Source organism: Wenzhouxiangella sp. AB-CW3 (assembly GCF_014725735.1).
GTDB lineage: Bacteria > Pseudomonadota > Gammaproteobacteria > Xanthomonadales > Wenzhouxiangellaceae > Wenzhouxiangella.
This window is the reverse complement of record NZ_CP061368.1, coordinates 1,757,494-1,813,565: the sequence shown is the minus strand read 5'-3', so window position 1 is coordinate 1,813,565 and position 56,072 is coordinate 1,757,494. Positions and strand designations below refer to the sequence as shown.

At 62.8% G+C, this 56,072-nt stretch carries 55 protein-coding genes and 2 tRNA genes (2 of these 57 only partly in view); 16 read left to right on the top strand and 41 right to left on the bottom strand.

What is annotated here, in order from left to right; all coding sequences use genetic code 11:
• A protein-coding gene (locus IC757_RS07895; protein WP_190976778.1) for a CBS domain-containing protein crosses the window boundary here: on the bottom strand, positions 1-1,794 show its 5' portion. Its footprint begins 123 nt before the window's first position; the window shows 1,794 of its 1,917 coding nt (coding positions 1-1,794); the start codon lies at positions 1,792-1,794; the stop codon falls past the left edge of the window.
• Between the two features lie 200 nt (positions 1,795-1,994).
• Here IC757_RS07895 and fadD point away from each other — a divergent pair, with 200 nt between their 5' ends.
• Positions 1,995-3,683, top strand: a complete 1,689-nt coding sequence (fadD, locus tag IC757_RS07890) for a long-chain-fatty-acid--CoA ligase FadD (protein WP_223846309.1) — start codon at positions 1,995-1,997, stop codon at positions 3,681-3,683.
• A gap of 1 nt (position 3,684) precedes the next feature.
• Here the strand turns inward: fadD and dinB are convergent, their stop codons facing one another.
• The 15 genes from dinB to IC757_RS07815 all read right to left on the bottom strand — a co-directional run bounded on the left by dinB (position 3,685) and on the right by IC757_RS07815 (position 16,186).
• On the bottom strand, positions 3,685-4,746 hold the full coding sequence (gene dinB / locus IC757_RS07885) for a DNA polymerase IV (RefSeq protein WP_190976776.1): 1,062 nt from the start codon (positions 4,744-4,746) through the stop codon (positions 3,685-3,687).
• A 41-nt stretch (positions 4,747-4,787) separates the two neighbouring features.
• Positions 4,788-5,126 (bottom strand): PilZ domain-containing protein, encoded by a 339-nt coding sequence (locus IC757_RS07880; RefSeq protein WP_223846308.1) that lies wholly within the window; start codon positions 5,124-5,126, stop codon positions 4,788-4,790.
• Positions 5,126-6,100, bottom strand: coding sequence for a DNA polymerase III subunit delta' (gene holB, locus IC757_RS07875; protein ID WP_190976774.1), 975 nt, complete (start codon positions 6,098-6,100; stop codon positions 5,126-5,128). Before holB ends, IC757_RS07880 begins: the two co-directional genes overlap by 1 nt.
• Positions 6,097-6,720: a dTMP kinase gene (gene tmk / locus IC757_RS07870; RefSeq protein WP_190976773.1), complete on the bottom strand. Its 624-nt coding sequence runs from the start codon at positions 6,718-6,720 to the stop codon at positions 6,097-6,099. Before tmk ends, holB begins: the two co-directional genes overlap by 4 nt.
• Positions 6,720-7,718 (bottom strand): endolytic transglycosylase MltG, encoded by a 999-nt coding sequence (gene mltG, locus IC757_RS07865; RefSeq protein ID WP_223846307.1) that lies wholly within the window; start codon positions 7,716-7,718, stop codon positions 6,720-6,722. Before mltG ends, tmk begins: the two co-directional genes overlap by 1 nt.
• Positions 7,718-8,527, bottom strand: a complete 810-nt coding sequence (pabC, locus tag IC757_RS07860) for an aminodeoxychorismate lyase (protein ID WP_190976771.1) — start codon at positions 8,525-8,527, stop codon at positions 7,718-7,720. The genes mltG and pabC overlap by 1 nt, the downstream gene beginning before the upstream one ends.
• A complete protein-coding gene (locus IC757_RS07855) occupies positions 8,520-9,866 on the bottom strand; it encodes an aminodeoxychorismate synthase component I (protein ID WP_190976770.1) in 1,347 nt (448 codons plus the stop codon). Before IC757_RS07855 ends, pabC begins: the two co-directional genes overlap by 8 nt.
• A 55-nt stretch (positions 9,867-9,921) precedes the next feature.
• Positions 9,922-11,169 (bottom strand): beta-ketoacyl-ACP synthase II, encoded by a 1,248-nt coding sequence (fabF, locus tag IC757_RS07850; protein WP_190976769.1) that lies wholly within the window; start codon positions 11,167-11,169, stop codon positions 9,922-9,924.
• A gap of 51 nt (positions 11,170-11,220) precedes the next feature.
• Positions 11,221-11,460, bottom strand: a complete 240-nt coding sequence (acpP, locus tag IC757_RS07845) for an acyl carrier protein (RefSeq protein ID WP_190976768.1) — start codon at positions 11,458-11,460, stop codon at positions 11,221-11,223.
• A 164-nt stretch (positions 11,461-11,624) separates the two neighbouring features.
• Positions 11,625-12,359: a 3-oxoacyl-ACP reductase FabG gene (gene fabG / locus IC757_RS07840; protein ID WP_190976767.1), complete on the bottom strand. Its 735-nt coding sequence runs from the start codon at positions 12,357-12,359 to the stop codon at positions 11,625-11,627.
• Positions 12,360-12,370: 11 nt separating this feature from the next.
• On the bottom strand, positions 12,371-13,318 hold the full coding sequence (gene fabD / locus IC757_RS07835) for an ACP S-malonyltransferase (RefSeq protein WP_190976766.1): 948 nt from the start codon (positions 13,316-13,318) through the stop codon (positions 12,371-12,373).
• A gap of 57 nt (positions 13,319-13,375) precedes the next feature.
• Positions 13,376-14,341, bottom strand: a complete 966-nt coding sequence (locus IC757_RS07830) for a beta-ketoacyl-ACP synthase III (RefSeq protein WP_190976765.1) — start codon at positions 14,339-14,341, stop codon at positions 13,376-13,378.
• 59 nt (positions 14,342-14,400) lie between these two features.
• Entirely contained in the window at positions 14,401-15,405 is a 1,005-nt protein-coding gene (gene plsX, locus IC757_RS07825; RefSeq protein ID WP_190976764.1) for a phosphate acyltransferase PlsX, read from the bottom strand.
• Positions 15,406-15,436: 31 nt separating this feature from the next.
• On the bottom strand, positions 15,437-15,649 hold the full coding sequence (rpmF, locus tag IC757_RS07820) for a 50S ribosomal protein L32 (protein WP_190976763.1): 213 nt from the start codon (positions 15,647-15,649) through the stop codon (positions 15,437-15,439).
• A gap of 27 nt (positions 15,650-15,676) precedes the next feature.
• Positions 15,677-16,186: a YceD family protein gene (locus IC757_RS07815; protein WP_190976762.1), complete on the bottom strand. Its 510-nt coding sequence runs from the start codon at positions 16,184-16,186 to the stop codon at positions 15,677-15,679.
• Positions 16,187-16,237: 51 nt separating this feature from the next.
• Between IC757_RS07815 and IC757_RS07810 the strand changes: the two genes are divergently transcribed.
• The 5 genes from IC757_RS07810 to IC757_RS07790 all read left to right on the top strand — a co-directional run bounded on the left by IC757_RS07810 (position 16,238) and on the right by IC757_RS07790 (position 21,520).
• Positions 16,238-16,867, top strand: coding sequence for a Maf family protein (locus tag IC757_RS07810; RefSeq protein WP_190976761.1), 630 nt, complete (start codon positions 16,238-16,240; stop codon positions 16,865-16,867).
• Positions 16,868-16,916: 49 nt separating this feature from the next.
• The gene (locus IC757_RS07805; RefSeq protein WP_190976760.1) at positions 16,917-18,917 is read left to right on the top strand and encodes a 3-hydroxyacyl-CoA dehydrogenase NAD-binding domain-containing protein; all 2,001 of its coding nucleotides are present in this window, start codon (positions 16,917-16,919) and stop codon (positions 18,915-18,917) included.
• Complete coding sequence (locus tag IC757_RS07800; protein ID WP_190976759.1) at positions 18,917-20,374, top strand: acetyl-CoA C-acetyltransferase; 1,458 nt, start codon at positions 18,917-18,919, stop codon at positions 20,372-20,374. Before IC757_RS07805 ends, IC757_RS07800 begins: the two co-directional genes overlap by 1 nt.
• An 8-nt stretch (positions 20,375-20,382) precedes the next feature.
• On the top strand, positions 20,383-20,958 hold the full coding sequence (locus IC757_RS07795) for a CPBP family intramembrane glutamic endopeptidase (RefSeq protein WP_190976758.1): 576 nt from the start codon (positions 20,383-20,385) through the stop codon (positions 20,956-20,958).
• An 85-nt stretch (positions 20,959-21,043) separates the two neighbouring features.
• Positions 21,044-21,520 carry a DUF2937 family protein gene (locus tag IC757_RS07790; RefSeq protein ID WP_190976757.1) on the top strand — a complete coding sequence of 159 codons (477 nt, stop codon included), beginning with the start codon at positions 21,044-21,046 and terminating at the stop codon, positions 21,518-21,520.
• 1 nt (position 21,521) lies between these two features.
• Here the strand turns inward: IC757_RS07790 and folD are convergent, their stop codons facing one another.
• Positions 21,522-22,388: a bifunctional methylenetetrahydrofolate dehydrogenase/methenyltetrahydrofolate cyclohydrolase FolD gene (gene folD / locus IC757_RS07785; protein WP_190976756.1), complete on the bottom strand. Its 867-nt coding sequence runs from the start codon at positions 22,386-22,388 to the stop codon at positions 21,522-21,524.
• Positions 22,389-22,447: 59 nt separating this feature from the next.
• On the opposite strand from folD, the gene IC757_RS07780 reads away from it, so the two are divergent.
• Positions 22,448-22,933 (top strand): glutathione peroxidase, encoded by a 486-nt coding sequence (locus IC757_RS07780; protein WP_190976755.1) that lies wholly within the window; start codon positions 22,448-22,450, stop codon positions 22,931-22,933.
• Here IC757_RS07780 and moeB read toward each other — a convergent pair.
• The 9 genes from moeB to ndk form a co-directional block, all read right to left on the bottom strand.
• A complete protein-coding gene (moeB, locus tag IC757_RS07775; RefSeq protein WP_190976754.1) occupies positions 22,919-24,076 on the bottom strand; it encodes a molybdopterin-synthase adenylyltransferase MoeB in 1,158 nt (385 codons plus the stop codon). The genes IC757_RS07780 and moeB overlap by 15 nt on opposite strands.
• Entirely contained in the window at positions 24,048-25,457 is a 1,410-nt protein-coding gene (gene der, locus IC757_RS07770; protein ID WP_190976753.1) for a ribosome biogenesis GTPase Der, read from the bottom strand. The genes moeB and der overlap by 29 nt, the downstream gene beginning before the upstream one ends.
• Positions 25,458-25,470: 13 nt before the next feature.
• A complete protein-coding gene (gene bamB, locus IC757_RS07765) occupies positions 25,471-26,610 on the bottom strand; it encodes an outer membrane protein assembly factor BamB (protein ID WP_190976752.1) in 1,140 nt (379 codons plus the stop codon).
• A 20-nt stretch (positions 26,611-26,630) separates the two neighbouring features.
• A complete protein-coding gene (locus tag IC757_RS07760) occupies positions 26,631-27,281 on the bottom strand; it encodes a YfgM family protein (RefSeq protein ID WP_190976751.1) in 651 nt (216 codons plus the stop codon).
• Positions 27,282-27,333: 52 nt separating this feature from the next.
• Positions 27,334-28,614 (bottom strand): histidine--tRNA ligase, encoded by a 1,281-nt coding sequence (gene hisS / locus IC757_RS07755; protein WP_190976750.1) that lies wholly within the window; start codon positions 28,612-28,614, stop codon positions 27,334-27,336.
• 174 nt (positions 28,615-28,788) lie between these two features.
• Positions 28,789-29,748, bottom strand: coding sequence for a RodZ domain-containing protein (locus IC757_RS07750; protein ID WP_190976749.1), 960 nt, complete (start codon positions 29,746-29,748; stop codon positions 28,789-28,791).
• Positions 29,741-30,529 carry a type IV pilus biogenesis/stability protein PilW gene (gene pilW / locus IC757_RS07745; RefSeq protein ID WP_190976748.1) on the bottom strand — a complete coding sequence of 263 codons (789 nt, stop codon included), beginning with the start codon at positions 30,527-30,529 and terminating at the stop codon, positions 29,741-29,743. Before pilW ends, IC757_RS07750 begins: the two co-directional genes overlap by 8 nt.
• A complete protein-coding gene (rlmN, locus tag IC757_RS07740) occupies positions 30,526-31,644 on the bottom strand; it encodes a 23S rRNA (adenine(2503)-C(2))-methyltransferase RlmN (RefSeq protein ID WP_190976747.1) in 1,119 nt (372 codons plus the stop codon). The genes pilW and rlmN overlap by 4 nt, the downstream gene beginning before the upstream one ends.
• Positions 31,645-31,664: 20 nt before the next feature.
• A complete protein-coding gene (gene ndk / locus IC757_RS07735; protein ID WP_190976746.1) occupies positions 31,665-32,084 on the bottom strand; it encodes a nucleoside-diphosphate kinase in 420 nt (139 codons plus the stop codon).
• Between the two features lie 224 nt (positions 32,085-32,308).
• On the opposite strand from ndk, the gene IC757_RS07730 reads away from it, so the two are divergent.
• Positions 32,309-32,385 (top strand) — tRNA-Asn (locus tag IC757_RS07730).
• Positions 32,386-32,451: 66 nt separating this feature from the next.
• On the opposite strand, the gene IC757_RS07725 is transcribed toward IC757_RS07730, so the two are convergent.
• The 4 genes from IC757_RS07725 to smc all read right to left on the bottom strand — a co-directional run bounded on the left by IC757_RS07725 (position 32,452) and on the right by smc (position 39,256).
• Positions 32,452-32,889 carry a universal stress protein gene (locus IC757_RS07725; RefSeq protein WP_190976745.1) on the bottom strand — a complete coding sequence of 146 codons (438 nt, stop codon included), beginning with the start codon at positions 32,887-32,889 and terminating at the stop codon, positions 32,452-32,454.
• Between the two features lie 87 nt (positions 32,890-32,976).
• The gene (gene ligA / locus IC757_RS07720; protein ID WP_411913478.1) at positions 32,977-35,010 is read right to left on the bottom strand and encodes an NAD-dependent DNA ligase LigA; all 2,034 of its coding nucleotides are present in this window, start codon (positions 35,008-35,010) and stop codon (positions 32,977-32,979) included.
• Positions 34,979-35,713, bottom strand: a complete 735-nt coding sequence (gene zipA, locus IC757_RS07715) for a cell division protein ZipA (RefSeq protein WP_190976743.1) — start codon at positions 35,711-35,713, stop codon at positions 34,979-34,981. Before zipA ends, ligA begins: the two co-directional genes overlap by 32 nt.
• 57 nt (positions 35,714-35,770) lie before the next feature.
• Complete coding sequence (gene smc, locus IC757_RS07710; RefSeq protein WP_190976742.1) at positions 35,771-39,256, bottom strand: chromosome segregation protein SMC; 3,486 nt, start codon at positions 39,254-39,256, stop codon at positions 35,771-35,773.
• A gap of 76 nt (positions 39,257-39,332) precedes the next feature.
• Between smc and queF the strand changes: the two genes are divergently transcribed.
• Positions 39,333-39,722 carry a preQ(1) synthase gene (queF, locus tag IC757_RS07705; protein WP_190976741.1) on the top strand — a complete coding sequence of 130 codons (390 nt, stop codon included), beginning with the start codon at positions 39,333-39,335 and terminating at the stop codon, positions 39,720-39,722.
• Between the two features lie 7 nt (positions 39,723-39,729).
• Here the strand turns inward: queF and IC757_RS07700 are convergent, their stop codons facing one another.
• Genes IC757_RS07700 through IC757_RS07690 form a run of 3 tightly spaced genes read right to left on the bottom strand, consistent with a single transcriptional unit; the run spans position 39,730 to position 41,106 of the window.
• On the bottom strand, positions 39,730-40,548 hold the full coding sequence (locus IC757_RS07700; protein ID WP_190976740.1) for a peptidyl-prolyl cis-trans isomerase: 819 nt from the start codon (positions 40,546-40,548) through the stop codon (positions 39,730-39,732).
• Positions 40,538-40,810 carry a BolA family protein gene (locus IC757_RS07695; RefSeq protein ID WP_190976739.1) on the bottom strand — a complete coding sequence of 91 codons (273 nt, stop codon included), beginning with the start codon at positions 40,808-40,810 and terminating at the stop codon, positions 40,538-40,540. Before IC757_RS07695 ends, IC757_RS07700 begins: the two co-directional genes overlap by 11 nt.
• Positions 40,807-41,106 carry a YciI family protein gene (locus IC757_RS07690; protein ID WP_190976738.1) on the bottom strand — a complete coding sequence of 100 codons (300 nt, stop codon included), beginning with the start codon at positions 41,104-41,106 and terminating at the stop codon, positions 40,807-40,809. Before IC757_RS07690 ends, IC757_RS07695 begins: the two co-directional genes overlap by 4 nt.
• 124 nt (positions 41,107-41,230) lie before the next feature.
• On the opposite strand from IC757_RS07690, the gene IC757_RS07685 reads away from it, so the two are divergent.
• From IC757_RS07685 to IC757_RS07680, 3 genes are read left to right on the top strand one after another with little or no spacing between them, the layout of a single operon-like run.
• Complete coding sequence (locus IC757_RS07685) at positions 41,231-42,046, top strand: segregation and condensation protein A (RefSeq protein ID WP_223846306.1); 816 nt, start codon at positions 41,231-41,233, stop codon at positions 42,044-42,046.
• A 22-nt stretch (positions 42,047-42,068) separates the two neighbouring features.
• Complete coding sequence (scpB, locus tag IC757_RS16710) at positions 42,069-42,824, top strand: SMC-Scp complex subunit ScpB (RefSeq protein WP_223846305.1); 756 nt, start codon at positions 42,069-42,071, stop codon at positions 42,822-42,824.
• Between the two features lie 40 nt (positions 42,825-42,864).
• Positions 42,865-43,659: a pseudouridine synthase gene (locus IC757_RS07680; RefSeq protein ID WP_263405595.1), complete on the top strand. Its 795-nt coding sequence runs from the start codon at positions 42,865-42,867 to the stop codon at positions 43,657-43,659.
• Here the strand turns inward: IC757_RS07680 and IC757_RS07675 are convergent, their stop codons facing one another.
• From IC757_RS07675 to IC757_RS07665, 3 genes are all read right to left on the bottom strand, one after another.
• Positions 43,660-44,331 carry an OmpA family protein gene (locus tag IC757_RS07675; protein WP_190976736.1) on the bottom strand — a complete coding sequence of 224 codons (672 nt, stop codon included), beginning with the start codon at positions 44,329-44,331 and terminating at the stop codon, positions 43,660-43,662.
• 81 nt (positions 44,332-44,412) lie between these two features.
• A complete protein-coding gene (locus IC757_RS07670; protein ID WP_190976735.1) occupies positions 44,413-45,795 on the bottom strand; it encodes a sigma-54-dependent transcriptional regulator in 1,383 nt (460 codons plus the stop codon).
• Complete coding sequence (locus tag IC757_RS07665; RefSeq protein WP_190976734.1) at positions 45,788-47,236, bottom strand: ATP-binding protein; 1,449 nt, start codon at positions 47,234-47,236, stop codon at positions 45,788-45,790. The genes IC757_RS07670 and IC757_RS07665 overlap by 8 nt, the downstream gene beginning before the upstream one ends.
• Before the next feature lie 166 nt (positions 47,237-47,402).
• On the opposite strand from IC757_RS07665, the gene IC757_RS07660 reads away from it, so the two are divergent.
• Positions 47,403-47,762, top strand: coding sequence for a DUF4168 domain-containing protein (locus IC757_RS07660; protein ID WP_190976733.1), 360 nt, complete (start codon positions 47,403-47,405; stop codon positions 47,760-47,762).
• Between the two features lie 69 nt (positions 47,763-47,831).
• On the opposite strand, the gene IC757_RS07655 is transcribed toward IC757_RS07660, so the two are convergent.
• From IC757_RS07655 to rnr, 3 genes are read right to left on the bottom strand one after another with little or no spacing between them, the layout of a single operon-like run.
• Positions 47,832-48,416, bottom strand: coding sequence for a nucleoside deaminase (locus IC757_RS07655; protein WP_190976732.1), 585 nt, complete (start codon positions 48,414-48,416; stop codon positions 47,832-47,834).
• Positions 48,413-49,147 (bottom strand): 23S rRNA (guanosine(2251)-2'-O)-methyltransferase RlmB, encoded by a 735-nt coding sequence (rlmB, locus tag IC757_RS07650; protein ID WP_190976731.1) that lies wholly within the window; start codon positions 49,145-49,147, stop codon positions 48,413-48,415. Before rlmB ends, IC757_RS07655 begins: the two co-directional genes overlap by 4 nt.
• 42 nt (positions 49,148-49,189) lie before the next feature.
• The gene (rnr, locus tag IC757_RS07645) at positions 49,190-51,328 is read right to left on the bottom strand and encodes a ribonuclease R (RefSeq protein WP_190976730.1); all 2,139 of its coding nucleotides are present in this window, start codon (positions 51,326-51,328) and stop codon (positions 49,190-49,192) included.
• A 178-nt stretch (positions 51,329-51,506) separates the two neighbouring features.
• On the opposite strand from rnr, the gene IC757_RS07640 reads away from it, so the two are divergent.
• The 3 genes from IC757_RS07640 to IC757_RS07630 are packed head-to-tail and all read left to right on the top strand — an operon-like array spanning position 51,507 to position 54,871.
• Positions 51,507-53,138, top strand: a complete 1,632-nt coding sequence (locus tag IC757_RS07640; protein ID WP_190976729.1) for a LysM peptidoglycan-binding domain-containing protein — start codon at positions 51,507-51,509, stop codon at positions 53,136-53,138.
• Entirely contained in the window at positions 53,131-53,970 is an 840-nt protein-coding gene (locus IC757_RS07635; protein ID WP_223846304.1) for a M23 family metallopeptidase, read from the top strand. Before IC757_RS07640 ends, IC757_RS07635 begins: the two co-directional genes overlap by 8 nt.
• A complete protein-coding gene (locus IC757_RS07630; protein ID WP_190976728.1) occupies positions 53,954-54,871 on the top strand; it encodes a hypothetical protein in 918 nt (305 codons plus the stop codon). Before IC757_RS07635 ends, IC757_RS07630 begins: the two co-directional genes overlap by 17 nt.
• 52 nt (positions 54,872-54,923) lie before the next feature.
• Here the strand turns inward: IC757_RS07630 and folE2 are convergent, their stop codons facing one another.
• On the bottom strand, positions 54,924-55,898 hold the full coding sequence (gene folE2 / locus IC757_RS07625; RefSeq protein ID WP_223846303.1) for a GTP cyclohydrolase FolE2: 975 nt from the start codon (positions 55,896-55,898) through the stop codon (positions 54,924-54,926).
• A 131-nt stretch (positions 55,899-56,029) separates the two neighbouring features.
• Positions 56,030-56,072 (bottom strand) — tRNA-Pro (locus IC757_RS07620); it runs 34 nt beyond the window's last position.

The following is a 56,072-nucleotide window of genomic DNA, read 5'->3' as shown; positions in this document are numbered from 1 at the left end:
GCGCATCAGACGAATGGCGTCCACCGTGGTGGTGTCGGGAGACACCGTTACCGGATCGGAACGCATGATGTCACGGACGGTGACTGCATCCTCACCCCGTCCGCCTCTTGCGACCAGGCGCAGCAATTGTCTGTGCGAAACCAGACCCAGTAGCTGCCCGGCATCGTCTTCCACCGGCACATGGCGAACATGCCGCCACTCCATGAGGCTGGCGGCAAAATCAACGATATCGTCCGGGCGCACTGTGAACAGGTCGGTAGCCATGAACTGTCCAACCGTTCGGTAGCTGTCACGCCAGTCCTGGGTGCCGCACCAATCGGCCAGTTCCCACTCGGCGATGGGCTTGCCGCGCTCGGACTGCTCGATCATGCTGCTGGTCAGCGCCCTCAGCCGCTCGTGGTGGCTGCCTTTTTCGCCCATGCGCTCAAGCGACTCGAGTTGCCAGCGCGCGCCGGTCATGCGACTCTCCACGCGTTGCTGTATGACCCCCAGATAACGTTCGACATCCTGGCTGTCGATGCCGGCATCGGTCAGTCCTTCGTGGGCCAGCGGAAGCAGTTCCTCGACGATCAGTTGCTGGGCGGTCATCTGACGCTCGTCAAACCACACCTGCTGGGCCTTCAAACCCTCCCGGGCGGCGGCCAGGAAATTGCTTTTGACGTCAGAGAATGCCAGTTTGTCGCGGATATCCTCGCCCGAGCGCGACAGACCGGACATCATGCCGAAGAAAAAGGCGGCATTGGCCACTTCGTCAAGCACCGTCGGCCCGGAGGGTATGACCCGGTTCTCGATGCGCAGATGCGGCTTACCGTTGTCGGAAATGCCGTAGCAGGCGCGATTCCAGCGATAGACGGTACCGTTGTGCAGGCACAGGGCACGCAGCCTAGGTACCTCGTTGCGCCGCACCATGCCGATGGGATCATCCTCGAATTCGGTGGTGAGCACGACGCGGAAGCGCGCAATGTCTTCCTGAAAGATCTCGATGACCGACTGATCGATCCACTGATCACCAAAGTGAACACGCGGCTTGTGACCACGCGCCGCATGAGCTTCCGAGCGAGCGTCGATGGAATGCTCGAATACGGCAATCCGGCTTTCGTGCCACAGGCGCTTCCCCAGCAGGATCGGAGAATTGACGCAACTGGCCAGCAACGGCCCGGTAACCGCCTGGGCAATGTTGTAGAGCGGCGCAAACTCGTCGGCGCCGACCTGAAAATGGACCTGGAAGCTGGTATTGCAGGCCTCCAGCATGAGATTGTCGTGGTTGAAGTGAAGCTGATCGATGCCCTTGATGGAAAAGCGAAAATTGCTGCCGCGCAGCCTCAGCAGGGCCTCGTTGAGGGCAAAATAGCGGGCGGTGGGAACCATCGCCTCGAGGTTCAGGTGCTCGAGGGTCAGGGTCGGCAGAATGCCTACCAGGGCCACCCGGCTGTCGACTTCGCCGGCCTTCTCCCTGGCCATCCGATACACCTCGTCGGCCTCGCGCTCAAGCTGACTCAGGCAGTCGCCGCCCAGCTCCAGTGGCGAAAGATTGGCCTCCAGGTTGAAAAGTCCGAGCTCATGAGTAAAGCGGGGGTCGTCAATCCGCTCGAGCAACTGCATGGCCGTCATGGCCGGACGGCTGGCCCCATCGACCAGGAACATTTCCTGTTCGGCGCCGATCCGGCGAATGCCGGACTCGATCATCCCGGCCTGAAGCATGTCCTCCAGCGCTCGCACTTCGTCGAGCAGTGCCTTCATGAACGCTCGTCGCGTCTGTTCGTCGGAGGTCTGCTCTACGTTCTGCTCGCCCATGCCGCAGTCTCACTGAACTTCAACGGATGATAAACGCGAATGCGTGAACGGGCAAATTTACTCACCGTTCTGCCTGTTCGACCTTCGGCAGGGCCACGGACAGCCCCCCCCTCACGGCCAGCGCTGATGCTTGTCTCAGGGCCGAAGCTGTGCCAAGCTTCAGGGTCAGGACTCATAGAAAAAAATGGGGTATGACAGACATGACCGACAAGCCATGGCTTGACGAGTACGCACCCGGCGTTCCGACCGAAATCGACATGAGCGAGTTCGACTCGGTCGTCGACGTCATCAACAAGAGCTGTTCGGAGTACAGCGACAAGACCGCCTACATCAATTTTGGTGCCGGTCTGACTTATGGTGAAATCGACCGGCACAGCGCCGCCTTTGCCGCGCGCATGCAGGAGATGGGGCTGGAAAAGGGCGACCGCATCGCGATCATGATGCCCAACGTCCTGCAGTACCCGATTGCCCTGTTTGGCGCATTGCGAGCCGGCTTGGTCGTGGTCAATACCAACCCGCTCTACACCGCTCGGGAACTCAAGCACCAGCTCAACGATTCCGGGGCCCGGGCGATCGTCATCATGGAGAACTTCGCCAGTGTGCTCGAAGCGGTCATCGACGACACGGAAGTCGAGCATGTCATCCTGACCTCCATGGGCGACATGGTCGGGTTTCCCAAGGGCATGATCATGAATTTCGTGCTCAGGCACATCAAGAAGATGGTGCCTTCCTACAGCCTGCCCGATGCAATGTCATTTCAGTCCGTGCTCTCGCAAGGTACATCACGCCAGTTCGAACCGGTGTCTCTCAACCATGACGATCTGGCCTTCCTGCAGTACACCGGCGGAACGACCGGTGTGTCCAAGGGCGCCATGCTCACGCATGGCAACATGGTGGCCAACATGCAGCAGGCTTCCGCCTGGCTGGGTGACAACATCTCGGTTGGCGAGGAGATCATCGTCACCGCCCTGCCCCTCTATCACATCTTCGCACTGACGGCCAACTGCCTGGTGTTCATGAAGTTCGGTGGCACCAACGTGCTGATCACCAACCCGCGCGACATGCCCGGCTTCGTCAAGGAACTGGGCAAACATCCCTTTACCGCGATCACGGGCGTCAACACGCTGTTCAACGGCCTGCTCAATACTCCCGGGTTCGAGAATCTGGACTTTTCGAACCTGCGCATGACGCTGGGCGGGGGCATGGCCGTGCAACGCGCCGTGGCCGAACGCTGGAAGAAAGCCACCGGTACCCCGCTGATCGAAGCCTATGGACTGACCGAAACCTCGCCGGCTGCCTGCATCAACCCGATGAACCTGCAGGACTACAACGGTGCCATCGGGCTGCCCATTTCATCAACCGAGTGTCGCGTTATCGACAGCGAAGGCAAGCCGCTGCCGGTCGACGAAACCGGCGAGTTGTGCGTCAAGGGCCCGCAGGTGATGAAGGGCTACTGGAACCGACCGGAGGAAACCGCCAAGGTGCTCGACGACGAGGGCTGGCTGCGCACCGGCGACATGGCCAAGATGGACGAGAAAGGCTACTTCTACATTGTCGACCGCAAGAAGGACATGATTCTCGTCTCGGGCTTTAACGTCTATCCCAACGAGATTGAAGACGTGGTCGCCGCACATCCCAAGGTGCTCGAGGTCGGTGCCATCGGCGCACCCGACGAGAAATCCGGCGAGGTCGTCAAGGTCGTGGTCGTGCGCAAGGACGACTCGCTGACGGTCAAGGAGCTCAGAGAGTACTGCCGCGGGGAACTGACCGGCTACAAGGTGCCCAAGTACGTGGAATTTGTCGACGAGCTGCCCAAGACCAATGTCGGAAAAATTCTGCGGCGCGAACTCCGTGATCAGCACGGCGAGCCGCAAAGCTCGGAGGACTGACTCAGTCCAGCCTTTCGGTTTCGTCGGGGTGTTCGGTCAAGCCGGACACCCCGACGCCAACCAGGCGCAGCGCAAATGATCGGCGCCAGTCCGCCCAGCGTCGGAAAAGGCCGCAGGCACTGCCCGCGATGACTGCCTCGCAGCGCGTATATCCTTCCAGCGACTCACTGCGCGTGACCGTGGAAAAGCCACCCGAGCGCAGCTTGATGGTGACGGTCTTCCCATATAGCCCCTTGTTGCGCAGCCGTTCGGCCACCTGTCCTGACAGCCGGGCGATCAAATGTTCGATATCCGCCGCCTGCCTTAGATCCTGACGCAGGGTCGTTTCCTGGCTGACCGAGCGTCGTTCGCGCTCCGGCTGCACCCGGCGCTCGTCCATGCCGGCAGCGCGCAGCTTCAACTCCCCGCCCTGCGCTCCGAAGAGCTGCTGCAGTACATCCGCGCCGGTCTGGCGCAGTTGCCCAACGGTGTAGATACCGGCATCGTTGAGCCGCGCGGCACTGCGCGGCCCGATACCCCACAGCCGCTGCACGGGCAGTGGGTCAAGGTAGCGATGTACGTGCTCGGGCCGGATGTAGACCAGTCCGTCGGGCTTGTCGTAATCCGAGGCGATCTTGGCAATCAGCTTGTTGTGGGCCATGCCCACCGACGCGGTCAGCCCGAAGCGTTCGGCAATGACAGTCTTGATTGCCAGGCCGATCGACTCTATGCTGCGCCCGCCGGCCACCGCTGCACTCACGTCGAGAAAGGCTTCATCCAGGCTCAATCCCTCGACCTGTGATGTCCACTGACGAAACACCGAAAAGATGCCGGAAGAGACTGCTCGATAACGCTCAAAGTGCGGCTTGACGAACACCCCGTCCGGGCAGAGACGACGGGCCCTGGCAGCCGGCATGGCCGAGCGAACCCCGAACTGGCGGGCTTCGTAGCTGGCCGCGGCAACCACGCCACGCCGGCCGCTGCCGCCGACCATCACCGCGCGGCCACGCAGCTCCGGGTAATCGCGCTGCTCGACGCTGGCAAAGAAGGCGTCCATGTCGACATGGATCACGGCCCGGTGCATTGCGGAGATTCAGCCGTCCCGGCGGTGCATCCGCCGGTCGATCAGAGGGTACGAGTGGGACGATCGCCCTCAAGCATGCCGGCCAGAAGGGAAACGATAGTGCTTTGCGCCTGCTTTCCTTCGGCCGAATCCGAGAACTGCACGCCGACACCACTGTGAATGCCATGCTGGCTGCCCGGCGGCGTCAGCCAGGCGACCTTGCCAGGAATGGCGATACGCTCCTCGCCCATCAGCCCCAGCAGAATCAGGACTTCATCGCCCAGGTTGAATTTCTTGCGCGTGGGCACGAACAGGCCGCCGTTGATCAGAAACGGCATGTAGGCAGCATAGAGCTCCTGCTTGTCTTTCACGTTGTAGGAAAGTATGCCCTTCTGTGCCATCAGCGCTGGTTCCCGTTTCCGATCATCGACTGCCATTCTAGCAGCCATTGGCCCAGGGCGAGATCCTGTCGCAGCGCCCCGCTCCGGGCGGCGCGACGACCCTCCAGTGCCCGCTCCCACAGACGGGCCAGTTGCCTTGGTGGCAGGTCGCGTGGCAACTGCTGGCGTTCGGGAATGAACAGGTCATCCCCTGCCCCGCCACCCTGTTTCATCAGCACGACCAGCCAGCGCGCGATCCATTGCCAGGTGCTGGCAGCATCGACCTGCCAGTGCTGCAGCCACTCGGCGGAGCGTGCGCCGAGTTCGGGCGACAGCAACTGCTCGAGGATACCGAAGCCACGCTCCAGCTCTTCTTTCTCGAGCAGATCACGGGCGACCAGGGGTGCGCCACCGGCCAGTGCAAGTGCGGCGGCCCGACGTTGGCCATCGGTGTCGGGGCAGCTTTCAGACAACCATTGATCGGCTTGCTGGCCGGGAGGCGGCCTGAGCACCAGGCGCTGGCAACGACTGCGAACGGTGGCAGGCAGACTGGCCGGCTGGTCGCTGCACAGGATCAACCAGGCGCCGGCCGGCGGTTCCTCCAGGGTCTTGAGCAGCGCATTGGCCGCATTCCGGTTCATGGCATCGGCATCCACGAACAGGCCGACCCGGGCTCTGCTGATGGCCGGCGTCAACTGCATCTTCCCGATCAGGTCGCGAACCAGGTCAACCGGGATGACCTGTTTGTCCTCGGGCACGGCCACGGGAAAGTAATCCGGGTGAGCTCCGTGATCCAGCAACTCACACGAACGACAACGCCCGCAGGGGCTGCCATCTGTCGGCTCAAGACACAGAATCCGGGCCGTGAGCCAATGTGCCAGCGCCCGCTTGCCCACACCCCTGGGCCCCTGGATCAAAGGTGCGTGGCCGAGGTGGTTGTTGTTCAGACGCCGATCCAGCGACTGCTTGTGTTCATCCAGCCAGGGCAGATTCATGCCAGTCGCTCCTGCAATGCGGCACGAATCCGGTCACTGACCTCCTGCAATGGCCGCGCGGCATCAATCACGACAAAGCGCTCCGGTTCCAGTTGCGCCTGCTCCAGATAGGCACTTCGAACACGCTCCATGAACGATGATTCACTTTGCTCGAATCGATCGGGACCACCCGAGCGCCCCCGGATTCTGGCCAGGCCCTGCTCGACCGGCACATCCAGCAGCAAGGTCAGATCGGGCAGACGATCGGGATGGACGAGCTTGGACAAGGCCTCCACCGGGGCCCGCCCCAGGCCACGGCCAGCGCCCTGGTAGGCCATGCTGGCATCGGTGAAGCGGTCGCTGACCACCACCTTGCCGGCAGCCAGCCCCGGACGGATCACGCGCGCCATGTGCTCGTTGCGCGCGGCAAACATCAGCATCAGTTCCGTCATGGGCGCCAGGCCGCCGGTATCGGGGTCCAGCAGCAACTCGCGAATCCGCTCTCCTGGCTGAGTGCCACCCGGTTCGCGCGTCAGCAGGAAGGGCCGGCCCCGAGATTCCAGCCACTCGCTGATGACTGTCAGTGCCGTGGTCTTGCCCGCGCCTTCGCCGCCTTCCAGGGTCAGAAAAAAACCACTCATCAGCGTCTGCCCCGGATGTAGCGATCGACCGCGGCATTGTGCTCGGCCAGCGTATCGGAAAACTGGTGGGTGCCATCACCCCGTGAAACGAAGTACAGCGAAGTGCCGTCTGCGGGATGAGCGGCCGCTTCCAGCGCAGCTCGTCCCGGCAGCGCAATCGGCGTGGGTGGCAGGCCATGCCGGGTGTAGGTGTTCCAGGGGTGGTCAGTGCGCAGATGCACGCGCCGGATACGGCCATCGAAATCATCGCCCAGCCCGTAGACCACAGTCGGGTCGGTCTGCAGGCGCATGCCGGTCTCGAGCCGGCGCACGAATACGCCGGCCACGCGGGCCCGTTCACTGGCCTGGCCGGTTTCCCGCTCGATGATCGATGCCAGCACCAGCAACTCGTCGGGTTCGTCCAGTGGCAGGTCCAGCGCCCGGCCCGACCAGACTTCTGACAGGACCCGGTTCATGTCCCTGTGCGCCCTGGCCATGAGTTCCAGGTCGGTGGTGCCACGAACAAAGAAATAGGTTTCGGGCAGAAACCGACCCTCGGCGTAGCAGCCTGAACAGCCCAGCCTTTCCATCAGGGCCGACTCATCGACGCCCCGCGTGGTCACTCGTATCCTCGGATCGGCATACAGCCTTTCGCGCATCTGCTCGAACGTCCAGCCCTCGACAATGGTCAGGCGATGGCTGCGCACCTCGCCGCGCTCAATCTGCTCGATCAGGCCGGCAACGGTCGTGCCCGGCTCGATCAAGTACTCGCCGGCCTTGAGCTGCGGTGCTTTCAGGCGCCCGTAAAGGCGCCAGCGCCAGTCATGACGGGCCACTTTCAGTGACTCAAGCTGACGCACCATGGCGCCATAACTGGTCCCCGGAGCCAGCCAGAGCACCATATCCCCCTCGGGATTAAGTGGCTGGTTTTGAAATCGTTGCCAGTCATGCACCAGCCAAAGCCCCGCTGAAAGAGCACCGGCAAGAAGCAGCACCAGGATCAGTTGAAGAATTCTCATCAAAGCTTGAGCCGTTCCATCCACAAGCGCTGCCATTCGCGGCAACGCGGGCCGATCGCCATTGGCCGACTGTCGATCTTCACAACCGGCCGGATTCCGGCAATCGAGTTTACCACCACCAATTCCGTGGCCCGGGCCAGGTCAGCACTGTCAAGATCAGCCACCTTGATCTCGATGTCCGGCTGCGACTGCAACCAGCTCAGACCCACGCCGCTCACCCCGGCACGGGTGGTTTTCGGGGTCAGCACCTCGTCTGCGCCAACCGCAATCACATTTGCGGCAATCGCTTCGACCAGCCGCTGGTCAGCATCGTACATCAGTGCCTCGTCCACACCCAGGCGCTTCCGCTCTCGGGCGGCAAGCACCTGTTCGAGGCGATTGCAATGCTTGAGACCGGCCAACGCAGAGCCGGTAGCCAGCCGAATCGAGCTGGTTATCACGCTGACTCCATCGCGTTGCTGATCAGCGATGACTTCGGGCCACTCGCGCCGATGCACGATCCGCCGGCAATGCGGAGGCTCGGGCGGCACGTAAGCCTGCCCGCCACTGCCCCGGGTCAGGGTGAGACGAATGACACAGCGTGAGCGACCGGCCAGTTGCAGGCATTCGTCATGGACGAGTGATTCCGCCGGCGGCACCAGTCCGATACGCTCGCAGCCATGAATCAGCCGTTGCCAGTGCCAGCGCCACAGAGGAGCTTCGCCGCTTCGAAACGCCACGGTTTCGAACAGGGCATCGCCGTAGAGCAGCCCCCGGTCATCGGCCGGAATCGCCGATTCGACGCGGCCGTCTATCAACATCTCAGTCATGACCAAGCGCCCGCAGCAATCCCTTGGCCTTGGCCACCGTCTCGGCCAGCTCGGCTTCGGGGTCGGAGTCGGCCACGATGCCGGCACCGGTGCGAAACGAAAGGGACTGTCCGTTGACATGCATGGATCGAATCAGGATGTTGAGATCGAGACTGCCATCGCGGCCAAGATACCCCAACGAACCCGTGTAGAAGCTGCGACCGCGCTGTTCGAGCTCGGAGATGATCTCCATGCAGCGCACCTTGGGACAGCCGGTGATCGTTCCTCCGGGAAAGACCGCGGCAATGGCATCGGCAGCACCCAGGCCCGGGCTCAGCTCGCCCCTGACATTGGACACGATATGGTGCACATGAGCATAACTCTCGATCACCATGAGTTCATCGACCTCGACGCTGCCCGGGCGACAGACGCGCCCCAGGTCATTGCGTTCCAGGTCAATGAGCATGATGTGCTCGGCCCGCTCCTTGGGATGAGAGACCAGTTCGCGCGACAGTGATTCATCCAGTCCGGCCGATGTGCCGCGCGGCCGGGTGCCGGCGATCGGCCGGGTCTGCACCTGCCCGTCGCGCACCTCGACCAGGCGTTCCGGTGAAGAACTGAGCACGGTGCCGCCAGGCAGGCGTGCCAGCGCGGCAAAAGGCGCCGGATTGGCCTGGGCCAGCGCCTGGTACAGGGCCAACGGATCGATCGGGTGATCGCTCTGACCCTGCCAGGCACGGGACAGGTTGACCTGAAACACATCGCCATCCAGGATCCACTCCCGGATTCGCCGTACACCTTCGGTGAAGCGTTCGCCGGCATCGGCCGTCACTCGCAAATCCGGCACCGGCAGTTGATTGATGGATCGCGGAGCAGTCGCCACGTCGGCGCGGGCCGCTTCCAGCGACTCGGCGTCCTCGGCAACCAGCCAGGTCTCGTCGCGCAGATGATCCTTCAGCAGCGCGGCCGGGCAACGTCGGGCCAGTGCAACGGGCAGGCCGTCACCGGCAGGAGGAAGGGCCAGGCCGGGCTCGATCTCGCCGGCCAGCTCGTAGCCGAGGTAAACGAACCAGCCACCGCAGAACGGGAGGCCGTCGATTCCTTCGCCCGGATAGCGCTCAGACCAGGAATTCAGACGCTCCAGAAACCGGTCACCCTCACCCGGCCCCTGCAGTCCACGCTCATCCGGCCAAAGTGTCAGGGTTTCGGCATTGGCGCGCAACAGCATCGACCAGCGCCCCAGTGCACCGGCCCGGGCCGAACTGGCCAGCAGAAACGGCCAGCGATCCGGCCAGCGATGATGAAGCGCAAGCAGAGAGGTGTCGGATGGCAGGCGAAGCTTTCTGACCGCCCGGCTCACGGGACTCTTGCCAGGTCACGGCAGCGGATGGACCGGCTGCCGCAGGTGATGCCAGTCATTCGAATCGCTTGAGCGCAAGGGTGCCGTTGGTGCCCCCAAATCCGAAGGAATTGCTCAGGGCAACTCGAATCGGCTTTTCACGGGCTTCATGGGGCACCAGGTCAATACCGGCACAGGCCTCGTCGGGCTGGTCCAGGTTGATGGTGGGAGGAACCACGCCATCGCGCAGCGCCAGTGCGGTGAAGATGGCCTCGATGCCGCCGGCCGCGCCCAGCAGGTGCCCGGTCATGGACTTGGTCGAACTCATCATCACTTCACCGGCGTGGTCTGCAAAAGCCGTACGCACGGCATCGCATTCGGCCACATCGCCGGCTGGCGTGGACGTGCCATGCGCATTGATGTAATCGACCGACTGCGGATCAACGCCGGCATCACGCATGGCGCTGACCATGCAGCGTGCCGCACCTTCTCCGCCTTTGGGAGGAGACGTGATGTGGAACGCATCGCCGCTCATGCCGTAACCGGCCACTTCGGCGTAGATCTGTGCGCCGCGCTTGCGCGCATGCTCGAGGTCTTCAAGCACAACAACCCCGGCCCCGTTGCTGAGTACGAAACCATCGCGATTGGCATCCCAGGGCCGGCTGGCCCGGCTTGGCTCGTCATTGCGTGTCGACAACGCCCTGGCCGCCGTGAAACCGCCATAGGCCGTGGGGGTGGTTGCATACTCGGCGCCCCCGGCAATCATTACATCGGCATCACCATAGGCAATCATCCGCGCCGCATCCCCGATATTGTGCGTGGCCGTCGTACAGGCGGTCACGATGGAGATGTTTGGTCCTTTGTAGCCATAACGGATCGAGATGTTGCCCGAGATCATGTTGATGATCACGCCGGGAACGAAAAACGGCGAAATCCGCCGCGGACCGTTGTCAAGAAAGCTCTGATAGGTCTGCTCGATGGTTGAAATGCCACCGATGCCGGCGCCGATGGCCAGACCATAGCGCTCAGCATTATCCGGATGCTCTTCCAGCCCGGCATCGCCAATGGCCTGTATGGCCGCGGCCATGCCGTAGTGGATGAAGGGATCGGACTTGCGAGATTCCTTGGGGTTCAGGTAGTCGCTCACGTCGAAATCACGAATCTCCCCGGCGATTCGTGCCGGGAAGCGTTCGGGATCGAAAGCCTGCAGCGGCCCGATGCCGCTGCGACCATGAACGACGGCATCCCATGCCGAGCGAACATCATTGCCTACCGGCGAGATGCATCCCATTCCGGTGATGACAATCCGACGATCACCCTGCATGGCCGACTCCTTGGTCGAAAAGCCCCTTCAAACAGACCTGGTTCATCAGACTTACTTGTCGACGTTGGCCTTGATGTAGTCGATCGCCTGCTGAACACTGGTGATCTTTTCGGCCTCTTCATCGGGAATCTCGCATTCGAATTCCTCTTCCAGGGCCATGACCAGCTCCACGGTATCCAGGGAGTCGGCACCCAGATCGTCGACAAAAGAAGCACTGGGGGTCACTTCGTCTTCCTTGACGCCCAGCTGTTCGATTACGATTTTCTTGACTCGTTCTTCAATGCTGCTCATTGGTGGTTTCCTCATTTGAACAAGGGTTGCCCGAAGCGGGCACATTGTAGTGAACATTCGAGTTCACTGCCAGTTGAGTTGACCACCGACATCCATTCCTACCCCGGTGGTCCAAAACAATTTATTGTCTTTATATCAGTCGGTTGTCAAAGACTCTTGATAGATCAGGTCATGTACATGCCGCCATTGACATGCAGCGTCTGGCCACTGATATAGCCGCTGGCCTCGCTGGCCAGAAACCCGACACAGGCGGCCACATCGGCGGCCGTACCCAGGCGGCCCAGCGGTATGCCGCCCTGCAGCTTCTCTCGCTGTGATTCGTCCAGCGCCCGGGTCATGTCGGTATCGATGAAACCGGGAGCGACCACGTTGGCCGTAATGCCGCGACTGCCCACTTCGTGTGCCACGGAGCGGGTAAAGCCGGCCACACCAGCCTTGGCGGCAGCGTAGTTCGACTGTCCGGGATTGCCGCTGTAGCCCACCACCGACGAAATGTTGACGATACGCCCGAAGCGGGCCTTGAGCATGCCCCGCAGGCAGGCGCGGGTCGTGCGCATCACGCCACGCAGATTGGTGTCGATGACGGCATCCCAATCATCGTCCTTGAGGCGCATGAGCAACTGGTCGCGCGTGATCGCCGCGTTGTTGACCAGGATGGTGACAGCGCCGGCCTCGCTGGCGATATGAGAGATGGTTTCGTTGATGCTGTCGGCATCGGTCACATTGAGCGCCAAGCCACGTCCGGCACCCAGCCGCTCGCTGATGGCCGCGGCACCTGATTCACTGGTGGCGGTGCCGAACACCTCGGCGCCCATCTCTCTCAGCCAGTCAGCCGTAGCCTGGCCGATACCACGGCTGGCACCCGTGACCAGGGCCACCCGACCTTCAATTCTGCTCATCGCCTCTGGCGTCATGCGTCCTGCTCCCTCCATTGCTCGATGGTCTCCTCGATCGCCCCGGGCTGCTCCAGTGCCAGCCACTCGGCACCCCGCTCAATGCGACGACCCAGCCCGCACAGCACGCGACCGGGGCCGCATTCTGCCAGTTTCATGATGCCGGCGCCAGTCATTGTCCGCATGGATTCGGTCCAGCGTACAGGTTTGCACAACTGCGAAACCAGTGCCTGGCGGATCTCGTCGGGTGCGGCATGCTCGCTCACATCACAGTTGTGCACCACCGGAATGACCGGTGATTGAATGTCGATCTCGCCAAGCAGACGATTCATGGCCTCGGCTGCCGGCTGCATCAGGCTGCTATGCGACGGGACGCTGACCGGCAGTGTCACTGCACGCCGAGCGCCGGCAGAGCCGCACTTGTGCATCGCCCGCTCGACCGCGGCCGAATCGCCCGCAATCACGATCTGGCCAGGAGAATTATAGTTGGCTGGTGCCACGACCTGGCCCTCGGCGACTTCACGGCAGATCGCCTCGACCACATCGTCATCCAGGCCCAGAATGGCGGCCATTGCACCCTGACCGTCGGGTACGGCTGCCTGCATCTGACGACCGCGCTCCGAAACAATCGACACGGCCTGCTCGAAATCCAGCGCCTCGGCAGCGACCAGCGCGGAGTATTCGCCCAGGCTGTGCCCGGCCAGGCGCGACGGCCGCGGGCCCTCAAGGGCATTCCACAGTCGCCACATGCCCACGGAGGCGGCCAGAATGGCCGGCTGGGTCAGCTCGGTTCGATCCAGTTCCTCCTTGGGGCCCTGGCTGACGAGCTGCCAGAGATCCAGGCCCAGCACCCCGCCGGCCTGGTCGAATGTCTCCCTGATGATGGTATGCCGTTCGGCAAGCTCGGCCAGCATTCCCACCGACTGGGAACCCTGACCGGGAAAGATGAAAGCGAAATCCGACATGCATGCTCCCCGTATATATGCTGGTTCGCGAGTGAATGAAAATCGGGTGACCGGCGCTTAGTAGGCGATCAGCGCCGCGCCCCAGGTGAAACCGCCACCGAAGGCTTCCAGCAATAGCTTGTCGCCGCGCTGGATGCGACCGCTGCGCACGGCCACGTCCAGGGCCATTGGCACCGACGCCGCCGAGGTGTTGCCATGCTGATCCACGGTGACCACCACCTGGTCCATCGACATGCGCAGCTTGCGCGCCGTGGCCTTGATGATTCGCAGGTTGGCCTGATGGGGAATCAGCCAGTCCAGATCCTCCTTCTCCAGCTGATTGGCCGCGAGCGTCTCATCAACGATCCGCCCCAGCGTATTGACCGCCACCTTGAATACCTCATTGCCCCGCATCGAAACAGCCAGCCCGCCCCGCTCTTCGGCACGGAATCCGCGTGAAACCCCTACATCGACCTTGAGCAGATCGCTGTAACCGCCATTGGCGTGGATATGAGTCGACATGATGCCTGGCTCACTGTCTGCCGTCAGCACTGCTGCACCGGCACCATCGCCAAACAGCACACAGGTGGCCCGATCGTTCCAGTCGATCATGCGGGTCAGGGTCTCGGCACCCACCACGAGCACCTTGCCGGCATTGCCGTTGCGGATGTACTGATCGGCCACCGACAGCGCGTAGATGAATCCGGAGCAGGCCGCGTTGACATCGAAAGCACCGCATTCACCGAGCCCCAGGCGGTGCTGAAGCAGGCAGGCAGTTGATGGAAAGACCACGTCCGGAGTGGTTGTGCCGACCAACAGCAGATCGATCTCGTCAGGCGACACTTCGGCCATTTCCATGGCCTGTCGCGCCGCGTTCTCGGCCAGGTCACAGGTTGTCTGCCCTTCGGCCGCCACGTGACGCTGGGCAATGCCCGTGCGTTCCCGGATCCACTGGTCGTTGGTATCGACCATCTTCTCGAGATCGGCATTGGTCAGGACCTTCTCGGGAAGATACCTGCCGGTTCCGATGATGCGGGCGTACATGCCGTAGTCCACTCCCTAAACAGTCCGTTCAACCAGTACGTTTATGTTGCTCGCGGCAACTAATAGCTCGCCCAGAGCTGCTGCTCCAGCCGGGAGACAAGATCACGCCGCGCCTCCAGGGCCGCCAGGGCGATGGCTGCTTCAAAACCACGCTCGCAGGCACTGCCGTGACTCTTGATCACCGTGCCCTGCACACCCAGCAGCGGGGCTCCATTATGCACGGCAGGATCAAGCCTGTCATGCAGCGCCTTGAGATGCCGGGCCGCCAGCCAGCCCGCCGGCCCCCTGCCCAGTGATTGACGCATCCGGGCAAACATCAGACGTGCCATGCCCTCGGCCGACTTCAGCAGGACGTTGCCGGCGAATCCGTCACATACCAGCAGATCCACCACGCCACTGAATACGCCGTCGGCTTCCACGAAGCCGCAGTAATTGACGTCGTGTTCGGCCTCCATGAGGCGAGCCGCTTCGCGCAGCACGTCAGGGCCCTTGGAGGGCTCATGGCCGATATTGAGCAGACCGACACGCGGCTCCCGCCCGCTTAGTACGCGAACCGCGATTCCGCCCAGCCGGGCAAACTCGAGCAGTCGCTGGGCATCGACACCGACATTGGCGCCAAGATCCAGCATCCAAACCGATTCCCCGACACCGGGAATGGCAGCCATCAGGGCGGGACGCTCGATACCCGGCAGCATACCCATGGCTTGACGGGAAAGCGCCATCAGGGCACCGGTGTTGCCACCGCTGACCACGGCCCGGGCACGCCCGGACACGGCCAGCTCCAGTGCATGCTGCATGCTGCTTCCCCGACCACTGCGCAGCGCCCTGGCCGCTCCCACCTCCATGGGCAGCGTCGATGTGGCCGGTTCCACCTCTATACGATCTCTCAAGTCGCGACCCGCGGCCCCGAGCGTATTAGTGATGGCATCCGGCTCACCCACCAGCACCAGCCGCAGCCGCGGGTCGGCGCGCAGGGCGCGCAGCGCCCCGGGAACAGTCACACGGCAAGCGCCGTCTCCGCTCATGGCGTCGACGGCAATGCAGGTCTCCCGGTTTTCAGACATGAGCAGGGGCAGCGAAAGCTACCGCCAGGAGTCAGTCCTGGGCTTCCTCAAGCTCTTCGTCGTCGATTTCCGGCGCCACCTCGACGACCTGACGACCACGATAAAAGCCTTCGGCAGACACGTGATGACGGCGGTGGATCTCGCCGGTCGTGGGGTCTTCCGACAGGGTCGGGTTGCGCAGACTGTCATGCGAACGCCGCATGCCGCGCTTTGAAGGGGTCTTGCGATTCTTTTGAACAGCCATGTTCAGTCACTCCATCAAGTAAAACAATCAATCCTGGTCACGATGCTTCTTCAGCTTCGCCAAACCGGCAAACGGCCGGTGCGTATCAGCTGCTGCCTCGTCATCCTGGCCGATGCGACTGGAGGCTGGATCAACCGGCACCAGTGGCAGCCCGAGCATCAACTCTTCTTCGATCAGCGCTGCCAGCTCAACGCGTCCTTCACTGATCAGCAACGGTTCGTAGTCTTCCGGCAATGACTCGGCTTCGCGATCAGTGCCGACAATGCCCACCACCGACTGACTGTCGAGGGCATGGGCAAACGTCCGCAACGTACGCTGGCAGACCAGGGGCACCTCACCGGTGACCCGCACTTCCACCCGCACCTGACGCTGTTCGTCATGGCCAAAGGACAGCTCGAAAGCCACTTCGGCTTCGCCCGGATCAGCTATCATGCCGGCCAGTCGCTGAAATCGTTTCAGCGGCACTGTGCCGGAAAACTCGCGTCGGGCGGCCGCTGCCTTGTCTGCCTGAACCCAGTCGGGGAAATCTCGCGACATAAGCCGGGCATTATATCATTGCAAAACAACTCACCACAATCTTCCTATTGCATGCCAGAGCGCACTGCCAACCCACCTCCCGAACCGACCCGATCGAAGCTGATACTGGCTTCCGGGTCACCCTACCGCCGCCAACTGCTCGAACGACTGGGCCTGCCCTTCAGCGTGCTTGCACCCGATATCGACGAGGCGGCCGAAACCGCCGCATCCAGTGCTGAATTGGCCCAGCGTCTGGCCTTGCTCAAGGCTCGCGCCGTCAGCCGCATCAAGCCCGACGCTATCGTCATCGGCTCGGACCAGGTCGCCGACTGCGAGGGCCGGCAACTCGGCAAGCCCGGAACGCCCGAGCGTGCCGCAGCCCAGCTGCGCGACTGCAGCGGTCGGGAAGTTGTATTTCATACCTCGGTGGCCGTGATTCAGGGCGTCCGGGAGGCAGTTCGGAACATACCGACGCGGGTCCGGGTCAAGAACCTGTCGGCAGAGCAGATCAAAAGCTATGTCGAGCGCGATCGTCCGCTGGACTGTGCCGGTGCCATGAAGAGCGAATCGCTGGGTATCGCGCTGGCCGAATCGATCGACAACCAGGACCCAACGGCATTGATCGGCCTCCCTCTGATTGCCCTGGTTGAACTGCTCGAGGAATTCGGCATCGGAATTCTGGATGGCCCGGCACGTCCATGAATGGCGAGGTACACTAAACCCATACGCACCGGAATGGAGTGAATCGAGGATGTCCGCCAAAGTCTCCGAGGGCAATACCTGCAAGCACTGGCGCCTGGAAACCGATATCGATGGCGTCGCCTGGCTTTACCTGGATCGCAGCGACGAGAAGGTCAACAGCCTCGGAACCGAGGTTCTGAGCGAACTCGATCAGCTCGTCGTCCGGCTGGAATCAGATCGCCCTACGGGGCTGGTGCTGATGTCGGGCAAGCCGAAATCGTTCATCGTCGGCGCCGATGTGCGCGAGTTTGACGCCACGGAAAATGTCTCGGAGCTCGAAGACAACGTTCGCCGTGTCCACGAACTGTTCAAGCGCATCGAAGACCTGCCCTTCCCGACCGTGGTGGCTTTCGAAGGCTACTGCCTCGGCGGTGGCCTGGAACTGTCCCTGTGCTTTGACTGGCGCATCGCGCTGGACGCCGACCACACCCGCGTCGGTTTCCCGGAAGTCAATCTGGGCATCTACCCCGGCTTTGGCGGTTCCGGGCGCAGCATTCGCGCCATGGGTGGACTCAAGGCGATGCAGATCATGCTCACCGGCCGCATGCTCCGGCCCCGCGCCGCCCGCGCCATGGGTCTGATCGACCAGACCGTCAGCCCCCACGGTTCCCTGCGCTGGGCCGCGCGCGCCGCAGTGCTGAAGAAAAAGCGTTCTGCCCGGCCGGGACTGCTGGCACGCGCCACGACCTGGACTCCAGTGCGTCGTTTCCTGGCCGGCCAGATGCGCAAGCAGACCGCAGCCAAGGCACGCAAGGAGCACTACCCGGCGCCCTATGAACTGATCGATGCCTTCGAGGCTGCCGGCCATTCAGCATCGGAGATGATCCGCATCGAGGGCAAAAAGGTACCCCGGTTACTGGCCGGAGACACCTCGCGCAACCTGCGGCGCGTGTTTCGCCTGATGGAAACGCTCAAGGCCCAGGGCAAGCGCTCGGATTTCCGTGCCCGACGCGTCCATGTCATCGGTGCCGGGGTGATGGGCGGGGATATCGCCGCCTGGTGCGCCTCGCGTGGCCTGGAAGTGACCCTGCAGGATCGCGAGTTGAAGTACATCGAGCCGGCCATCAAGCGCGCCGGCAAGCTGTTCAAACGCAAGCTTAAGACACCCACCGCCGTGGCCGCGGCCCGCAGCCGCCTGCTGGCCGATGTCGAGGGCCAGGGTCTGGCACGAGCCGATGTCGTGATCGAGGCTATTTTCGAAGACCGGGACGCCAAGCGCGATCTGTTTGCCGAGGTCAATCGAAAGGCACCCAAGCATGCACTGCTGGCAACCAACACCTCGGCCATACCCTTGAGCGAGTTGTCCGATGTGCTCGACGACCCGGCGCGCCTGATCGGCCTGCACTTTTTCAATCCCGTGGCCAAGATGCCGCTGGTCGAGATCGTGCACGACCCCGGCACCAGCCAGGAGAGGGTCAATGACGGCTCCAGCTTCGCCACCCAGATCGGCAAGTACGCCCTGCCGGTGGCCTCCACTCCAGGGTTTCTGGTCAATCGAGTGCTTGCGCCCTACATGCGCAATGCCATGAAAATGCACCGCGAAGGGGTGCCGAAGGAAGCGCTGGACAAGGCCGCCGAGCAGTTCGGCATGCCCATGGGGCCGGTTGAGCTCGCCGATACCGTGGGCCTGGATGTCGGCCTGGGGGTCATCAAGACCCTGATGGGTGAGTCGGCCGGAGAGGATCAAAAGGTACTCGAAGAAATGGTCGAGGCCGGAAAGCTGGGCAAGAAGTCCGGCGAAGGTTTCTATCAGTGGAAGAAAGGCAAGCCCGAACGTGACTCGGCAGCGGCCCAGGGGCACGATCTCGACAAGCTGGCAGAACAGCTGATGCAACCCTATTTCGACGAGTGCCGCGCCTGTCTTGACGACCAGGTGGTCGAATCGGCCGAACTCCTGGATGCCGGCATGATCTTCGGTACCGGGTTCGCCCCCTTCCGCGGCGGACCCATGCACTATCTCGAATCCCGCGCTGCCGGGAGCAGCGAGCAATCCAACAAGGAGCCATCCTGATGACCGACAGCAGCCTGCGCAGGATCGCCATCATCGGCGGCAGCCGGATTCCCTTCTGCCGCTCGAACACCCTGTATGCCGAGCAGTCCAACCTGGACATGCTCAGTGCCGCCATACAAGGCGTTGTTGATCGCTTCGGACTGGAAGGAAAGCGAGTCGACCAGGTCGTCGCCGGCGCCGTGACCACCCACTCCAAGGACTGGAACCTGGCGCGCGAAGCGGTGATGTCGACCTCGCTTTCGCCGCTGACCCCGGGCATTACCCTGCAGCAGGCCTGCGGGACCAGTCTGCAGGCCGCCCTGATGGCAGGCGGACAGATTGCCGCCGGGCAGATCGACTGCGCCATCGTCGGGGGCACCGATACCACCTCGGACGCTCCCATCGTCTTTCAGCGCCGCTTTGCCCAACGACTGGTCAAGCTGTCGAAGGCACGCAGCCTGGGAGAACGCCTCAAGGTGTTCAAGGGCTTCCGGCCCGGCGAACTGACGCCCCAGCCGCCACGCAATGCCGAACCTCGCACCGGACTGTCCATGGGCCAGCACTGCGAACGCATGGCCCGCGAGTGGCAGGTGACCCGCAAGGAGCAGGATGAACTCACTCTCGACAGCCACCAGAAGGCAGCAAGAGCCTGGGATTCCGGATTCTTCGACCCCCTGGTGCAGTCGCATGCCGGCGCCATGCGCGACAACATCGTGCGCCCGGACACCTCGCTTAACAAGCTGTCCGGACTCAAGCCGGTTTTCGACCGTTCCAAGCAAGGCACGCTGACCGCCGGCAACTCCAGCACCCTGACCGACGGCGCAGCCGCCGTGCTGCTGGCCTCTGAAGAATGGGCCAGGGAAAACGATCTTCCGGTCACGGCCTGGCTGACCCTGGGACGGACCGCCTCGGTGGACTTTGTCAACGGCGATGAAGGCCTGCTGATGGCGCCCACGGTCGCCGTGGCCGAAATGCTTCAACAGGCCGGACTGAAACTGCAGGACTTCGACTTCTACGAAATCCACGAAGCGTTTGCAGCCCAGGTCCTGTGCACGCTGAAAGCCTGGGAATCCGAACGCTACTGTCGCCAACGGCTGGGCCTGGACAAGCCCCTGGGCAGTATCGACACCAGCCGGATGAACGTCCACGGCGGCTCAGTGGCCATTGGTCACCCGTTCGCCGCGACCGGCGCGCGCATTCTCTCCACCCTGGCTCATACCCTGGAACAGGCGGGCTCGGGGCGTGGACTGATTTCCATTTGCACGGCCGGCGGCATGGGCGTGGCCGCCATGCTGGAGCGTGGAGACAAGGCCCCGACCGGCAAGAAGACCACGCGCAAGAAGGGGACCCGGAAGAAAGCCGCCAAGACCGGAAAGAAGAAGGCCGGAAAGAAGCGCGCCGCCAGCAAGTCGGCATCGGCCGGCTCCGAGGACAACGCGAGCACTGCCGGGAAAGCCGCTGACTCGGACCAGAGCTGAACGCACCCATGCGTCATCCCCTCAGGGCCGCCCTGATCTTTCAGGGCGGCCTGGTTGTGCTGGCCGTGGCATTGTGCCTGCTGTTCGGGTTGACGCCCTGGGCATCAATGGAATGGAGCCTGCCGGCCCTTGCGCTGGCCGTGACACTTACCGTACCGCTGCTGCTGCCCCTGCTGTTCATGCGTCATCTGAATTGGGCCTGGGCGCGCGAAATCCACGCCGTTGTCAATCAGCTCATCAAGCTGTTGTTCCGGCGGGCACCACGAGGCAGTGTCGTACTGGTTGCCGCCCTGGCCGGCATCGGCGAAGAGTTGCTGTTCCGGGGATTCATCCAGGACGGCCTCGATCTTCTCCTCGGACCGATTCCCGCTTTACTGATTGCAGCCGTGCTCTTCGGACTGGTTCACGCAGTCACCCGCGCCTATTTCATCATCGCCACCTTGATGGGGGCGTACCTGGGCTGGATCTATCTGGCAACCGGCAACCTGCTTGTTCCGATTCTCATCCACGCCCTGTATGACTGGATTGCCATCCGCTACTACCTCTTTAAGCTGACGACGGAGCCGGCGTACGACGCCGAATGACGCCTTTTCATCCATTGGCCCGCCGCCTGTCCGTCACATCCAGCAAACTGGACATGAACCGCCTGTCAGGCAAGAATGCACAGCCATGAGCTGGTTGACTCGCAAGTTCGACAATCTGGGCAGTGCATGCTGTGGCGCCGGTGGTGGCATGGGGCTCAGCCAGGCACCCGCCTTCACCCAGGCCTACCTGCAGCGGTTGGGCGGACATCTGGACGAGGCCCGGCGGGCAGTGAGCATGATCGAGCGTGGCGACTGGCTCAGTCAGCTCGGACTGCCCGACCGCGAAGCGGCACTGGCAGAGTTTTCAGGCCGTGTCGTCGAGCTCGAGCAGGCCTACCGTGCGATTTCCGAAGCCAATCCGCTGCTGCAGCCGGTGATCATGCTTCAGCATGCCGATCAGGATGTCGCCCGACGCGCCTGGGAGCACTTCACCCCGGCCATTCCGGTCGATGCCCCATCACTTGTCTACACCGGTGTCGGTATCATTGTCGCGCTACTGATCTACGAACTGATCAAGACGCCCGCGCTGCTGTTTCGCAGGAAAACAACGGCGCCGTCCTGACTCAGGGCGCGCGTACTACCAGGCCGGCCGCCTCGGCGGTGTTCTGCAGCAGGGTGGCCACCGTCATGGGCCCGACGCCACCCGGTACGGGTGTGATCCATGCTGCCCGCAGGGCTGCCGCATCGTAGTCGAGATCACCCCGTATGCGACCATTGTCATCGCGGGTGATGCCGATATCGACCACAATGGTGCCCTCGCGAATCCATTGCGGATCGATCAGGTCCGGTTTGCCCACGGCCACAAACAGGATTTCGGCATTGCCGACCTGCCGCTGGAGATCCCGGGTAAAGCGATGAGCGACCGTGACGGTCGCACCGGCCAGCAGCAACTCCAGCGCCAGTGGCCGACCGACGATATTGGATGCACCCACGACCAGGGCGTCCATGCCCTTGGTATCGATACCGTGAGCCGCCAGCAGCGTCATTACGCCACGTGGTGTACACGGGCGCAGGCCCGGATCGCGCACGGCCAGACGCCCCATGTTGACCGGATGAAAACCGTCAACATCCTTGTCCGGGCGGATACGCCGGGTGACCTCGCGCTCGTCCAGGTGCGCCGGCAGCGGCAACTGCACCAGAATGCCGTCCACCGAATCGTCCTCGTTGAGCATGTCGATCAGGGCCAGAAGTTCGCCACGCCCCGTGCCATGGGCCAGGCGATGCGTGGCCGAGACGATGCCGGCGCGCTCGCAGGCCTTGATCTTGTGGGCAACGTAGACTTCGGAGGCCGGATCGTCGCCGACCAACACCACGGCAAGGCCGGGGGCACGCTTGCCCCGGTCGACATGAGCCGCCACGGCGGCGGCCACATTCTCGATCAGGCGGCCGGACACCTGGCGACCGTCGAGTATTCTGGCAGGACTGTCCATGAGGTGGCATATTGTACTATTACCTCGGCACAAGAGTACCCACTGCATAGGGAGGCAACGTGAACCTGTTCAATCATCATTTCCTGGCCCTGGACGGGAACCGGATTTACCTCGACCGGCATCGCAACATGCCGTTTCTGATCGTCAATATTGCTACCGAAAGCCGCTTCACACCACAACTGAGCCGGCTACAGAGCCTGTATGCGCTCAACCGGGATGCCGGGCTGCGAGTGCTGACCATCCCCTGCACCGATTTCGACGAAGAACCGCGCAATGAAGACGAAATCGCCGAGTTTCTGCGGGAGAACTATCCCCACAACTTCTTCGTCACCCAGCGCTATGCCGTGACCGGACGCGACATGCACCCGCTGTTCAGGGATATGGTCCAGGAACGCAGCGCGGCCGTTCTGCCGCGCGAGAGTTTCACCAAGTATCTGTTTGACCGGCGCGGCGACCTGGTGGAGCACTGGTCACCCACGGTGCTGCCCGACGACCCCGGACTGGTCAACACCATTCAGCAACATCTGACCTCACGACGTCTCTGACCTTGCTCCTGAAAGACCGCCACAAACCCTGCATTCGGGATCGGGAACCAGCCGCGTGATCCGGAAATCCGGTTTCAGGGCATCGTAGTGCAACAGTCTCGAGATCAGCGGATCGCCGATACCAAGCAACAGTTTGAGCACTTCGGCGGCCTGCAGGGTGCCGATCACGCCAGGCATGACACCGAGTACACCAGCTTCGGCACAGCTCGGAGCATCTTCAGGTAAGGGCGGCTCGGGAAACAGGCAGCAATAGCAGGCACCCCGGTGGGTGGGATGGAACACGCCAACCTGGCCGGAAAATCGCAACACCGCACCATAGACCAGTGGCAGGCCCAGGCGAATGCAGACCTCATTGAGCAGGTAGCGGGTCGGAAAGTTGTCCGAACCGTCAACCACGACATCATGTCCCGCAAGCAGCTCATCGGCATTGTCCTGCCGCAGGCGGGCGTTGACCGTTTCGATCTCGATTTCCGGGTTGAGTGCATGCAGGCGGGCGGCCGCCGATTCGGTCTTGAAGTGCCCGACCAGGTGATCGCTGTGCAGAATCTGGCGCTGAAGATTGGAGCGTTCGACCCGGTCATCGTCTATAAGGGTCAGACGCCCTACTCCGGCCGCGGCCAGGTACAGGGCCAGCGGAGACCCCAGCCCCCCGGCACCGGTCACGAACACCCGGCTGTCGAGCAGCCGCTGCTGGCCGTCCTGACCGACTCCGGGAATGGCCAGGTGACGCAGGTATCGCCGCCAGGCCGCTTCATCAAGACGGCGCGGTGTCTCGACCGCAAGACCGGCGGCCTGCCAGGCATTGAACCCGCCGTTCAGGTTACTGACCTGCTGATAACCCATTCGGGCCAGCGAAAACGCCGAGAGGGCTGACCGGTCGCCACCGGCGCACATCACGATCAGTGGCCGGTCCGGTTCCGGCACATGCTGGGCGATTTCCAGCTCCAGCATGCCGCGTTCGATGGCCAGGGCATCCGGAACCACGCCATCGGCCAGCTCCCAGGACTCGCGGACATCGATGAGCAATGCGCCATCGTCCACCATCTCGCGCGCCCGTTCCGGGCCGACGGCGGGCACCTGGCGCTTGACTGACTCTAGGTAGTCAGAAAGCCGGTCAGCGTTTTCTTTGCTTGCGTCTGACAAACTTCTTCAACCGCTTTCGCTTCTGAACCTGGCGCGGCGTGAGGCGGTTGCCGCGACCGGCATAAGGGTTGTCGCTTTCCCGGAACACAAGCCGTACCGGCACCCCGGTCAGGTCGAACTGCTTCCGGAAACTGTTGACCAGGTAGCGCCGGTACTGGTCCGGCACATGCTCGGTCCGATTGCCATGGATGACCACACGGTACGGGAAATGCCCGCCGCCGTGTGCATAGCGCAACTTCGGGCTGAGACGTCGAATCGACGGGGGCGGATGAGCTTCGACCGCCCGGCGCAGAACACGTGTCAGGGCAGATGTCGACAGCTCGGCCATCCCTACCTCATTGACGTGCTCGACCGCATCGGTGAGCTCTCCCAGGCCACTGCCATGCAGCGCCGAAAGCGTCACCACCGGGGCAAAGCGGGCAAAATCAAGGCGCTCGGCCACTTCGGACAGCACCGCGCGGCGCTTGTCACTGTCGATGGCATCCCACTTGTTCAGCACCAGAACCAGCCCACGCCCGGCTTCAATGACATGTCCGGCCAGGCGGGCATCCTGCTCGGTGATGCCCTCGGTACTGTCGCAGACCAGGCAAACGATACGGGCCTTCTCGACAGCCTGAAGCGCCTTGATGGTACTGAAACGCTCCACGCCTTCATGCGAGCCACGACGACGGCGGATACCCGCGGTGTCGACCAGGTGAAAGGTGGTGCCATCACGCTCGACAACCGCATGAATCGGATCCCGGGTCGTGCCGGGAATCGGCGTGGCCAGTGCACGCTGTTCGCCGAGCAGGCGGTTGAGCAGGGTTGACTTGCCGGCATTGGGGCGCCCAATCAGCGCCAGGTGAATATCGGCATCCACCTCCTGCTCGTCACTGGCACCGGCCTGGGGCAGCAGCTCCCCGATTTCTCTGTCGAGTTGTCCGAGACCATGGCGATGGCTGGCGGCAATCGGAAATGACCGGCCCATGCCAAGTTCAGCCCCCTCGGCCACTGCCATGTCGGTATTGAGACCATCGGTCTTGTTGATGACGTGTATGACGCGCTTGCCGCCCTCGCGCAGTTCGGCGGCAATCTCATGCTCCACCGGGACGATGCCGGCACGGGCATCGGTCATGAAGACCACCAGGTCGGCCTCGGCGATGGCCTGGCGGGTCTGCGACTGGGCGCCCGTTTCCACCTCATCGGAGGCCTGATCCAGGCCTCCGGTGTCGATCAGGATGACCGGCCGGCCGTCCACGGTGGCACGGCCGTAGATCCGGTCGCGGGTCACGCCCGGCATGTCGGCCACCAGCGCGTCCCGGGTGCGCGTCAACGCATTGAACAGCGTGGATTTGCCGACATTGGGCCGGCCGACGATCGCTACAACCGGCAGTGAGCTCATGATGGTGTCTGGCCTAGCTGGACGGACGGCCCGCGCGCCAGGCGCTGAGTGTTCCATTCTCGTCGAGCATGTAGAGGGTGTTGCCGACCACCAGCGGCGCATCTGCCGGTGCGTTGCGACTGAACTGGGTGCGCGCCGAGAACTCACCGCTGTCGATGTCATAGAAATGCATGTAGCCCTCGACATCGACGACAACAATCTGGCTGCCGTAAAACACCGGTCGGGTGATCTGGCGGCGCTTGAGCTGCTCGTCACGCCACAGAGTCGCGCCATTCCTGCGATCAACCAGCCAGACGGCGTCGTCGTTGTCGCTGGCGGCCAGCTGGGTGCGCCTGAGACTCAGGCCCGTATGGGAAGACAGGTCCTTGACCCACATCATCCGGCCCGACTCCAGCGCCATACCGGCCATGCGGCCATGGTAGGTCACCACGTAAAGCTCTGTGCCGACAATGGCCATGGGCCCATCGATGTCGGCCATGCGCTCCAGCTCGGTCCGCCCCTCGGGCTGACTGACCCGCTGCTCCCACAGAACACTGCCGTCTCTGACCCGCAGCGCACTGACCATGCCATCGTCATAACCAATGAAAACCTGACCGGCCCGAACCAGCGGATCACTGGTGCCGCGCAGTGTCAACAGTGGCACGCTGCGATCATGCACCCAGATACGGCGTCCGTTCTCTACATCGAAGCCGTACACGCGCCCATCGATCGAACGGGCCACGACAACGCCATCGGCCAGGGCGGGATAGGACAGCACCTCTGACGACACCCGGGCTCTCCATCTTTCTTCGCCGGTTTCAGCGTCGAGCACGACCACATCGCCATCAAAGCTGCCGAGCAGAATCAGGCCGTCCTGAACCGCCGGGCCGGCCGACAGCGCCAGGTCGGTATCGAAGCGTTGCTCGACACGACCGCTGTCGGCATTGACAGCGACCACCCGGCCCCGATGATCGCCGGTCCAGATCCGCCCACCGTCGAAATAGGGCCGGAAATTGGGCCGACTCCGGCTCATGCCCCTGCCGGTGTCGGTGGACCAGAGCCGCTCGACTTCGAGCGACGGACTGAACTCGACCAATTCGGCCGGCGCCAGCGTGTCGTCGTCACGAGAGAAAATGCCGCATCCGGTCAGCGCGACAACAACAATGCATATCATCGGGATTTGCAGCAATCGCCTCACGACGGGTCCTCCGCCGTCGGCCCGGTGGCATCAATCTTCATCTCTATCAGGCGCGGGTTGGCGCCTTCCGAAGGTGGGTTGTCCAGCGCCTCCTGCCAGGCCAGCCGCGCTTCCTCAACGCGACCACGCTCGAACAGGACATCGCCGCGCGCTTCGGCCCAGGCGCCCTTAAAGCCGGCCGGGGCCGCCCGATCGAGCAGCGCCAGCGCCTCGTCATGCTCACCCTGGGCTTCCAGAACCCTGACCAACCTGAGGGTCGCCACCGGGTGCAGTGAGTCCATCCGGCGATCGTCAAGAATGTCGCTGTAGATCCGCTTTGCCGGAGACAGTCGTCCATCGGCAACCAGCGCCGCGGCCAGGTGCATGCCGGCCAGGCCGACATAGGCATTGCGGCGGATCGAGTCGCGCATGATGTCGAACTGTTCTTCAGCCGCCGCAAGATTGCCGCCTTCAACAGCCTGGCGGACTACCTCGTAGTACTCCGAGGCCAGCACGGCCTGGCTGGCCTGCTGATCCTGCCAGTAGCGGAAACCGAAGATGCCGCCAAAGGCCAGCACCAGCCCCATCACGATCGCCGGGGCATACTCCTTGATCCACTGGCGTACGCGTTCGCCCTGTTCGTGTTCGTCGTAAAGCTCTACGGCCATGAGTGTTTGCTTCCTGAAAGTGTCATTCGAATGTCGGCCAGGCCATGATAAATCAGCCGCGCTCGGTTCCGGCAAGCGCTGATTGCAGATGGCCGGCCAGCTCGTCCAGATGGACCATTTCCTGCTCGCCGCGTTCAGCCCGCAGATCCTTGATCGCCACCTGTCCGGCCTCGATCTCGGATTCACCCAGGATGACGCTCCAGCGGGCACCGCTGCGATCAGCCCGCTTGAACTGCGACTTCATGCTGCCACCGGCCAGTGACACCGCAACACGCAGCTCGGGCACCTCGTCGCGGAGACGCTCGGCCACTGACAGCATGGTTTGTGGTGCCACGCGTGAAACGATGAACACATGTGGCGCCTGGGCAGCCTCCACGCCAGCCGACTCCAGCAGGGCCAGCAGACGCTCTACACCCATGGCAAATCCGATCCCGGGTGTTGGCTTGCCCCCCTGAATCTCGACCAGGTCATTGTAGCGGCCTCCGGCACAGACCGTGCCCTGGGCGCCGAGATCCTCGGTGATCCATTCAAAAACGGTACGGCAGTAGTAATCCAGCCCGCGCACCAGTCCGGGATTGATCTCATAGGCGATCCCGAGATCGTCGAGCAGGCCGCAAACCTCTTCGAAGTGCGCGCGGGCCGGCTCGCTCAGCGCATCGGCCAACCGGGGCGCGTTGGCCATGATCTGCCGGGTGCGCTCGTTCTTGCTGTCGAAAATGCGCAGGGGATTCGTCTCCAGACGACGCTGGCTGTCTTCATCCAGCGCATCCCGATGAGGCTGCAGGAAGTCCACGAGCTGCCGACGGTAGCGCTGCCGGTCTTCGCGATCACCCAGCGAGTTGATTTCCAGCCGCACCCGGTCAGACAGTCCGATCGCGCGCCAGATTCTCTCGCCCAGAGCGATCAGCTCGGCATCGGCAGCCGCCGCCTCGATACCGAACACCTCCGCACCGAACTGGTGAAACTGGCGTTGACGCCCCTTCTGCGGCCGCTCATGCCGGAACATCGGACCCTGGTACCAGACCTTCAGGCCCGGCACACTCAGCAGACCATGCTGGATTGCCGAACGCACCACGCCCGCAGTCCCTTCTGGCCGCAGGCTCAACAGCTCGCCGTTGCGATCCTCAAAAGTATACATCTCCTTTTCCACCACATCGGTGGCCTGCCCGATGGCACGAGTAAACACCTCGGCCTTCTCCAGCATGGGGATGCGAATTTCCTGGAAATCGTAGGCGGCAAATGCGTTCGATACTCGCTTCTCCAGCCAGCGCCACAATGGCGACTGCTCGGGAAGAATGTCATGCATGCCGCGAATCGACTGAATGTTGTTCATGTCCGCTGTCTGGGCTTCCGAAGTGATTTTGTGCAAGAAAGTGATGTCATGGCCAGGGATACTGGCCCAGACCATGCCGGGTGGTTCGGGTTATTGCAAGAACGGCCCGGCGCCAACCAACAAACCGGGCCGGGCGTCCGCCGACCGGGCAGGCCGGCGTTGACCGGGCCAGCGTCAGTGCTCGACGTCACCTCCGGCGAGCAACCGAATGCGCATGAGGTCGGCACGATCATGACCATCGAAGGTCACGGCCTCGCCGTCCAGCACCAGGTTCACGGCACTGGCGCGTCCAAGCAACAGCTGGAATGGCGCCTCACCACGGTAGCTGCGTTCCTGGCCGGCACGCAGGAGATCGTACTCCAGCCGTTCACCGTCGGCGGCATGAATTTCTATCCAGGAGTCTTCCACCACTTCGATCCGCAACTCATGCTCCACCGGCCCCGCCGCGACCGGACTGCCCGACATTTCCAGCAACTCCAGCGCAGGCAACAGCATCTGCTCTTGCTGCCGCTCGGTCTCCGACTCCGCTTCGCGTACCGGCCGGATCGCCGACAACGGCAAGGCGGAAGCCGACACATGACCGCTGTCACGCGTTTCACGTTCTGCTTCTTCATTCTCGGCGCGGGCCACGCGCATACCGTTGTTGGCCTGCAGGCCGTCTTCGGAGGGCTCGGGCACGACAGCCGACTCATCGGTCACCGCCACCGGGTCACGCTCCATGATGCGCGATCCGCCCTCAATAAAAAAGTACAGAAGCGGCGGCACAATAACTGTAGTTACAAGAACATACGTTGCAATCTTCAGGTATCTCTCAAACTTCCAGGCCGGCGCCTGCCCTGGCAGCACTTCGCGCAACTCCGGTGGCGTATCCTCTTCCACTTCGGCCAGAAGCGCCTCCGGGTCCAGCCCCAGCAGCCGCGCGTAATTGGTGATGTAACCCCGCCGGTAGATCGACGAAAGGTCTTCGACCCTGCCCTGCTCGAGATCCTCCACAATCATGCCGGAGAGCTTTAGTCGGCGACTAACCTCGCCAAGCTCGAGTCCGGCCTCTGTCCTTGCCTGATGCAGGCTCGCCCCTATTCGAACGTACGCACCGGCTTCTTCCTTGCTGGTTTCGCTGGTCGTATCAGTCATTGTCTTCTATTTGTCGTCTAAGCTCTCTCGCCTCCCGGGAGTCCGGAAAACGCTCCTCCAGAATACTCACATACTGCCCGGCCTCTGCTGGATTGCCCAGGCTGCTTTCTATTCTGTATCCCAGTAGCAGTGCCGCGGGTTCGGTCTCACCGGATGCCTCGAAGCGCTGCAGGAAGGCACGCGCACGAAATGCCTCTTCGCGCTCGTAATAGAGCTGCGCCAGGTGATACAGCGCGCCCGGCAATTCTGCATCCCGCTCCAGGGCGCGGCGCAGATGGATCTCAGCGCTGTCGAACTGTCCGGAGCGGCGCGCACAGGCACCGGCATTGAGGTGCACGACCTCGGGTGTTTCGTAGAACGGATCCTGCAGGGCCCGCCCGAAGTAACCTTCAGCCTCGTCAAAATCATCCCGACGACACAGGAACACGGCATAGCTGTTCAGCGTGGCGCCATCGGTCGGTGCCCTGCGAATCGCCTGCCTGAAATGCCGCTCGGCCTGGTCGCTGTTGCCCAGTTCTTCGTAGATGAGCGCCAACGCCACCATGGCAGGAACATGTTCACTGTCATGACGAAGCGCCGTATTGAGCTTTTCCATGGCCAGGCGACGTTCGCCACGCTCAAGGTAGCCAATACCCAGTCGTGTATTGACCTCGGCCGCGCGCACCGGGCTCACCCGGTCCATACCCGTGCGGGTCGTTGGGTCGGTTTCAGGGGTGGCGGCGCAGCCAAACAGCGCCAGGCTTGAAGCGATGACAACCAGAATTCCGGCTGCCTGCCTCATGATGCCACCGCCTGTCGGGCCAGTTGCTGCTGCACCAGCAATCGACGCTGACTGGGTGAAAGCAGCTTGCCGACCAGCTGTCCGCAGGCTGCATCGATATCCTCACCCCGGGTCTTGCGCACCGTGGTGATGAGGCCAGCCGCCCGGGTAATCTTCTGGAACTCGTAGATAGTCTCGCCGCTGGACGGCTTGAATGGCGTTCCGGGAAAGGGATTGAACGGTATCAGATTAATCTTGCACGGCAGGCAACTGAGCCGCCTCACCAGGGCCCGGGCATGCTGTGGCTGGTCATTGACTCCATCGATCATGGTGTACTCGAAGGTCACCGAACGACGATGGTGGCCGCGCGTGTAGCGCTTACAGGCTTCGATCAGTTCCTCGACGGGATACTTGCGATTCAGCGGTACCAGCCTCGACCTGAGTTCATTATCCGCAGCGTGCAACGATACCGCCAGTGCGAACTCGACGCCTTCGGCCAGGTCATCGATACCGGGTATCACCCCGGCGGTTGAGATGGTCACCCGGCGTGATGCCAGCCCGTAGGCCAGATCGTCGCGCAGCAGTGACAGCGCCGGCTTGACCGCTTCGAGATTCAGCATGGGCTCGCCCATCCCCATGAACACCACATTGGTGATCCGCCGCTGACCGTGCCGCTCGTGCCCCAGGGTGGTTGCGGCCTGCCAGACCTGACCGATGATCTCGGCAGCAGACAGGTTGCGACTGAACCCCTGGGTGGCGGTCGAACAGAAGGTGCAGTTGAGCATGCACCCGACCTGCGAGGAAATACACAGGGTGCCGCGGCTCGGCTCGGGGATATAGACAGTCTCGACGGCATTTCCACCTTCAGTGCCCATCAGCCACTTGACCGTGCCGTCATCCGAGCACTGTTCGCTGATGATGCTCGGCGGCGTCATCCGCGCCCTGGCGTCCAGACGCTGCCTGAGCGCCATTGACAAATCGGTCATGTCGGCAAAGTCTGTCACGCCACGCTGGTGAATCCACTGCAGTATCTGGCGCGCACGAAACGGTTTTTCGCCCAAGTCGACGAAAAACCGCTCAAGACCTGCCCGGTCGAGACCGAGCAGGTTAACTTTTTCTTCAGGCCCTGCGGGCATTTGCCGTATTTCTCTGATAATTACCGTGAGTATATCGCATCATCGCCAAAAAAGAAGGCGATTTCTTCTTTTGCCGTCTCTTCGGCGTCCGATCCATGCACGGCATTGGCGTCAATGCTGGTGGCAAAATCGGCTCGAATAGTCCCCGGAGCGGCCTGCCGCGGGTCGGTCGCTCCCATCAGCTCGCGATTGCGATTAATCGCATTTTCGCCTTCCAACACCTGGATCATCACCGGCCCCGAGGTCATGAACTCAACCAGGTCGGCAAAGAAGGGGCGCTCGCGGTGCACAGCATAGAAGCCCTCGGCCTCTTCCCGGGTCAGATGCTTCATGCGCGCGGCAACGATTTTCAGGCCGGCGCGTTCGAAACGGGTATAGATCTCGCCAATAACGTTCTTGGCCACGGCATCGGGCTTGATGATCGACAGTGTGCGCTCCATGCGGACTCCTTCTTTAGGGTTCACTCAAGTAATGAAAAACAGTGGCCAGCCAGGGCGCTGAAGGCCATTGCGCCGGCCCGTGACAAAAGTGCGCCATTGTATACCCGATGCACTCCGGAATCACGCAACGTCGCAAGCAAGCTCGGTGCCGAAGATCAGCCAATGAACGGCCCGGGGGTATTGACTCCCAAGGGAAGATCCATCAGAATACGCGGCTTCACGATTCCCCGGTAGCTCAGCTGGTTAGAGCGGGTGACTGTTAATCACTAGGTCGTTGGTTCGAATCCGACCCGGGGAGCCAGAATTGAAAAGGGCTGCGGTTTTGCCGCAGCCCTCTTTTGTGTCTGCTGCTTCGGTTCCGGCCCGATCAGGTCACGATGGTGACCGGACTTTGCGCGTGACGGGCGACCTTGTCGCTGACGCTGCCCATCAACAGGGTCTGCATGCGGGAAAGCCCGCGCCGGCCCATGATGACCAGGACACTATGATCGTCTTCGGTGTAACGGATGATTTCTTCGGCAGGATCGCCAATCGAGGTGTCCTGGCCGATTTCAACCGAGGTCTCCCCGAGTGCATCACGCACCTTGTCGAAAGCACGCTGGGCCGAAGCCTGGGCGGCCTGATCGATATCCGCCCTGGACATGCCCGCCATGCCGATCACTTCCACCGATGCGGCGGGAAAGACATAGAAGAGTCGCAGGGGAACGCTCATGGCGTCTGCCATTTCCAGGCCGAAGCGGGCGGCGCGGATTGCGTTGTCCGAGCCGTCGACCGGCACCATGATTTCCTTGACATGTTCGCTCACTGTTTTACTCCTCCCGAGTCGTATTGGTATTTTCAATATCAGAGACTACATCATCCCTTGCGGGAATGGCGATTGATTTGACCTGGATCACTTCTCTAGCAATGACTCCAGGCCGGCCTCGTCGAGAACAGGCACGCCAAGCTCCTCGGCCCGCATCAGTTTGGATCCGGGCTCGCCGCCGGCAATCAGCGCGGTGGTGTTTTTCGACACGCTGCCGGTCACCCGGGCACCCAGGGCTTCCAGTGCGGCCTTGGCTTCCGAGCGGGTGCGCCCGGAAAGACTGCCGGTAAGCACGTAGGTCTTTCCAGCCAGCGGCTGCTCGCCGGATTCAGCCGCCTGCTCCACCTCGTAACGCACTCCGGCAGACAGCAGCCGCTCGACCACTTCGCGATTATGAGCTTCATCAAAGAAAGCGCGGATATGCCTGGCCATGACCGGCCCCACATCGCGAACCGCTTCGAGCGCCTCCACCGATGCCTCCGCCAGGCGATCGATCGAGCCGAACTGACGAGCCAGGTTGCGGGCGGTCACTTCACCCACCTCGCGAATACCCAGGGCAAACAGCAGCCGACCCAGCGAGACTTCCTTGCTGGCTTCCAGCGCGGCCAGCAGGTTGTCGGCCGAACGCTCGGCCATGCGATCCAGTCCCGCCAGGGTGTCTCGGTCGAGGTGGTAAAGATCTGCCGGCGAGCGGACCAGGTCCTGGTCAACCAGCTGTTCGATAAGTCGGCTTCCCAGCCCGTCTATGTCCATCGCCTTGCGACTGGCAAAATGCTCCAGCGCTCGCTTGCGCTGGGCCGGGCAGACCAGCCCGCCACTGCAACGCGCGGCGGCCTCGCCTTCAACCTGCTCGACCGCCGAACCGCACTCCGGGCAGCTCTCCGGCATAACCCAGGGTGCCGGGTCCCCCGACCGTCGTTCGGGGATGGATCGCACGATTTCGGGAATGACATCGCCGGCCCGGCGAACCACCACCTCGTCACCGGGGCGCACATCTTTTCTACGCACCTCATCGGCGTTGTGCAGGGTGGCATTGGTCACCGTCACGCCGCCGACAAACACCGGCTCCAGGCGTGCGACCGGGGTCAGTGCGCCAGTCCGACCGACCTGGACCTCGATGCCCAGCAGCCGGGTGACCTCTTCCTGCGCCGGAAACTTGTGCGCCAGGGCCCAGCGAGGTGCACGCGACACCTGGCCCAATTCCCGCTGCTGATCGAGATCATCGACCTTGTAGACCACGCCGTCGATGTCGTAGTCCAGATCGCCACGCTTGCTGCCAATGCTCTCGTAGTAGTCGAGCAATCCTTCCAGTCCATCCACTCGGCTCGCTTCGGCACTGACCGGGATGCCGTACTCCCGCAGTTTTTCGAGGACTTCGCCGTGGCTTTCGGGCAGTCGGTCGGTCGTGGCCGCCCCGTAACAATAGAAACGCAGGGGGCGGGTCGCGGTCACCGAGGCATCAAGCTGACGCAGGCTGCCGGAAGCGGCGTTGCGCGGATTGACAAAAGTCTTCTCTCCGGCGTCCGCAAGGCGCGTATTGAGCTGCTCGAAACCCGAACGCGTCATGAAGATCTCGCCGCGCACTTCCAGGCGCTCTGGAATGTTGTGGCCGCGCAGCTTGAGCGGCACCGAACGAATGGTGCGCACATTGGTGGTGACATTTTCCCCGGTCTGGCCGTCGCCACGAGTTGCCGCCAGAACCAGGTTGCCGCGCTCGTAGATCAACGAAATGGCCACACCGTCGAGTTTGGGCTCGGCGCTGTAGCCGATGACTTCCAGGTCGAGCTGCTCGCGAATGCGACGGTCGAACTCGGCTACCTCCTCGCGGCTGAAGGCATTGGCCAGCGACAGCATCGGAATGTCGTGCTCGACGGTCTCGAAACCCTGTGCAGGTGCCGCACCCACTCTCTGGGTGGGAGATTCCGGGGTGATCAGTTCGGGGTGACGATCCTCGAGGGTCTCAAGCTCGCGCAACAGCCGATCGTATTCGGCATCCGGAATGCTCGGATCATCCAGAACATAGTAGCGGTAGTTGTGATCCTCGATCTGCTCGCGCAACTGTTGTACGCGCTGTTCCGGGGAAGACGCTTCATCCCCCATCGAGCAGCCCCTTGCGGGCACCCAGCAGTCCGTGGGTGCGATCATACTCGCGCATTTCTTCCCGTATCTGGGCGATGCGCTGCCGGGTCAGCAGACACTGACCATCGTCGAGCACATCGGCCTCAAGCAGTTCTCCAAGTCGCTGGGCCGTGGCATGCATGGCATCCCAGGCATCCAGCGCACTGACCGGTGCCGGCAGGGTCAGGAACAGCGTCACCCCCGGGGTATCGAATACGTTCCAGGCACCCGAATCGAAATGCCCGGGCTTGGTCAGGTTGGCCATGGAAAAGACCGGTTGCCGAACACCTTCCTGTACACGGTGAAAGATATTCATGTCGCCGAAGGTCAACCCGGCCTTGAGGGCTGCATCGAGCAACTCCGAGCCATTGATCCGACGCTCGTCGCGGCGTCGGATATAGAGATAGATGATCTTGTCGGGATTGCCCGGATCATTCGTTGTTGCCACGCTGGACTCAGGGCCATCGACGCCACCGCGATCACGCTCGGGTCGATCGCCCTCCCACAATGCTGCGGTATCCCCGGGCGGATTTTCGGGCACGGAATCGGCTTCCTCTTCGCCGAGGCTGGGCTCGCGGCGCTCACGATGGGCGTCGCGCCAGCGGGCATGATTGCGGCGCGACTCCCCGGCCGGCTTGTGCAACAGCACGATCAGCGCCAGGATCACGATGCCGGCCAGTATCAGTATCAGGCGCAGATTGTCCACGAGTTCAACCTTCTGCGAATCCCAGTCGAAAGTGTAACCGAAGCCCGGAGCACGCGATCAGGCCTGCGCCATTTCGACGGCACGATCCAGGTCCACCGAGACCAGGCGTGACACACCGGGTTCGCGCATGGTGACACCCAACATCTGGTGCGCGACTTCCATGGTGACCTTGTTATGCGTGACCATCACAAACTGTACCTGTTCCGACATTTCCCGAACCATGTCGGAGAAACGTCCGACATTGGCGTCATCAAGCGGCGCATCGACCTCGTCGAGCAGGCAGAACGGGGCCGGGTTGAGATTGAAGATCGAAAACACGAATGACACGGCCGTCAGCGCCTTCTCCCCACCCGACAACAGGTGAATGCGGGCAATGCGCTTGCCCGGCGGACGGGCCATGATCGCCACACCGGCCGACAACCAGTCATCACCGACCATTTCGAGATGGCCATGCCCTCCCCCGAACAGGCGCGGGAAGAGCTGCTCCATGTTGCGATTGACCTGCTCGAATGTTTCGCGAAAACGAGTTCGCGTGTCGCGATCGATTCTGGCGATGGCCTTTTCCAGCGTTTCCAGCGCATCTTCGAGGTCGGCATGCTGCCGGTCCAGGTACTCCTTGCGCTCGGACTCGGCATCGTACTCTTCGATTGCGGCCAGGTTGACCGGTTCGAGCTTGCGAATCTTCTGTTCCAGCGCCTCAAGTTCCTGCTGGTACTTCTCGGCAGCAGCACCTTCCGGCAGCTCTCCCAGCAGTTGGTCGAGATCGGCATCGAGTTCCTCGATTCGACTGGCCACGCCATCGGCCTTGAGCTGGGTTTCTTTCAGTTCAAGCTGTCGGCGCGACTGCTCGGATCGAATCTCGTCGGCACCGGCGCTGGCGGACTGGCGGATATCGTCCTGCCGACGCCACTCGGTTTCCAGCGCTTCGAGTTCCTGCCGCGCCTTGCGCAGCCGCTTTTCGACCTCCAGCCGCCGCTCCAGCAACTGATCGCGCTTCTCCTCCTGCTCGCGCACCGGCGCATCGCCTTCGGCCAGAGCCTCGCTCAATTCCAGGTAACGTGACTGGAGCTGACCCACCTGGCTGTCCATGCGCTCGATCGACTGGCGCAGCGATTCCAGTCCGGCCCGGCTGGACTCGACTTTCAGCGACAGGGCCTCGCGCTTTTCGGCCACTTCCCGGCGACGCTGTCGCAACAGGTTGCGTTGCTCGTCCAGACGCGTCTTTTCACTCACCAGCGGCTCGCGCTCCTGCTGCGCCGCCTCCATGCCAGCCATGGCCTGTTCGAGTTCCTGGCGGGCCTGCGTTACCGCCTCTCCATCTTCCTGCTGGCGCTGCACCAGTGTTTCACGCTCCTGAGCAGCGGCCTGGCGCTGACGCCGGGCCGATTCCAGCCGGCTGGCCAGCGCGCTGACTTGTCCGTGAAACTGTCCCCGGGCCCGCTGCAACTGTTCGCTTCGACGGGCCGTTTCACTCAGTGCCCGTTCGGCACGCTCCAGGCTCTCGCGCGCCTGGCTCAGCGCCTGTTCGATTTCGGCGATGCGATGATCATCCTCCTCCACCGCCGCGCTCAGGTCGCGAATTTCCTGTTCGCGCTCAAGCAGGCTGCTGCCTGATTCGGCCGCCTCGGGCTGACGCAGCCATCCCTGCCCCAGCCACAGCCCTTCCGGCGTCACTACCGACTCGTCTGCTTGCAGTGATTCCAACTTGCGCCGGGCCTCGTCCGGATGCTCGGCCAGAAAAACCCGACCCAGCACGGATGCGAGCACTCCGGCTCCCTCGACCTGCTCGCCCAGGCTTCCAGGCGACGGCGACACGGATCGCTTTTCGGCTAGAAACAGCCCGGCCGGCGGCAGTTTCTCCAGCAGATCCGACCCGATCTCATCGACCTGTACGGCCTGCAGCCAGGCCGACAGCACGGTCTCGACAGCACGGGTCCAGCGCGTGTCACGGAGTTTCAGGCGGCTCATGATCCGGGATTCGGGATCGATGTCGTGATCCTTCAACCAGGACTCGAGGACCTCGGCCTGATCGCCGTCCTGATTGAGCAGACGCAAGGACTCGATGCGGGCCTGACGTTCGTGGCGTGCAGCCCGGGCGGCTTCCAGGTCGTTGCGCAGGGCCTCGATACGGCGGCGCAATTCGGAAATCTCGGCCTGCTGCGCATCCGACTGCTCCTTTTCCCGGGTCATGCTCTCGTCGGTGACGGCCAGTTTCTCGTTTGCCTCGGCGTGCTCGCTCTCCAGGCGTTCGATCAGCGCCGTGCCGCTGTCATCATCCAGGGTTTTCAAGCGCTCGGCAGCGCGGTTCATGCGCTCGTCGATATGTTCGATACGCTGGCGCAGGAGCTCGGTCGTGCTGGCGGTCTTGCTGGCCTGCTCCTGGTGGGCCTGCCAGCGCTCCTGCCATTGCGCAAGTTGCTGTTCGATGCGTTCGACCTCAGCGGCCGCCGAGCTCTCTTCCTCCCGCGCCTGTTCAAGCTCGGGGCTGAGTCGCGCCAGCAGCTCGGAGGTTTCCTTGACCTGAGCCTTGTCGAGCACCAGGTGCTGCTTGAGTTCGTTGAGCTGCGATTCGGTGTCCGCATGCTCGGCCTGTTGCCGCTTGCGAATCTCGCGCTGATGCTCAATCGACTGTTCGATGCGTGCGATCTCGCCGGCTACTTCGTAGAGCTCGCCCTGCACTTTTGAAACCGCATCCGAGGCCCCGTGCTGCTGCTGACGCAGCGATTCCAGTTCCTTCTCCGCTTCGCGCTGACGGGCCAGGGTCTGCTGCAGCTTGTTCTCGACCTCGCGCAGCACCTGCTCTTCCTGCGTGGCGCGGCTGCGATACTCGCGCCAGCGCAGGGCCAGCAGGCGGGCCTCGTCCTGGCGATAGCGCGCCTTGAGCTTGCGATAGCGCTCGGCGGCATTGGCCTGCCGCTTGAGCTTGTCGAGATGTTTTGAAACTTCTTCGCGCAGGTCGGCCAGGCGCTCGAGGTTTTCGCGGGTATGACGGATACGGTTTTCCGTTTCGCGGCGACGCTCCTTGTAGCGCGATATGCCGGCAGCCTCCTCAAGAAAACCGCGCAGCTCCTCGGGACGGGCCTCGACGATCTGCGAAATCATGCCCTGCTCGATGATGGCATAGCTGCGCGGACCCAGCCCGGTGCCGAGAAAGAGATTGGTGATGTCCTTGCGACGGCACTTCGTGCCATTGAGATAGTAGGCCGACTGACCGTCGCGGCTGACCTGGCGCTTGACCGAGATCTCGTTGTAATCGGCATACTCGCCGCCGGCACGGCCATCGGAATTGTCGAACACCAGCTCAACCGTCGCGGTGGCCACGGGTTTGCGCGCGCTCGAGCCCGAGAAGATCACGTCGCTCATCGATTCACCACGCAATTGCCGGGCCGAGCTCTCGCCCATGACCCACCGCACGGCATCAATGATGTTGGATTTGCCGCAGCCATTGGGCCCGACAACACCCATCAGGTTGGAGGGAAACTTGATCGTGGTCGGCTCAACGAAGGATTTGAAGCCCGACAGTTTTATTGCGGTCAGTCGCATTGACGCGGTGTCCACCCAGGAATTGTTGTAATGTAAGTCGCCGTTGCAACGGAATCAGCAGGACCTTCCCCCAAAAATGGCCAGTCAGCCCAGCAAGGATCTCGAAACCTTTCCCAACCCGCACCCGGCGCGCGATTATACCATCCGGATTCGCATGCCAGAATTTACCTGTCTCTGCCCCAAGACAGGGCAACCCGACTTCGCGGAACTGTATCTCGAATACGTTCCGGACAAGCTTTGCGTGGAACTCAAATCACTCAAGCTCTACATCTGGAGCTTTCGTGAGCAAGGCGCTTTCCACGAGGCAGTCACCAACGAGATGCTTGAGGATCTCGTTGCCGCGACCCAGCCGCGCTTCATGCGCCTGACGGCCGAGTTCAAGGTCCGCGGCGGCATTTACACCAATGTCATCGTCGAGCATCGGGCCAGGGACTGGCAGCCACCCCAACCGGTCAGCCTTCCCTGAACCCGGTTTATTCCGTCGACTCGTCCAGCGGCAGCATCGGCTCGATCTCGGCCTGTTCGCGCATTTCATCGAGCAGGGCCTGACGCCGTTGCTGCATCAGACTGCGGGCAATGCCGTCGCGCACCTCTGCCAGCGGCGGCGGCTCCAGCGCCCGTGTGTCGACCACCTGGACCAGGCGCCAACCCTGTGGCGTTTCCAGCGGCAGAGTCACGACTTCACCGGCCGAACGCCCTTCCAGCGCGGCTGCAAATGACTCGGGCACCTGGCTGAGATCAATCCAGCCAGGCTGTTCAACAGACAATCCTTCCGACTCGGCCCGGTCGCGAACGTCCGCATACTCCTTTTCACCATCGTCGATGCGCCCCAACTCCCTGAGCACCGTTGCCTGATCCGGGTAAGTGATGGTCTCGATACGGTACTGACGATCACCGGAACGTTCGACCTGGCGCTGATAGACCGCCTCGATGTCCTCGTCTGTCACGGGGTATTCGCGCTGGAACTGGTTGATATAGTGCCGGTTGAGCACCTCCAGGTCGCGAACTCGGCGCTCGGCCCGCACCGACTTATCATCAGCGATGCCTTCGCGCTCGGCCGCGCTGGCAATCGCACGCATGCCGATCAGTTCGTCGAGCAGCTCACGCATGCCATCGTGATCGTCTTCGCCGACCCCGCGGGCACTCATCACCAGCTCCAGCATGGGCAACGTAATGGGCTCCCCATCGACCAGAACCAGCACGACTTCGTCCTCGCCGACCCCGTCGGGATCCGTCTGACAACCCCCGATGAACCCCAAAATAAGCAGTGAAAAAAGTATTTTACGAGTCATTCTCAGAAACAGCCTCAATATTGAGTGCATGGATATCGGTCTGCATGAGCGCGCCCATCGCCTCGTAGACTGCACGGTGTCGTGCCAGTCGCGACATGCCTGCAAACGCCGGGCTGACGATGCGTACCTGAAAGTGCCCCCGGCCATCTCTGGCGCCGGGATGCCCGCGATGGCGATGGGAATCATCCACCACCTCCAGTTCAACCGGCGCAAACGCCTGCTCCAGGCGTTCCCGGATCATGGCAACCCGTGCCTCGGTCATGGCAGCACCGCCTTGAACGGCTGCACCTCGACACCCTGCCAGGCGCCGGATTGCACATAGGGGTCGGACTCGGCCCAGTCCCGGGCATCGGCAAGACTGTCGAACTCGGCCACGACCAGAGAACCGGCAAAACCCGCCGGCCCCGGATCTTCGGCATCGATCGATGGCAGAGGGCCGGCCAGCAGCAACCGTCCCTCGTCACGCAGGGCTTTGAGTCGGGCCAGGTGCGCTTCTCGCGAGGCCCTTCGTCGCTCCAGCCCGGACTCGGACTCGCGCCCGAGAATCATGTACATCATGTCGGTTCCGCAGCATGAGTCAGGGGCGACATTGTACGCTCGCCGGACGCCGCCATGGCCAGCACCTGCCCCTTCCCGGACAATCACGCGACTCCGCCTGCCGGTCCCCTGCTAAACTTGCCGCATGACCGACACAGTCGAACATCCGGCCAGCCAGCAGGAAATGCCCTTTGCCATTGTGCAGGGCGAACCGCTGCTCAAGTTGCCCGACGATCTTTACATTCCGCCCGATGCCCTGGAAGTCTTTCTCGAGGCCTTCGAAGGGCCGCTGGATCTGCTGCTTTACCTGATCCGGCGACAGAATCTCGACATCCTCGATATTCCGATTGCCGAGGTCACCCGCCAGTACACGGGTTATATCGAGATGATGACCGACATGAAGCTCGAGCTGGCCGCCGAGTACCTGGTCATGGCCGCGATTCTTGCCGAGATCAAATCGCGCATGCTGCTGCCTCGCCCGCAGGCCGAGGAAGAGGAAGAGGAGGACCCGCGCGCCGAACTGGTCAGACGCCTGCAGGAGTACGAGCGCTTCAAGAAGGCCGCCGAGGATCTCGACGAACTGCCGCGCCTGGAGCGTGATCTGGCCGTGGCCGAGGCCGATGTCGAAGAGCGTGGCGAGATTCGCCTGCCGCCCGAGGTCGACCTGCGCGAGGTGCTGCTGGCCCTGCGCGATGTCATGGCCCGGGCGGAAATGCTGGCCCACCATCATATTCAGGCCGAACCGCTGTCGGTCAGGGAGCGCATGGCACGGATCATCGACCTGGTGTCAAGCGACCAGTTCGTGGAGTTCGAGCGCTGTTTCGATCTCGAGGAAGGGCGCCGTGGCGCCGTAGTGACTTTCCTGGCCCTGCTGGAACTGTTGCGCGAACATCTCATTGACCTGGTGCAGCAGGAACTGTTCGGCAGCATCTATCTTCGAAGCCCCACGGCGCGGGCCTGAACGACGCCACTGACAAACCATCATGGATATCGATTACCTCAAACGCATTATCGAAGCGGCATTGCTGGCAGCCGGCAACCCGCTCAGTCTCAACCAGCTCAACAGCCTGTTCCCTGCCGAAGAGCAGCCCGGCCACGGGCCGATCAGAGAAGCCCTGGCCGCGCTTGATGCCGAACTGGAAGGCCGGGCCGTGGAACTCAAGGAGGTGGGCAGCGGTTATCGCCTGCAGATCCGCACCGACCTGATGCCGGTGATTTCCCAGCTATGGACCGAGAAACCGCCCAGGTACTCGCGGGCCCTGCTGGAAACCCTGGCCATCATTGCCTATCGCCAGCCCATCACCCGCGGCGAGATCGAGCAGATTCGCGGCGTATCGATCAGCTCGAATATCCTGCGAACCCTGCAGGAACGCGACTGGATCAAGGTGGTCGGACATCGGGACGTACCGGGTCGCCCGGAGTTGCTGGGCACGACCCGGGCCTTTCTCGACTACTTCAACCTGAAATCGCTCGACGAACTGCCCACCCTCGCCGAGATCAAGGACATCGACAATCTCGAACCGGAACTCGAACTCCATCATCCCGCCAGCGAAGACAAGACGACAGACAGCGACCAGGCAAATGACCAAGAAGACCCAGCGCCGGAAGCCGGCGACCCGCCAGCCGGAGAAGACCCGCAGGAAACCGACGGTCAACCAGGCGAAGACGAAGCGTCCGACCCAGAGCCGAAAGGGCAAGCCGCCGCAACGCAGGAACCGCCCGTCGACCAAGAAGGGTGATCGTACCGATGCCGCTCCAGCGGCTGCCGGACGCGAGCGCTTGCAGAAGGTGATGGCACGGGCCGGACTGGGTTCGCGGCGGGCGCTGGACGAGCGCATTGCCGCAGGCGACGTTCGCGTCAACGGGCAGGTTGCCGAACCGGGCACTTCCGTTGGCGAAGACGATTCCATCGAGGTCGATGGTCGCAAGTGGACGGTAGCGGCCAGTCAGCCCAGCCACCAGACCCTGATCTACTTCAAGCCCGAGGGACAGGTCACGACACGAAAGGATCCGGAAGGTCGTCCCACGGTTTTCGACAAGCTGCCGCGCCCGAAAGAGGGTCGCTGGATTGCCATTGGGCGGCTGGACATCAACACCTCCGGCCTGCTGCTGCTGACCACTGATGGCGAACTGGCCCATCGCATGATGCACCCTTCCGGCAATGTCGATCGCGAGTACCTGTGCCGCATTCGCGGGGCGGTCAGTGACGATCAGCTCGAGCAGCTCAGAAAGGGCGTTCGACTCGAAGACGGCATGGCCCGCTTCTCCGACATCGTCCCCGGTGAAGTCACCGCCGGACACGCCTGGTACACGGTGGCGATCATGGAAGGAAGGAATCGCGAGGTGCGCAGACTCTGGGAAGCCGTGGGCGCCCAGGTGGCCAGACTGAAGCGTGTGCGCTTCGGCCCGGTGTTTCTGCCCAGCAGCCTGCGACCGGGGCGCTTCCACGCACTCAATGCCACCGACCACCGCATTCTGCGCGAAGACGTGGGCCTGCCAGGCCGGCCAACGGAACTGGAACTGGTGCCGCCGGGCAAGCAGCCCGGCGACAAAAAAACACCCCGCAAGCGATGATCAGCCGGCGGTTACCGGCATCAGGGTGAGCTCGACCCGACGATTCTGGGCGCGACCGACCTCGTTTTCGTTGCTGGCCACCGGGTAATCGGGGCCGTGACCATAGGTCGCGATGCGCACCGGCTCGACACCCTGCCCCACCAGGTAACGACCGACGGTTTCGGCACGGCGCTGGGAAAGTCCCATGTTGTACTGGTGCGAACCCACCGAATCGGTGTGCCCGTCGACCACCAGCACGGTCTGATCGAATTCCTCCAGCACCAGCGCCACCGAATTGAGCACCTCGAAGAAGTCCGGACGCAGATCCGCACTATCGAAACCGAACGTGATATTACCCGGCATGTTCAGAATGATCTCGTCGCCGCGGCGCGTCACGCCAACGCCCGTTCCTTCTAACTGACGGCGCAGCTCGGCTTCCTGGCGATCCATGTAGGACCCGATGGCTGCCCCGCTGAGTGCGCCCACGCCGGCTCCGATGGCAGCGCGCCGGACCCGGTCACGACCGGTCACGGCGCCCACCACGGCCCCGATTCCGGCCCCGATCGCCGCACCCTGCCCGGCCCGGGTCGCACGCTCCTCCCCAGTCCACGGATCGGTGGTCGTGGCACAACCGGCGAGCACGGCAACGAAAGCGGGTACGGCAATCCAGCGAGTGGGCCAACTGCATTTCATGATCTGTTCTCCTGACAAAGTGACTAATGAGGTCGTGGCAGCAGGTATATCCGGCAGCCACTGAACAACCCCTGAATCCGGCTACTGCTCAAGCCAGCGATACAGCGTGCGACGCCCAACACCCAGCAAGGCGGCCGCCCGCCGCTTGTTGCCGTCGACCCTCTCGAGCACGTAATGCACGTACCGGCTTCTCAGTTCGTCCAGACTGGGCAGCATGTCGCCTTTCAGCAGCGCATCAGGCACCGCCGTGCTCGCTGAACTGTCTTCCGATGCCGGTTTGCCGTTCCCTTGCCGCACCCGCTCGGGCAGGTGTTCAATTCCCACCTCTTCGTCCTCACAGAAGGTCACGGCCCGCTCCATGGCGTTCTTCAGCTCACGCACGTTGCCGGGCCAGTGGTACTCGCGCACGGCCCTCAGCGCCTGTTCGGACAGGCGGCGAGCCGGACGGCGGCTGGCGGCGGCGAAGCGGGCCAGGAAACTCATGGCCAGCAGCTCCAGGTCCTCGCCCCGCTCGCGCAGCGGTGGAATGCTGAGCTGAAAGGCTTCCAGCCGATAGTAAAGATCCTCGCGGAACTCCCCCTTTTCAACCAGGGACTGAAGATCCTGGTTGGTGGCGGCAATCAGGCGCACATCAACCTGGTGCTCGCGATCGGCGCCGACCGGGCGAATACGTCCGTCCTGCAGCGCCCTGAGCAGCTTTGCCTGCAGCGCAGTCGGCATCTCGCCGATCTCGTCAAGAAACAAGGTGCCGCCATCAGCCTCGCGAAACAGGCCCGGACGGGCACGATCGGCTCCGGAAAACGCACCTTCGGCATGGCCGAAGAATTCCGACTCCAGCAGGTCGGCCGGCACACCCGCGCAATTGACGGCCAGAAAGGGCATGTCGGCGCGGGGGCTCTCGGCGTGGATGGCATGGGCAATCAGATCCTTGCCGGTACCTGACTCGCCACTGACCAGCACGGCACCGTCTGCCCTGGCAACCTGGGCAACGCGATCGAACAGCACTCGCATCGCCCGACTGGAACCCTCCATGCCGTGGAAGCTGTCGCGTTCGAGCATTTCGCGAAAGCGGCGCACTTCCGAGCGCAGGCGGCGATTGGCCAGCACCCGCTCGACACTGAGGATGAAATGATCCATGTCCAGCGGCTTGGTCAGAAAGTTGTCGGCCCCGGCCTTGAGTGCCGCCACGGCCCGGTCGACCGTGCCATAGGCGCTGATCATCAGGGTGGCCGGCGCCACATGTCGTTCACGCACCGCCTCCAGCAGCGCCAGGCCATCGGCCCCGGGCAACTGCAGGTCGGTCACGACCAGGTCGGGGTCCACCTCGTCGATACACTCCATGGCCGCCTCGGCCGTTTCCACGTGACGCACCCGGTACCCCTCGGCTTCCAGCTCTTCGAGCAAAAGCTCGCCCAGGGCGCGGTCATCCTCCACCACCAGCACGTTGTAGCGAACATCACCCATCGGCTGCCTCCTGATCCAGAACCAGTTCGAAACGACTGCCACCCAGCGCATGACTGGAGACCACGTTCAGGCCGGCCTGATGCTCTTCGGCCACGGACTTCACGATGGCCAGACCCAGACCGGTGCCGCGACCCTCCTTGCCGCGGGTATGGAACGGCTCGAAAATCCGCTCGCGCTCCCCGGCCGGCACGCCGGGACCATCATCCTCGACAGCGACCACCACGCTGCCATTACGTCGTTCGACCACCACGGCCACGGCCGAACTGGCCGCCTGAACGGCATTGCGCACAAGGTTGACCAGTGCATGCTCCAGCCGCACCTCCCAGCCACGCACCCGGATCTCGTCGGGCAACTCGTCGACGCTCAACTCGATCCCGCGCGATTCGCACTCCGGACGCATGGCTGCCAGGGTACGTCTGAGCAAACGACCCAGCTCGACCGACTCGGCGGGCTGATGGTCGCTGCGCACGAACTCCATCAGTTGCGAGATCAGCTCACGGGTGCGCTGAACCTGCCGCCGCATACGCTCCAGACGGCGGCGCGCATCATCGCCCAGGTCTTCATGCTGCTGCAGGCGGCGAGTATCGCCATCGATGACCGTCAGCGGCGCACCCAGTTCATGCGCCACGCCCGAGGAAAACCGCCCCAGCGCGGCCAGGTGTTCCTGCTGGCGCATCTGCTCGAGCATGTACTGGCGCTCCTGCCGCTCGACATCCAGTTCGGCCTGCATGCGATCAAGCCCATCGAGCATGCGATTGAGCGCGCCCGCTACGCCGGCCAGCTCATCCGGGCCGTCGACCTGGGCCCGGTGCCGGGGCTCCCCGGCCTCGACCCGGGCCATCGATTGCACAAGGCGCTCCACATGCCGCCCGACCGCCAGTCGGTGACCAATCAGAACAATGGCAAACATCACCACCATCACCAGCGTCCACAGCAGCCACCCCAGCACGCGCAACTCCTCAAGCTGCTCGGCAATCTCCTGCTCCAGTCTGACGACTTGCAGCAAGCCCTCGATTCGCCCGGCCGGGCCGGTTAGCGGCACAAAATAGGAAAACACTTCCTCACCGCCCAGTTCCGCGTAGCGCCCCAGCTCTTCACCCAGCGCCACCAGTTCAGCCGCCTCGATCTGCTCCCTGGGCCCCGGCCTGGCTTCACCGGCAACGGCTACACGGCGTCCGCCGGCATCATAGACATAGGCCCCGTACACCCGCCCGATGTCGAACACCGCATCAAGCGTGTCCTGCACGCCGCCAAGGTCACCAGCCAGCAAGGATCGCTCGACGGGCACCCGCATGGCGCGGGCCACCAGCTCGATTTCCTTTTGCAGGCGGTGCTCCAGCAGACCTTCGACGGCGTGGTGCGTCATCCACACCACCACCGTGCCAAGCACCGTCAGTGGCAGAAAAACCAGCAGTATCAGTTGCAGTCGTAAACTCTTCATGAGGCTTTCAATTCAGGCACATGCGCCATTGTGACACACAATCCGTGCATTCTGGTGACTCACCTGAAGGCTCCAACACGCAAAAACAATGACTTGCCGGCTTGGCGCGCATCTTGCATGTATATCTTCGCGAAATTTGACACGCAACCTGAAAAGGAGCAACACCATGAACCTTCGCAAAATGATTACCCTGATGACCTTCGCCGTTGCCCTGGCCTTCGGTACCGCCGCTATCGCTCAGTACGAGCAGCCGCCCGAGCCGGAGCAGACGGACGTCTCCTCGCAAGAGCTGCAGCAGTTTGCTGAAGCCCAGGTAGAGATCTCCAGCATCCAGCAGGACTTCTCGGCCCGCCTGCAGGGCGTTGAAGACCCCGAGAAGGCCCACGAGCTGCAGGTCGAAGCCAACGAGAAGATGACCGAAGCTGTTGAAGGCGCCGGCCTGGACGTGGAATCGTTCAATCGCATCGCCATGGCGATCCAGAACGATCCCGAGCTGCAGCAAGAACTGACCGAGATGATTCAGTAAGAATCATCGGGCGATCCCCAATCGCCTCAAACCGGACTGCCGGAGCCCCGACTCGGGGCTCCGGTTTTTTTATGGGTTGTAGATCGTGTTGCCCTGTCGCGCATAGCGCTCAAGCACGCGCGCTGCCTGCTCTCTCAACACCCCGGTGCGCACGTCCACGCCGCGCCGGTCCAGCTCCTCGACCCATCGACTCGAACGGGCGCCCTCGTCAAACCCGGCCGCTTCTGCATCCGCCTTGGTTGCGCCGCACAGCACCGAGGTGACTCCCGACCACGGGATCGCGCCCAGACACATGGCACAGGGCTCGCAGGAAGTGACCAGTTGCAACGGGCCATGCGGAGTCTCGGAAAGATTCCAGTGCCCCATGCGTCGCTGGGCCAGGCTCAGGGCCACGATTTCGGCATGTGCCGCCGAACACAACTGCGGCTCGACACGGTTGACCCCCAGGGCAATGACAGCCCCACTGCCCACGGCAACCACCAGCGCTCCGAAAGGACCACCGGTGCCATGTCTCAGGTTCTGTTCAGCCAGGCTGATGGCCACGCTCATGCGTTGTTCAGCCGTTTCTAGACTGGCAGGCAACTGCTGCTCGACACCTGCGATCCAATCGGGCAGGTCGATGCGAACGCTGTTGTTGTCGGCTTTCGACATCATTGACTTCTTCTCCTGACCACCTCGAACAGCGCAATTCCAGCACTGACCGACACATTCAGACTCTCCATCTCACCGGGCATGGGGATACGCACCAGTGCATCACAGTGCTTTCGGGTCAGTTGTCTCAGGCCCCTATCCTCACTGCCCAGCACCAGGCCAACGGGCCCGGACAAGGGGGCATGATAGAGCGTGTCGGTCGCCTCCCCGGCCAGCCCGACGAGCCAGACACCATGATCGGCCAGCATGCGCATGGTGCGTGCCAGATTGGTGACCACGGCCACGGGCACCTGCTCGGCGCCCCCGGCAGCCACGCGACGCGCCGCCGGACTCATGCCCGCGGCACGGTCCCTGGGCACGACCACGGCATCGGCACCGGCGGCGGCTGCACTGCGTAGACAGGCCCCCAGATTGTGCGGGTCCTGCACACCATCAAGGATCAGCAGCAGTGTGTTCTCGCCGCGCGCCCGCACCACATCCTTCAGTGACGCCTCGTCAATCGGGGGCAGCGGCTGGAACTCGGCAATCACTCCCTGGTGGGGCACTCGCCCGGCCTTGCGATCCAGCCTCTGCTGATCGGCCGGCTCGATACTCACGCCACATTCGCGCAGTTGCGCTTCCAGCATCTCCAGGCGCCGATTGCCCGGCCGAATCCAGACGCGGACGATTCTCTCGGGCGCGTGCCTGACCAGCCCCTCGACGGCATTGATGCCCATGGCCAGCTCACGCTTCATGAATACAGCTCCCACATTCCGTGGGCCGACGGCAGCCCCATCTCAGTCCTTCTCGTCCTCGACCAGCTGGAAGTCGATCTTGCGCTCTTCGAGACTGACACCGATCACTTCCACACGCACCGGGTCGGCAAGGCGGAAGCTCAGGCCGCGACGTTTTCCGGTCAGGCTGGACCCCACCGGATCGAATTGGTAATAGTCATTCGGCATGGCCGTCACATGCACCAGCCCGCTGACGGCCAGCTCGGTCAGTTCGACAAACAGCCCGAAACTCGTCACCCCGGTTACGATGCCTTCAAACACATCGCCAATATGACGCTTCATGAACTGACACTTGAGGCGTTCATCCACATCCCGTGCGGCATCTTCGGCGCGCCGCTCGGTCCAGGAGCAGTGCCGCCCAAGCTCGTTCATCTGGCGCCTGTCATAGGCAAACTCGTCGCCCGGCCGTCCCCGGACCAGGTGTTTGATGGCGCGATGCAGCAGCAGGTCGGGGTAGCGCCTGATCGGCGAGGTGAAATGGCTGTAGGAATCCAGCGCCAGACCAAAGTGACCCTTGTTTTCAGGCTGGTAGACCGCCAGGCTCAGGCTGCGCAGGATATGCGCGTTGACCAGCGGCGCATCGGTGCGACCGGCCACCTTGTGCTGGATGGCGGCGAACTGCAGCGGCTCCGGTTTTTCCGACCACCGCACTTCCAGCCCGTGGGCTCGCAGAAAAGTCTCGAGTGATTCGAGCTTGTCATCGGGCGGTGGCTCGTGAACACGATAGAGAAACGGCAGCTTGCCCCGGGCGACAAACTTCGATGCCTCGACGTTGGCGGCAATCATGAATTCTTCGATCAGGCGGTGCGCATCGTGGCGCTGCTGGAGCCGTATGCCGGCCACCCGACCGTCGGTGTCGAACTCGAAATAGGCCTGGCGTGAATCAAAGTCCAGCGCACCCCTGCGTTCGCGCCGCGAAAACAGCAGCCGAAACACCTTGTACAGATGCTGCAAGTTGTCCACCACATGCCCGAAACGCTCGATGAGCGGCGGGTCCCCGGCTTCCATGATTCGCCTGACCTGGTCGTAGGTCAGGCGGGCATGTGACCGCATCACCGCCTCGTGGAAGCGACTGGATGTGACCTTGCCCCGGGCATCGATACGCATTTCGCAGACCAGGCACAGCCGATCGACCTTCGGGTTGAGCGAACACAGGCCATTGGACAGCGCCTCGGGCAACATCGGAATCACCCGGTCCGGGAAATACACCGATGTGCCGCGGCGCTGAGCCTCGACATCAAGCGCAGAACCCGGCCTGACGTACTCGGCCACATCGGCAATGGCGACCAGGAGTCGGTAGCCCTCCCCCTGCGGCTCGGCATAGACGGCATCGTCGAAATCGCGCGCATCGGCGCCGTCGATGGTCAGCAGCTTCAGATCGCGCAGGTCCAGCCGCCCCTCGGCATGAGCGGGGTTGATCTCGCTGCCGAAATCCTTAGCCTCCCTGACGACTTCACGCGAGAACTCGTGCGGAAGCTGATGACTGTAGACGGCAATGTCCGTGGCAATGCCAGGTTCGTCGGCGTGCCCCAGCACCGCGATGATCTCGCCGACGGCCGAACGCTCGAAGGTTGGCGGACGGTCGATTCGCACCACGACGATCTGCCCGGGGCCGGCATTGCCGACCCCTTCGGGCGATACGAGAATATCCTGGGTCAGTCGGGGATCATCGGGAACAACCATGGCCACGCCGCTTTCAATCAGCAGGCGCCCGGCGACCTGGGCATGGGCCCGCTCTACGACCTCGACAATGCCTCCTTCCTTGCGTCCCCGCCGGTCTACCCGGGTTACAGCGGCCAATACCCGGTCGCCGTTGAATACCACCCGCATCTGCTTGGGCGAAAGGTAGAGGTCATCACCCCCTTCGTCGGGCACAACAAAACCGAATCCGTCCGGGTGGGCACTGATACGCCCCTGCACCAGGTCCATCTGCTCTGCAAGCCCGTAGGCCGCTCGCCGGTTCCGAACCAGCTCCCCACGTTCAATCATGGACTGCAGGACCGGTTTGAGGAACCGGTCGGATGCCTCCTTGTCCATGTTGAAGGCATGCGACATGTGACGCCGGGTCAGGGGGCGGTCAGCCTCCAACAGCAGCTTCCTGACCTGGGTGGCGGTAATGTGTTTTTCGCTATCGTTCATCATCGGCATTGTACTCGCTGCGATGCCCCGTCATGGTTGCTCCTTGCGCCCGCAACCATGGTTTACATGCGCGACTTGCCCATGATGGACCAGACCGAGCGGCGCGATGATGCTTGACCGTGAGCATTACGACCGCATAATTGACTCCTGCTAAGACAACCGGCGACCTGGAAACCAACTGATGCCCAATTCGACTATCGAACCGGCAAGCACAACGGCACGACTCCGAACCGCCAGTGCACTGCTGCTGACTCTGCTGCTCAGCGCGGCATGTGCCACGTTCGACCGGCACGACGAGACTGCTCAGGACGAGACCGACTCAGTCGTTTCACCGCCGGACCAGCCGGATTCTTTCGATATCGTGGAACTGGCCGCGCTGCGACTGGCTGAAGACCCGCCGCGAGAAGACGACGATGAGGACGTCCACGAGGAGCCCGAACACCTGTGGGAGCGTATCGTCAGGCGTTTCGCCTTTGCCGACTGCCCCGGCGACAGCCGCGCCGACCGCTGGGCCCGGTGGTATTCCGAGCGCGACGAGTACATGGACCGCGTGCTCACCCGCGCCCGCCCCTGGCTGCATGACATCGCCAATGAACTGGACGCCCGGGATCTGCCCGGCGAACTGGCGCTGCTGCCCATCGTCGAAAGCGCCTACGACCCCTTCGCCTACTCGCATGGTCGCGCCTCCGGAACCTGGCAGTTTCTCACTGCGACGGCGCGCGATCACGGCCTGACCATCAACGACTACTATGACGGTCGTCGCGATGTCTGGGCCGCGACCCGGGCAGCGCTGGACTACCTGGCCTACCTGCACGATCGATTCGACGACTGGAACCTTGCCCTGGCCGCCTACAATGCCGGCCAGGGCCGGGTGCAGCGCGCCGTCAACCGCAACCGCTCCAATGGCCGAGGCACGGACTGGCAGAGCCTGACGCTTCCCCGGGAAACCCGCGCCTACATTCCCAAGATCAACGGCCTGGGTTGCCTGTTTGCCAACCCGTCCGACTATGGATTCGAGCTGCCCGTCTGGGATGATCGTCCACGCGTGGCCCGGGTGGACATCGACAGCGCCGTCGATGTCGTTGCGCTGGCGGCCGAAGCTGAACTCGACATTGCTGAACTGATCGCACTCAATCCGGGCCTGAATCGACACCTTACGCCGCCATCGGGCCCCCACCACCTGATCGTGCCCGTCGATCAGGTTGAAACGGTGCGCGAAGTGCTGCCCGACATCAACACCGAGGACATGCTGGTGTGGGAAGAGGTCACGGTGCGCAATGGCGATACCCTGTCGCACATCGCACACCGCTACAACACCTCGGTGGCCGAACTTCGGCGGGCCAACGATCTCAACGGAGATTTCCTGCGCGCCGGCCAGACCCTGCGCATTGCGGCCAATGGCCAGACCCCGGAAGACTCGCCCCACGCTGATCTTTACCACGAACTGGCGCGGCTGCAGCGACGGCTGCTGCCCACCAAGCGCTTCCAGCACCAGGTTCGACCGGGTGAGAACCTGTGGCTGATTGCACGGCAATACCGGGTTTCGATCGCGGATCTGCGGCGCTGGAACAATCTCGGCAGCGACAATTTGATTCGCCCCGGTCAGCGCCTGATGGTGCACATGGAGCAGGCTTCGGGACAAAGTGCCGCCGCCGCGGTGGAGTACACGATTCGCAGCGGGGATTCACTCTGGGTCATCGCCCGCCGCCATGGCGTCAGCGTGCGCGACCTGATGCGCTGGAACAACCTGCACGAAGACAGCGTTCTCAGACCGGGGCAGTCCCTGACCATTCGGAGATCAGGCAGTGGCTGAACGACTCCTCTATCCGCTTCTTTTCGCACTGATTCTGGGCCAGCTCCAGACGAACGCCCTCGCATCCGTATCACTCGACGGAAAGGTGGTTCAGGGCGGTCTGCTGGCCGGCCAGGCGCCGCCGGGCAGCGAAGTCACGATCGATGGCGAACCCATCAAAGTCTCCGCCGATGGCCGTTTTCTCATCGCGTTCGGGCGCGACGATACGGCGAGCCGAAATCTTGCCGTCACCCTGCCCGACGGTGATCAGTGGCAACGCAGGCTGCGTCCAGATGAACGCGAATTCGATATCCAGCACATCGACGGCCTGCCCGATGAACAGGTCACGCCGCCGGATGATGTACTGGAGCGTATACGCAATGAGGCAGCACTTGCGCGGCGCGCGCGGGAACGCTCGGATGAGCGCACCGAATGGGTGGAGGGCTTCAACTGGCCGACCATCGGCCGCATCACTGGCGTCTATGGCAGTCAGAGAATCCTCAACGGCAACCCGCGCGCTCCCCACTGGGGCATCGACATTGCCGCGCCAACCGGCACCCCGGTCAAGGCCCCGGCTGCCGGCATCGTAACACTCACCCACGACATGTACTTTTCAGGCCTGACCATCTTTCTTGATCATGGCCATGGCCTGATCTCCTCGTTCCTGCACCTGAGCGAAATCCTGGTCGAGGAAGGCCAGCGCATCGAACAGGGGGAACTGATCGGCAAGGTCGGCGCCACCGGTCGCGCCACCGGCCCCCACCTGGACTGGCGCATCAGCCTGGGTGATGTCCGTGTCGATCCGGCCCTGCTGCTCGACTGGGACAAGAATCCCCATGCCGATTCGCCCTGAACCCGCTCCTGAACTGGCCAAGCTGCCCATTGCACTCGCCTGCATGGCACTTGCCATTGCGCTGGCCGGCTGCGCCACTTCGCCCACGACGTCGGACGCAGCCGATGCGACCGCCCCCCCTCCGGTCCTGAGAGACCTGGCCAACGGCCTGCCCGGCGACTATCTGACCCCGGAGCGAGCCGAACAGCCGAGCAGGCTCCACCTGCGCGTCAGCACCGACCAGTCGGCGCCCGACCCGACGACTCTGAGGCTGATCATGACCCAGCGCCAGCTCGATCAGCCCGATCAACCGCCACGTCGATTCCAGTGGCAACTGCAAACCGACCCTGACAACTCCGGCGGCCTGAAGGGCCACTTTGCACCACTTGATGAAACCGGAGAGGTTCGCCGCCACTGCGACCTGACGGTGTCCGTGAGACGCGATGGCATCAGCAGTCACACCTCACCCACTCAGTGCCATTTTGGCAGTGGCGAGCAGCAAACTGGCCTGCTCAAGGAAATCGCCTTTGATGGCAGCCAGCTGGTCATCGGCGATCGCCTCAAACAGCTGCCCTCGGGGGAGCCGGTCGGGGAGGACCAGATTCTGCGCTTCATGCGTCAGGCCGGATTCTCGGGCTGGGCGGGAGTCAGGGACGGGCAGACCTGGCGTAGCGCAAGCACTTTCACGCTGCAAACCGGCGCCGGTCACATCACGCCAACGGATGTGGCCGACATGGATCTGGGGTTCGATGTCGGCATCACCCACTATGAAATGTCACGCGACAACCGCATCAAACTGCGCATGACAGTCACTGACACCGAAACCGGTGAGATCATTGGAGAATCCTGGGCCGATGCCGATGCAGAAGCCGTCGGCCTGGCATTGCCCGACCTGCAAATTGGCCTGGAACGCATTCAGTAGGTAGCAAAGCGCCCCGGCTGGACCGCCGAGCCGCGACAACAGCACGCCAGGATCAGCCCTGACGCCAGCCGGACGGCTGACCGTCAATCGGCTTGTAGCCACCTTCCACGCCCTTGGTCACGATGGCCACGGCGTTGTGCGGATGCAGGCTCTCGAAGTGGCGACACCGAGCCCAGAAGTCGATCACACGGTCCTGCGCCATCAGGGCCGTCTGCACCCGCCGCGCCGCATCTTCGCAGAACATCAGGTTCTGCCCGTTGAGCAGGGCAAATGCCTGTTCATCCTCACGCTTGACCGCGGCCTGCACCGGCGTTTTCAGTGCGTCTTCAACCGCATCGATCATCTGCTCGAACGGAAAGGCCTCGAAACTCGGCGCCAGCTGCAACCTGAGATCGGCTGCCGAGCGCTGGCTATGCGGGGTCGCCACGATACCCTGTTCGCTGCCCAGCCACTCCAGCACGGCTTGCGCCTCCACTTCACCCGAAGGACCAAAGTCCTTGCGGAACTGATCCTGAATCAGTTGACGGGCCAGTGCCGCCGAACACGGGCAGGTGCTCGAGTAGGTGATCTGAAGCGCCATCTCAAGCGAGAAGTCCTTTCCAGTCAGGCCGGCGATGAGACTGATCGGATATCGCTTCCAGCCACTGTTATCACTCTTGAGTGACTTTCGACGCACCATGTAGTCGAAATCCAGTCGCAGCAAGGCATGCGAGCTCAGATCCTCGTGCGAGGCCAGAAAGTCTCGCAGCAGGTGCCGCAGCAGCGCAGGCGTGACAGTATGCTCGGCCAGCGCCTGGTCCAGCAGAAGATACAGGCGCGACATGTGAATGCCCCGCTTGTCCGGACGCTCCAGATCCACGAATGCACTCACACGGGCCGTGGTCTGCGAACGGCTGCCATCGCAGCCATCGATCATGATGGGCAGTTCGATCTCGTTCATGCCCACCCAGTCAAGCTGGCCGGCCACCTGCGGATCCGCGTGGCTGGCAATATCCGGCATTCCGGCTAGGCGTTTGTGCTCGGTCATCCTGATTTCTCCCGTCGGGCGATTGGTCGGGTCAATTCATTGGCCCCTTTAGATTGGTTCAGGATATTAGAGTTCAAGGGATGAATAAACCGTGACGAACAGTGCGGGTTCAGGACCCGGGCAGGAAAAGATGGTCGGAGCGGCGAGATTCGAACTCGCGACCCCCACAACCCC

Coding starts and splice junctions, on each gene's coding strand:
- acpP (WP_190976768.1), bottom strand. CDS start 11,460: ATGAGCAGCATTGAAGAACGAGTCAAGAAAATCGTAATCGAACAGCTG.
- pabC (WP_190976771.1), bottom strand. CDS start 8,527: ATGACTGAGATGTTGATAGACGGCCGCGTCGAATCGGCGATTCCGGCC.
- ndk (WP_190976746.1), bottom strand. CDS start 32,084: ATGGAGCGCACACTGTCGATCATCAAGCCCGATGCCGTGGCCAAGAAC.
- IC757_RS07795 (WP_190976758.1), top strand. CDS start 20,383: ATGCGTCATCCCCTCAGGGCCGCCCTGATCTTTCAGGGCGGCCTGGTT.
- fabF (WP_190976769.1), bottom strand. CDS start 11,169: ATGCAGGGTGATCGTCGGATTGTCATCACCGGAATGGGATGCATCTCG.
- scpB (WP_223846305.1), top strand. CDS start 42,069: ATGGATATCGATTACCTCAAACGCATTATCGAAGCGGCATTGCTGGCA.
- bamB (WP_190976752.1), bottom strand. CDS start 26,610: ATGATATGCATTGTTGTTGTCGCGCTGACCGGATGCGGCATTTTCTCT.
- rnr (WP_190976730.1), bottom strand. CDS start 51,328: ATGATGAACGATAGCGAAAAACACATTACCGCCACCCAGGTCAGGAAG.
- folD (WP_190976756.1), bottom strand. CDS start 22,388: ATGGACAGTCCTGCCAGAATACTCGACGGTCGCCAGGTGTCCGGCCGC.
- folE2 (WP_223846303.1), bottom strand. CDS start 55,898: ATGACCGAGCACAAACGCCTAGCCGGAATGCCGGATATTGCCAGCCAC.
- fabG (WP_190976767.1), bottom strand. CDS start 12,359: ATGAGCAGAATTGAAGGTCGGGTGGCCCTGGTCACGGGTGCCAGCCGT.
- IC757_RS07810 (WP_190976761.1), top strand. CDS start 16,238: ATGCCAGAGCGCACTGCCAACCCACCTCCCGAACCGACCCGATCGAAG.
- mltG (WP_223846307.1), bottom strand. CDS start 7,718: ATGAGAATTCTTCAACTGATCCTGGTGCTGCTTCTTGCCGGTGCTCTT.
- IC757_RS07700 (WP_190976740.1), bottom strand. CDS start 40,548: ATGACTCGTAAAATACTTTTTTCACTGCTTATTTTGGGGTTCATCGGG.
- IC757_RS07750 (WP_190976749.1), bottom strand. CDS start 29,748: ATGACTGATACGACCAGCGAAACCAGCAAGGAAGAAGCCGGTGCGTAC.
- IC757_RS07675 (WP_190976736.1), bottom strand. CDS start 44,331: ATGAAATGCAGTTGGCCCACTCGCTGGATTGCCGTACCCGCTTTCGTT.
- rlmN (WP_190976747.1), bottom strand. CDS start 31,644: ATGCCCGCAGGGCCTGAAGAAAAAGTTAACCTGCTCGGTCTCGACCGG.
- IC757_RS07880 (WP_223846308.1), bottom strand. CDS start 5,126: ATGGCACAGAAGGGCATACTTTCCTACAACGTGAAAGACAAGCAGGAG.
- dinB (WP_190976776.1), bottom strand. CDS start 4,746: ATGCACCGGGCCGTGATCCATGTCGACATGGACGCCTTCTTTGCCAGC.
- IC757_RS07695 (WP_190976739.1), bottom strand. CDS start 40,810: ATGACCGAGGCACGGGTTGCCATGATCCGGGAACGCCTGGAGCAGGCG.
- IC757_RS07690 (WP_190976738.1), bottom strand. CDS start 41,106: ATGATGTACATGATTCTCGGGCGCGAGTCCGAGTCCGGGCTGGAGCGA.
- smc (WP_190976742.1), bottom strand. CDS start 39,256: ATGCGACTGACCGCAATAAAACTGTCGGGCTTCAAATCCTTCGTTGAG.
- pilW (WP_190976748.1), bottom strand. CDS start 30,529: ATGAGGCAGGCAGCCGGAATTCTGGTTGTCATCGCTTCAAGCCTGGCG.
- plsX (WP_190976764.1), bottom strand. CDS start 15,405: ATGTCTGAAAACCGGGAGACCTGCATTGCCGTCGACGCCATGAGCGGA.
- fabD (WP_190976766.1), bottom strand. CDS start 13,318: ATGTCGGATTTCGCTTTCATCTTTCCCGGTCAGGGTTCCCAGTCGGTG.
- IC757_RS07815 (WP_190976762.1), bottom strand. CDS start 16,186: ATGTCGCGAGATTTCCCCGACTGGGTTCAGGCAGACAAGGCAGCGGCC.
- IC757_RS07790 (WP_190976757.1), top strand. CDS start 21,044: ATGAGCTGGTTGACTCGCAAGTTCGACAATCTGGGCAGTGCATGCTGT.
- IC757_RS07805 (WP_190976760.1), top strand. CDS start 16,917: ATGTCCGCCAAAGTCTCCGAGGGCAATACCTGCAAGCACTGGCGCCTG.
- IC757_RS07830 (WP_190976765.1), bottom strand. CDS start 14,341: ATGTACGCCCGCATCATCGGAACCGGCAGGTATCTTCCCGAGAAGGTC.
- tmk (WP_190976773.1), bottom strand. CDS start 6,720: ATGAGTGGTTTTTTTCTGACCCTGGAAGGCGGCGAAGGCGCGGGCAAG.
- fadD (WP_223846309.1), top strand. CDS start 1,995: ATGACCGACAAGCCATGGCTTGACGAGTACGCACCCGGCGTTCCGACC.
- IC757_RS07800 (WP_190976759.1), top strand. CDS start 18,917: ATGACCGACAGCAGCCTGCGCAGGATCGCCATCATCGGCGGCAGCCGG.
- IC757_RS07760 (WP_190976751.1), bottom strand. CDS start 27,281: ATGGCCGTAGAGCTTTACGACGAACACGAACAGGGCGAACGCGTACGC.
- hisS (WP_190976750.1), bottom strand. CDS start 28,614: ATGAACAACATTCAGTCGATTCGCGGCATGCATGACATTCTTCCCGAG.
- queF (WP_190976741.1), top strand. CDS start 39,333: ATGGCCAGTCAGCCCAGCAAGGATCTCGAAACCTTTCCCAACCCGCAC.
- IC757_RS07670 (WP_190976735.1), bottom strand. CDS start 45,795: ATGGGTGATGTTCGCTACAACGTGCTGGTGGTGGAGGATGACCGCGCC.
- IC757_RS07660 (WP_190976733.1), top strand. CDS start 47,403: ATGAACCTTCGCAAAATGATTACCCTGATGACCTTCGCCGTTGCCCTG.
- IC757_RS07630 (WP_190976728.1), top strand. CDS start 53,954: ATGCCGATTCGCCCTGAACCCGCTCCTGAACTGGCCAAGCTGCCCATT.
- rpmF (WP_190976763.1), bottom strand. CDS start 15,649: ATGGCTGTTCAAAAGAATCGCAAGACCCCTTCAAAGCGCGGCATGCGG.
- IC757_RS07685 (WP_223846306.1), top strand. CDS start 41,231: ATGACCGACACAGTCGAACATCCGGCCAGCCAGCAGGAAATGCCCTTT.
- der (WP_190976753.1), bottom strand. CDS start 25,457: ATGAGCTCACTGCCGGTTGTAGCGATCGTCGGCCGGCCCAATGTCGGC.
- IC757_RS07640 (WP_190976729.1), top strand. CDS start 51,507: ATGCCCAATTCGACTATCGAACCGGCAAGCACAACGGCACGACTCCGA.
- rlmB (WP_190976731.1), bottom strand. CDS start 49,147: ATGAAGCGTGAGCTGGCCATGGGCATCAATGCCGTCGAGGGGCTGGTC.
- IC757_RS07655 (WP_190976732.1), bottom strand. CDS start 48,416: ATGATGTCGAAAGCCGACAACAACAGCGTTCGCATCGACCTGCCCGAT.
- IC757_RS07665 (WP_190976734.1), bottom strand. CDS start 47,236: ATGAAGAGTTTACGACTGCAACTGATACTGCTGGTTTTTCTGCCACTG.
- holB (WP_190976774.1), bottom strand. CDS start 6,100: ATGAATCTGCCCTGGCTGGATGAACACAAGCAGTCGCTGGATCGGCGT.